The sequence below is a fragment of the Novosphingobium panipatense genome (assembly GCF_900182875.1).
Taxonomy (GTDB): domain Bacteria; phylum Pseudomonadota; class Alphaproteobacteria; order Sphingomonadales; family Sphingomonadaceae; genus Novosphingobium; species Novosphingobium panipatense.
This window is the reverse complement of sequence record NZ_FXUI01000018.1, coordinates 1-53,178: the sequence shown is the minus strand read 5'-3', so window position 1 is coordinate 53,178 and position 53,178 is coordinate 1. Positions and strand designations below refer to the sequence as shown.

Genomic DNA, 53,178 nt, shown 5'->3' with positions numbered 1-53,178 from the left:
CGTTTCCGACCCTGAGATAGGTTTCCCCGTCAGGAAACTGACGATGCTCGATCGTGCCGACCTCTGCATCGAGCGCGGCGGATAGCGGCTGTGCCAGGGCCTCGCTGCCAGACAGCGCGAACAGCACGGGACGGTTCATAGCGCTTCAATCCCGAAGATCGGCCCGTCGCTCACCGCATAGGCCGCCGCATAGTCGAGCTCGCCCGGGCTCTCGGCATGAATGCTACACAAGGGAGCCCCGGCATCCACCATCTGGTTCAGCCGACACTGCAGCGCGACGCCGGCGGCCTTGGCCATCGGCGCGCCGGCAAGCTTCGCGACCGTCGCGAGCTTGCGATTGTCGATACTCACCAGGCGGCCGCTATAGGGAGCGATCATATCCTGTTGGAACCGGGCGACCGGTGGAGCCCGCATGCCGCCCTGCGCTTCGCAGATACGTTGGAACTTGGCCCAGGCCCGGCCGCTTTCGAGGCACGCCCGCGCACGCGCATAACCTTCGCGGGCCGGGGCTGCGTCCGCGAGCTCAAGCAGTCCTCCCGCCAGCTCGCAGGCCCGGTGGGCGAGATCCTCGGCGCCCGGCTGCCCCTGGAGCACGGCAAGGATATCCTGCGCCTCGAGCGCCGGACCGATGCCCCGTCCGATCGGCTCGGCGCCGGGGCCGCGCATCACGCGCGTGCGAAGCCCGAAGGCTTGGGCGACAGAGCTCAGCGCCCGCTCGAGCGTGTCGGCGGCATCGGCGCCGCGTACCTTGGCGGTCGGCCCGACCGGGATGTCGATGACCAGATGGGTCGCACCGGCCGCGATTTTCTTGGACAGCACCGAGGCGACCATCTGCCCGACGGCATCGATATCGAGCACCCGTTCCACGCCGATGATCACATCGTCGGCAGGGCTGAGGTTGACGGCGCCGCCCCAGGCGATGCAGCCGCCTTCGCGCTCGACCACCTTGCGGATTGCGGAAACGTCGAGGTCGACAGGTGCCAGCACCTCCATCGTGTCCGCCGTGCCGGCCGGTGAGGTGATCGCCCGCGACGATGTCTTGGGCATGATCAGGCCCTCCGCGGCCATGATCGAGACGATGATCGGCGTGGTGCGATTGCCCGGCAAGCCACCGACGCTATGCTTGTCGACGATGACCGTTCCGGGCCACTGCAATCGCTCGCCGACATCGACCATCGCCCTGGTCAGGCTGATCGTTTCGTCCGTATCGAGCGGGACCGCTGAGCAGGCCGTGACGAACGCCGAGAGATGGACATCGCTATAGCGTCGCTCGGCGATGTCGGTGATGATCGCTGAAAAAGCCCCGTCACTGAGACGATTGCCATAGATGCGCCGACGCACTTCGGCGAGCGAGGCGAGAGGCTGGGCGTGCGCGATCTCGACCGGATCGCCATCGCTGACGCCGAGCCGCTGCCATGCGGATTCGGAGAGGCCGATCTCGCCGGGCGCTGGAGTCTCCGCGGAGCTGTGCAGCAGCGAGACGACGATTTCCCGCCCGCCGGCGCGCAGCGCGACCTGCGCGCGGGACGCAAGACCTTCCGAGCGGCAGACGGGACAGTCGTGGCGCATGACCGCGATCAGATCGCTTCCGGCAGCCGACAGGCCGATGCGGCGTGCCCGCAGCGTCGTCGCGACAGGCTCTGCTTCGGCGTCCTCGATGATCCCGGGCTTCACGCGAGCATGCCCCAGCTACCCAGCGCCGGTACGCTGCATGCCCAACCCAGTTCCTCCGAGACACGCTTCGCCAGGACCTGGGCGCCGGTCGGCTCGCCATGGGTGACATAGACGTGGCGCGGGGCCTCGTGCAGCGACCCGAGCCAGCGCATGAGTTCGTCGCTGTCGGCATGCGCCGAGAGCATCGTCAGGTTGGCGACCTCGGCTTCGACCGGGATATACTCGCCGTGGATCTTGATCGTCCGGGCGCCGCCGATCATGGCGGCGCCGCGGGTGCCCGCCGCCTGGAAGCCCGAGAAGAGGATGAGGTTCTTCCCATCCGGCGCGAAGCGCTTGAGATGGTGGAGCACGCGGCCGCCCGTTGCCATTCCACTGGCCGAGATGATGACCTTGGGGGTGGGGTTGGCGGTGAGTTCCTTGGATTCCTCCACTTCGCGCACATAGTGCGCGACGCTGCACGCCGCTTCGCACTCGGCGCGAGCCAGGCGATGCTCGTCCATGAAATCGCACATCAGCCCGCTCGCGTTGATCGCCATCGGGCTGTCGAGGAAGATCGGGATGTCGCGGAGGCGTCCCTGCGCGCGCAGACGCGAGAAATGATAGAGAAGCGACTGAACCCGTCCCACGGCGAAGGCCGGGATCACCACCGTCCCGCCTCTCTCGACGCATCGCTCGACATGATCTCCAAGCGTCTTTGTCGGATCGACCTGCTCGTGGCGCCGATCGCCATAGGTCGATTCCACCAGGACATAGTCGGCGCGCGCGGGCGGCTCGGGATCCTTCATCACCGCATCGCCGTAACGGCCGATATCGCCTGAGAAGAGGATTGTCCGCCCCTTCCAGTCGATCTCGATCGACGCCGCGCCGAGGATGTGGCCGGCGCGATGGTAGCGCACCCTGATGCCGTCCGTGACTGCATGCCACGCTCCGAACTCGATCGGGCGGAAGAGCTGCAATGCCAGACGCGCGTCGGCCTGGGTGTAGAGGGGCAGCGCCGGCTGGTGCCTGGAGAAGCCGTGCTGGTTGGCGAACTCCGCATCCTTTTCCTGCAGATGGCCGCTGTCGGGAAGAAGGAGCTCGCACAGGGCCGCGGTCGCCCGCGTGGCAAGGACGGTCCCGTCCCAGCCCAGGCGCGCCATGCGCGGTAGTGCGCCCGAGTGATCGAGATGGGCGTGGGTCAGCAGCACCTGGCCGACATCCGCGACTTCGGGTGGGATCGATGCCCAATTAAGGCGGCGCAGATCCCTGGGTCCCTGAAACAGGCCGGAATCGACCACGATCTGAGTTTCACCATCGTCCACCAGATAACGCGACCCTGTGACCGTTCCCGATGCGCCGAGAAAGGCAACGCCGAGACCATCGGCCGGGCGCTTGGCCAGATCGATCCTTGCTTCACGCTCGAAGATGGTCACGCGGGAATGGTGCCGTTTCTTTCTCTTTTGCATGGACGCGGGCCTGCCTCTCACGATTATGTTCGTGAGCGCAGCATTGGTTCGCGGACGCCGCACGCCTATACGCAAAATCCGCAGCACGACTGCTGCTCCCCGACAGCTGCGTCGCCCGAACGCCGATGGCCGATCCCATCGATCGCCTTACCCATGCCTGCGCGATGCCCGGGGGACTTCGGTCTCTACTTATACCTTGCTCCTTGGACTCGAGCCTATGCTGCCCGGACGTTGACCAGAAGAGGACGGCATATGGGCGAACATGACCATCGCATGCGCAAGCGCGGCAAGATCGTTCTGATCGGCTTCCTGCTCGTCGCTAGCTTCTTCCTCCTCACCGAGCATACCGCGCACTTCCTGGGTGTGCTGCCCTATCTCATCCTGCTCGCCTGCCCGCTCATGCACCTGTTCATGCACCGCGGCCATGGTGGGCATCAGCATGGCCATGAGCCCGGTCAGGCACCCGCCGGCTTACCGGCCAATCCCAACGGCCGCATCGAAGGAGAGTCGCGATGACGCACGCCGACTATGGCTATGGTCTGTGGGGGCTCGCGCTGGTTAACGCCGCCGTTTTCATCCTCTTTGCGTTCAGCTTCTTCAAGCCGGCAACTAAACGAGACTGGCGCAGTTTGGGGGCGTTCAGCGCTTTCATCATAGCGCTCTTCGCGGAAATGTATGGCTTCCCGCTCACGATCTTCGTGCTTTCGGGGTGGCTCCAGTCGTATTTCCCCGCTGTCGACTGGTGGAGCCACGATGCTGGACATCTCCTGGAGATGATGTTCGGCTGGCGAGTTAATCCCCATTACGGTCCATTCCACATCGCCAGCTTTGTGCTGATCGGCGTGGGTTACTGGCTGATCTCGGTTGCATGGACGGCCCTTCACTTGAGTCAGCGCAAACACCAATTGGCCCTTACTGGGATTTATGCCCGGATCCGGCACCCGCAATATGTCGGCTTCATTCTCGTCATGCTCGGCTTTTTGCTACAATGGCCGACCCTTTTGACCCTTGCTATGTTTCCGGTGCTCGTCGTGATGTATATTCGGCTGGCTCGGCATGAGGAAAAGGAGGCGCTAGCCAACTTCGGCGAGGTTTACCGCGATTATATGGCTCGCGTGCCCGGCTTCATTCCGAATCTGACAATCCATTCGCGTCGAAGAAGGCCATGGCGATCCTTGACGGGAATGGCTGATGTAATTGCCGGCAAGGTCAATGCTGACGTTCTGACTGGCCTTATTATTCGGACATCGTTACCCGACCTCACAGCACACTACTGCAGCAATCCCGGTTCGACTGCGCAATCATCTTGGGAGGGCAAGTTCGCCTTGCACGGGCAGATTCGGTGTGGAGCTGATGCCCGGCACTAGACGCAGAGCATCGCCGATCAAGGTATAGACGGCGTGGCGCTGGCCGCCACGGTTCCGATGGTCGACGCGATAGCCCTGATAATGTCGGCGGAGCAGGCCTGCATTCACCAGTTCGGAAACGGCGCGACTGAGATTACTCTTGCCGGCTGTGCGAATGCGTGCCCGCATTTCCTCCGCGATCACGCCGCGCCTTTTCTCCGGATCGCCGGGGAGCAGTCCGTTTCTAGCGAGGTCGCTCTCGACCCGCTCGGCCAGCGTAATGCTGCGCGGACCACGCTGGGCCATCGGGGTCAATGCGTCGCATAGCCAATCGCGCAGGGAAACGAGCCCATCGTTCCGCCTGACCCAGGGACCGGCGCTTCCATCTGGCCCCGCCACCTGGGCGATCAGGTTGAGCAGCATGAAGGCATAACGGGGCCGGCTCGATACGGTCGCCAGCGTCTCGAGCACGGCCGCGACATCACAGCCAATGGAGGGTTCAAGAGGCTTGCCTGCATGAAACATAACATGATGGAATCAAGCACAAAGCAGGATCAATGTGAATCCCAAATCGGCGGCCACAGACGGGTTGTCAGCTATGACACTTTGCCGGCGGATAAAGTGTCATAGGCGATCCATTCTAATCGTAGATTGTTGCGAATCGTTCTCAACTCATCCTGATAATCATGGCGCTCGCCGCTTAGGTGTGGACGAGCCGTCTCCTCGCGAACGAGCTTCCGTCGCCTATGGCGAACAGGATAAAAGACTGCGGCCGCCTTGATGATCTCACGCGCTTTGCGACGGACTGTCAGCGTGCTGAAACCCTTGGCGATCTGCATGGCACGATCGATGCCGCCGTGCGCGATCTTGGCTTCCGCTGGTTCACGCTGCTTCACAATATCGACCTTCGGCGCGGCGACGAGCAAAGCCTGTTCCTCACAACCTATCCGTCGGCCTGGCTCGAGGAAGTGCTCGAAGAGCGCCATTATCTCGAAGATCCCATCCATGCGGCCTGCGCACGTACGCCCTCTGGACTGGCCTGGGACCGTGTCGGCGACGTGCTGGAGCTCACGCCGCGCCAGCGAGGCATCCTTGACCGCGCCCGGGATCATGACCTTGCATCGGGCTACAGTTTGCCGATCCGGACCCCGGGCGAGCCCGAGGCGATCTTCACTGCGGCCCGATCACGCGACGAGCCGCTGAGTGCAGAAGAGGTTCTGACCGCCCGTCTGCTCGGCTCGGTCGCTTATGATCGGGCGCGCGAGCTGCTTGGCGAAAGGGCAGGGCCATTGGCCTGCGTCCCTCTCAGTCCTCGCCAGGTCGAATGCATCGCGCTCGTCGCGCAAGGCAAAAGCGACTGGGAGATCGGCCAGATCCTCGGCCTCAGCCGCGATACCGTGCACGAATATGTTGAATCGGCCCGCAGGCGTTATGGCGTGCGACGACGCACGCAGCTGGTGCTGCGCGCGGTTCGCGATGGTCATCTCAACATGGAAGCGCTGCTCTGATCTCGCCGGCCATATGATGATCGGGCTTGGGCAAGTTCAGGATTTCTGCGCTGTCGCTGGCGCGATCAAGGACGCTACGGCCTTGTCTGACCTGATGGCCGAAATCACGAAGGCCATGGGCTTTCGGCACTATGCCCTGGTCCATCATGTCGACCTGAAGCCTGCGGTTCGCTCGGTCCACATCGTCGACTATCCGCAAGACTGGGTGGAGCGCTTCCAGGCGAGACGCCTCTATGCGAGCGACCCGATCCACCGCGCCAGCCATCGCACCAATGTGGGCTTTGCCTGGTCGGCGGTTCAGTCGATCATCTCTCTGACGGCCGCCGATCGCTCGATCCTGGCAGAAGCCTACGAGGCCGGGCTGGGCGACGGCTTCACCGTTCCGGCCCATATTCCTGGCGAGCTCAATGGATCCTGTTCCTTCGCGATGGCGGCGGGCGAGATGCTCGACCATCGGCAGCTGCCGTTCGTGCAGCTCGTCGGCAGCTTCGCGTTCGAAGCGGCACGCAAGATTTCCCGGATCCACGCGCCGCAATCCGAATGCCCGAGCCTGACCGAAAGGCAGGCCGAATGCGTGGCGCTGGTCGCGCGGGGCAAGACCGATTGGGAGATCAGCCAGATCCTCGGCATCGGCCAGGAAACGGTGATCCAGCATGTGAAGGATGCGCGCGACCGCTATGGCGTCACCAAGCGCACCCTCCTCGCCATTCGCGCCTTGTTCGAAGGGCAAATCAGCTTTGCCGATGTGTTCGGCCGATGATCTCCCCAGAACTGGGGATAACGCAAAAAAGCCGCCTCTGATCGACTGACAGGCCTCACCAAAAGGAGGCTGTCATGCACATCGGGACCGGCTTTTCGCAAGCCATGGAACACCGCCTGTTTCGCTCCATGTTCGAGGAGCGCAAGCGGGTCTTCGTCGATCTTCTTCGCTGGGACGTTCCGGTCATCGCCGGTCGCTACGAGATCGATCAGTTCGACAATGATCGCGCCGTCTACATCGTTGTTACCGGGGACGACGGGGAACACCGGGCCTCCGCACGGCTTCTGCCGACCACGCACGAGCATATTCTCGGCACGATCTTCCCGGATCTTTGCGAGGAAGCGCCGCCGCGCGGCAGTGCTATCCTGGAAATCACCCGCTTTTGCCTTGCGCGAAAATTGCGCGCCCGGGAGCGTCTCGAGCTGCGCAATCAGCTGGTCACCGCGCTCGTCGAATATGCCCTCGCCAACCAGATCCACAGCTTCACCGGGGTCGCCGAGTGGCCGTGGTTCCAGCAGATCCTGGGTTTCGGCTGGACTTGCCGACCATTGGGTCTTCCCACGTCCGAGCAAGGGCGAAGTCTCGTCGCCTTGCAAATCGATGTGGACGACCGAACGCGCGAGCAGCTGCGCGCGAGCGGCATTTTCCGCCCTGTCGGCCTTGCCGATCTTCCCGCCGCAGCATGAGGAGGGCGATCATGGCCACGATCGCACGGCGCGGCGTCTCCGCCGCGACCAAAGCCGACGAAAATCTGCGGCAGCACGGCTTCTGCATCCTGCGGGATGTCGAGTCTCGGTCACGCATCGAGGAGATCAATCGATCCCTCCATCCGCGTTTTGCCGCCACGCCTTTCTGCCAGGGCGGATTCTACGGCCCTCGGACAAAACGCTTCGGTGGCCTGCTGAAGCGCGCGCCGACGGTTGAAAGTCTTGTCCAAAACCCTGTTGTCATGCGCCTCGTCCACGCTATCCTCGAGCCCTGGTGCGACACGGTCCAGCTCAACCTCACGCAAGCGCTCGAGCTGCACCCGGGGGCGCCAGCGCAATTTCCGCACCGGGATCAGGACATGTGGCGCGGTCCGACCGGCGAGCTCGAATATTTCGTCAACGTCATGTGGCCGATTTCGCCGTTCAAGGCCGAAAATGGGGCGACGCTGGTCTGGCCGGGGAGCCACAATGGCGGGCAGGGCGACGACGGCGCGGAGCCGGTCGCCATCGAAGCGGATCCGGGATCGGCGATCATATTCCTGGGATCGACCCTCCATGGCGCCGGCGCGAATCGTTCAAACGCGGTGCGCCGAGGCATCATCGTCAGCTACTGCCTCGGCTGGCTGAAGCCCTATGAGAACCAGTGGCTGACCTATCCGCCCGAGGTGGCCAGCGCATTCTATCCCGAGCTTGCCGCGCTGGTCGGCTACCAGCAGCACCGCCCCAATCTCGGCAATTATGACGGGCAGTGCCCGTCCATCCTGCTCGGCGGCGATCCGCCAGACCATCTCGCCGCAATCGATGCTCTCCGGCCCGACCAGGAAGGCGCTCTGTCCGAATTCCTGCGGCAGCAAACCGATCAACTCCCCCCCCGGCTAGGGGGATTGCCGAAATCGAGCGCGGTCGGAACAAAAGAGAGGTGAAATCCAACGGATAGCTGACGGCATTTCCCGACGCGGGAGCTGTCTCTCGCGGGGGAAGACCCGATGCAACGTGCAATATTCGGCATGGCGATGCTCGCCCTCGCCACAGCCCTTCCAAGCGCACCGGCAGCGGCGAATGACCTGGGCTGCCAGGTTCTCCTGTGTCTTTCCAATCCCGGTGGCGCGACCCAATACGCGCAATGCGTGTCGCCGATGACCAAGCTATGGCAACGCTTGGCCACCGGCGGCGCCTTTCCCGGCTGTAGCGGCGGCGTCGCCCGCACGAAGGTCTATGATCGCGATTCCACAACTCGCCGCCGGGTGGTCATCACGTTCAACGACGGCCGCAGCCAGACCTTCTCGCTGGCCGGCATCGAGCGTTTGGACGGCGGCCGCCGATGATCCTCGATGTCGCCACCCTTCTTTCGCTTGCAGGAGCTTGCGCACCGACGGTGGCGCCTGAGACGCTCATTTCGATCGTCCACACGGAGAGCCGGTTCAACAGTCTCGCAATCGGGGTCAATAGTCCCGGCGTGCGCGCGCCAAAGCCCGCGACCAAGGCGCAGGCAATCGCTGCGGCGCGCAGCCTGATTGGTCGAGGCTACAACATCGATCTCGGCCTGGGACAGATTAACAGCGCCAATCTCGGCTGGCTGGGGCTTTCGGTCGAAAATGCGTTCGAACCCTGCTCCAATCTGGCCGCCGCCGCGCGTGTCCTCGCGACCAACTACCAGGCGGTCGCGCGCCTTGCCCCGAGCCGGGATCATGCGATCGCGACCGCCCTGTCGATGTACAATACCGGCGACCGGCAGCGCGGCTTTCGCAATGGCTATGTCGCCAGGGTCTATGCCAGCGCGTCGGCCGTCATTCCGCTGATCCGTGGCACGGCGCCGGTGGCTGCCGCACCAGCGATTCCTCAATCTCTGCCCACCTTCGCTCCGCCACCCGACACCCCTGTTTCGCCACCGGCCGCAGCTGGGTGGAATACAGCGGCGAGGGCGAGCCAGGCCTCGCTCATGGTGTTCGGCGACGGGGCCGCATCTCAGAAAGGACAGCATCCATGACAGCAATCACCGCCCACCCGGGCGGACGGCCCCAATGGGCGCGACTTCTGCTGCGCGTCATCGGCGTGATGGCATTGGCGCTGCTTGTCTCGATGCTGCTGAGCGATCCTGCACACGCGCAAGGTGCCGACGGCATCACGTCCATGGCGGAGAACATCAAGACCTGGCTCACCGGGACCTTCGCCAAGACCATCGCGGTGATCGCGGTCGTGATCGTTGGGTTCATGTTTTTCACCGGGCGCGCCAGCCTCGGCCTTCTGGTGACGGTCATCGTTGGCATCTTCATCGTCTTCAGTGCGCAGTGGATCGTCGACACCATCACAGGTGGTGCGTGAAGGAGAGCGCCGCCCTGGACGAGCGGCTGCGCGAGGAGACGCTGTTCCTGGCGGTCACGCGGCCGACGATGTGGCTCGGCGTGCCGCTCGAAGCCTCGTTGCCGATCGCGCTTGCCGCCTGTCTCACTTTGATCGTCAGCGGCAACCCGCTCTATGCCGGCGCCATCGGAGGCGCCTGTCTTGCCGTGGCGCGGCTCATCGTGCGGCACGATGCCAATGCCTTCCGGCTGCTGTGGCTGTGGACCATGACCAAGGCGCGCAGCCGGAACCGCGCCTGGTGGGGCGGCAGTTCCTATTCGCCGCTCCCGGTTGCCGGGCTGAAACGCAAGGGCTTTGCGCGTGGCTAGCGCGGCTGCCCAGCTTCCGCCGCGCAAGACGCCGTGGCGCATATTGCGGCAAGAGGCCGAGCCGGGTCGCTATCTGCCCTACGTGCGCCACGTGACATCGGAGGTGATCGCGCTCGATAGCGGCGACCTCATGATGATGTTCCGCCTTGAAGGGCTTGCGTTCGAGACCGCGGATCCGATCCACCTCAATGACTGGCACGAGAAGCTCAACGGCACCTGGCGCAACATTGCCGACGATCGGCTCGCGCTCTGGACGCACATCGTTCGCCGCCCGGTCGATGACTATCCCGAAGGCCAATTCCGCTCGGACTTCGCGGCCGATCTGGACGAAAAATATCGCGCGCGGGTGACTGCCAAGCGCATGTTCGTCAACGAGCATTATCTGACGCTGATCATGCGGCCGGCGGTCGGCTCGGCCGATCGGACCGGGCTTCTCCTCAAGCGCATCGCCAAGGCCAGGGCGGCCGATGAGGAAGTCGACCCCGACGAGTTGGCCCGCTTCGAGGAGAAGGCGCGCGATATCGAAAAGCTGCTTCGGCGGTGCAGCCCCGCGCGGCTCGCTCTTTATGAGCAGAATGGCCTCCTATTCTCCAGGCCGCTCGAAGTGCTCGAGCAAGTCATGATGGGCGCAAAGGCCAAGGTCCCGCTGGTCCGAGGCCATCTTGGATCAGCCCTCTACGGCGAGCGGGTGATCTTCGGACGCGAGACGGTCGAGATCCGCGCCCATGATGCGAGCCGCTGGTTGGGCATTTTCGGCATCCGGGAATATCCCGCGCTCACCCGTCCCGGTCAGATGAACGCTCTGCTCGGCCAGGATTTCGCGTTCGTCGTCTCGCAGTCCTTCACCTTCATGGGGAAGGCGCGCGCAGCCGAAAGGCTGCGCCGGCGACAGAACCAGATGGCTTCGACCGAGGACGCGGCAGCAAGCCAGGCGCTCGACCTCGAAGACGCCGCCGACGATCTTCAAAGCAATCGGTTCGTCCTTGGCGAACATCATTTCTCGCTTGGGGTGTTTGCCGAAAGCCAGAGGCGACTCGCCGATAATCTGTCGGCCGCGCGGGCGGCGCTCGCGGACGCTGGTTTGGTATCAGCGAGGGAAGGGCCGGCGCTCGAAGCAGCCTTCTGGGCTCAGCTTCCCGGTAACTTCGCGTGGCGGGCGCGGCCGGCGGCAATCACATCGCGGAATTTCGCCGCATTGGCACCTTTTCATACCTACCCCGCAGGCCGGCCGAGCGGAAATCATTGGGGTCCGGCGATCGCGCTGATGAAAACGGCCGCGCAATCGCCCTACTATTTCAACTTCCATGTCGGGGATCTCGGCCACACGCTCATCATCGGTCCCTCGGGCGCGGGCAAAACGGTCGTTCAGAACTTCCTGATGGCGCAGCTCGAGAAGACGGGCGCGCAGCAGATCTTCATCGACAAGGATCGCGGCGCCGAGATCTACGTGCGGTCTGCTGGCGGGATCTATCTGACGCTGAAGAACGGGGAGCCAACCGGCTTCGCGCCGCTGCGGGCGCTCGAATATGGGCCGCGCAACCTCGTCTTTCTCGGTCGTCTGATCCGGCAGCTGGTGACGCCGCCCGGCGGCACGCTGGGCGTCACCCAGGAGCGCATGATCGACGAAGGCTTGGCGTCGCTCGGGCGGCTCGCACCGGAGAACCGATCCATTCTGGCCCTGCGCCAGCTGCTCGGCCAGCGCGATCCGGAAGGCATCGGCGCTCGGCTTGAGAAATGGTCGCGAGGCGGATCGCTGGGTTGGGTGTTCGACAACGAGATCGATGCTTTGTCGCTCGATGCGCCGTTCCTCGGCTTCGACATGACCGACTTCCTCGACAATCCGGAAGTTCGCACGCCGATCATGATGTACATGTTCCATCGCATCGACGGCCTTCTGGATGGCCGACGACTGGTGATCGACATCGATGAGTTCTGGAAGGCGCTGGGTGATGACGCTTTCCGCGCCTTTGCCCAGGATGGCCTGAAGACCTACCGCAAGCAGAACGCCTTCCTGGTTTTCGGCACGCAGAGCCCGGCCGATGCGCTGCGCTCGGATATCTCGCACAGTATCATGGAGCAGGTCGCGACCAAGATCCTGCTGCCCAACCCCTATGGGCGTGAAACGGATTATATCGACGGGCTGGGCCTGACCCAGGCGGAATTCAAGCTCGTCCGTCACGACCTGAACCCGGAATCTCGCCGCTTCCTCATCAAGCAGGGTCATGACTCGATCGTGGTGGAACTGGACCTGGGCGGCCTCTCCGACGAGCTCGCGGTGCTCTCGGGCACCACGGAAACCGTGACGCTCCTCGATGCCATTCGCGCTGATGTCGGCGACGACCCGGCGAAATGGTTGGCTCTTTTTCACCAGCAGCGTCGGTCTGCATCGATCAGGAAAGGATGAGCTATGGGTAAGGGCATATACGCAGCACTTGGCGCCATCGCCCTTGGAATGGCGGGGCCTGCAGTCGCGCAAGGTATCCCCGTCTACGACAGCTCCGGCTATCTGCAGGCGCTGGCCACGGTGAAGAACACCCTGTCGATGATCGATCAGGGGAAGGAGCAGATCGCAGAAGCGAAGCAGCTCTATGGCAGCTTCAACCAGGTCACCGACGTCAACGGCATCGCATCATCTCTTTCCACCGATGCCATGCGCCACCTTCTGCCGCGGGAGGCCCGTGACATCAGCCGGCTGATGTCGTCGGACAATGCCAGCCTGGGCTCGCTCGGGAGCTCCGCGACCCGTATCCGGGACGCCAACCGTATCGCTTTGCCGGAATTGCGACCAGGTGCGTCGGCGTATGAGCGCGCTTCCCGCGACAACCTCTTGCGGAACGGCGACCTCGCAGCGCGCGATGCCGCGATCGCGGAGGCGGCCTATGGCGTGTCGGCCCAGCGTACCGCCGGGCTCGAAGAACTGAGAACCTCGCTGGATACGGCTTCGGACGCCAAGCAGGTCATGGATATCCAGGCGAGGGTAGGGGTCGAGAATGCCCATATCCAGAACGACGCCTTGCAATTGCAGGCGCTGCGAATGCGGCAAGAAGCAGACGTCCAGTTGCGATCACAGCGCGAAAGCGAAGCGATACTGGCGACGAAGCTAGAAAGCTTGTCGCAATGACCGCGAGAGCTTTGCTGCTTGGGTTTGCCGCAGCGGGAATGCTCGCAGGATGCGAGCGGGCACCGCGCGGGAAGGACTATCTAACCTCTCACCCGGAAGAGCTCAGAGGACTCGTCAAGGCCTGTGCCGACGGATCACATCCCAACGAACAGGAGTGTTCCAACGCTGAAAGCCTCCGGATTCTCGACAACAAGATGCGGTCGCTTTCGAAATAATCCAGCGCCTTGGAGCTTCGCATGGCCACGGACATGTTCAATTCACTTTACGCGAACGTTGATGGGAAGCTTGATCTTTTCCTCAACGAGCGTCTCCAAAACGTCGTAGAGGTTGTCCGTGGTCCGCTCGCTGTCGGGCTGGTTATCTACATCGCCCTGTTCGGGTACATGGTGATGCGGGGCATCATCAGCGAACCATGGGGTGAGCTATTCTATCGGATGGTGAAGCTCTGTCTGCTGTATGTTGCTGCGACGACGGTCGCCTATTCCGATTGGATCACGACGCCGCTCTTCCACGGAATGCCCGATGCGATCTCCCAAGCTCTCGCCGGTAAGACGATCGACACAGTAGGAGAGGCCTTCGACGACTATTACACTCAAAGTGATGCTATAGTTGCACGGATAGAGACTGAAGCCGCAACGTACAGCGACATTAACCCATATAAACTGGTCCTCTATGCGCTGAGCCTGGGGCTGAAGGCATTAGCTGGGCTCTCGGCAGCGGTTGGATTTGCTATTACTATATTTGCCAAAGTTGCGTTGGCGATCATTATCGCACTTGGCCCCATCTTCATCGCTCTAGCTCTCTTCGAGCCAACGAGGCGTTTTTTCCACGGCTGGCTGGGGCAAGTATTCAACTATATCGTTCTCCTTGCTGTAATCATAGCCATCACGACCCTGATCACAGACCTCGGAGCGGCTGCAACAGCAGCATCTGAAGGCGTCGTGGATACGGCTTTCGGTGCTGTCCTGTTTGCAGCGTACATATTTTTGGGCACGATCTTCTTCTTCCAGGCTCCAGCCATTGCAACGGGAATAGCCGGGGGAGCCGCTGCCGGCGTGGGTGCCTTCGCCGGAACGGCCTGGGGCACGATGGCATCTCCCTTCCGACAGCGTCGCGTCATGCGCAACAGCCGCAACTTGGAGCGCGCCGCTCACCGCGGCGGCACCATCGAAGCGGCGTAGCGAGGCATCTCATGGCTTTTTCTTCACCAATATTCGCGCCTAGCTTCCGCCGTAGCGTCACCTGCCTGGGCGTTGTTCTGGCTGCGCTCGGCGTCGTCGGCTGTGCATCCGGTCCAAAGAAGCTCGCGGTTTGCAATGGCCATCACCTGCGCGACGTGAACATCTATGGAAGCGTCTTACCGGGCTCACCTGTGCCTGCGACCACGGCGCCGAGAGCTGCGCCGCCCATACCGCCGCTATCGCATCCAAGAGACGGCGATCCACCCCCACCGCCCGCCGTGCCTTCCGCGTCATCTTCCGGAGACAAAGTATCGTTCGCACCAAGGGGACCGCATTATGCGAGCTGCTGATGACCGCTCGGAGGCGGTGCCGGCATCGGGGCTGCAGCGCTATTTCCGGGACGCACGAAGCTGGGATCAGGACAGGATCCGGAACGCGCTGCGCTCGACCCGCATCGCTTGGAGCATCGCGGCCATCGCCTCACTCCTGGCCGCGGCCTCGATCTTCGCAGTTGCGGCTCTGACGCCTCTCAAGACTGTCGTGCCCTATGTTATTCGCGTCAACCAGACCACCGGCGCGGTGGATGTCCAGACCGCGCTCACGCAGCGGCCGATGCGCTACGATGAGGCGGTCACCAAATACTTCCTCGCCCAGTATGTGAGAACCCGCGAAAGCTGGATCCCGGCAGCGGCCGAAGAAAATTTTCGGTTCGTGACGATCCTCTCGCAGCCGACCGAACAGCAGCGCTGGGCGCGCTTCTACAGTAGCAACAATGGTGCCAGTCCCCAAAATGTCTGGGGCAAGAACGCAGTTGTGCAGGCGCGCGTGCGCAACATCGCCTTCATCAACGATCGCGTCGCCAATGTCCGGTTCACGCGGACAGTCCAGACCGAGACCGACATCCAGAACAGCGATTGGATCGCCACGATCACGTTCGCCTACGCCAACGCGCCCATGGCGGAAGGCGATCGCTACCGGAACCCGCTGGGATTCCAGGTCGAAAACTATCGTGCCGATCCGGAGGTGATCCGATGAGGGCGCTCTCCGCCGCCATCATTTGCGCGCTGGTGCCTGTAACGGCGGCGCACGCGGTCGAAGTTCCGCGAGGTGGTCCGTCCGACCCGCGCGTCAAGTTCGTCGAATATGAAGAGACCGAGGTCTATCGGATCGTCGGCACGTTCCGGACCGCAACACAGATTGTCCTGAGCGACGATGAGACGATCCAGCACGTCGCGCTGGGCGACACCGTATCTTGGGAGGTCGCCGTCGCCGGGCACATCCTGTTCCTCAAGCCGCGTGAGCGTGCCGGACCGACCAATCTCATCGTCACCACGTCGCGCGGAGGCGAATTGCGCAGCTATGCGTTCGAGTTGACCGCTCGCAGCGGTCCGATCACGGGCCGCAACGGCCAAGCCTATTTTCAGGTGCGGTTCCGATATCCCAGGGACGATGCAGACCGCGCCGCGCGTCTCAGGGCCGCGCAGATTGCCATGCAGGCGGCTGCCCTGGAGAGCCGGGCCGTTCGCGGCGCTCTCGATCATGGGGTCGTCGAAGGGCCTCGCAACATGAACTACAAGGTGCAGGGCTCCAGCGAGCTTCAGCCGTCGGAGGTCTCCGATAACGGGCAGTTCACGGTGTTGCGTTTCCCAGCGAACCGCGAGGTGCCGGCTATATATCTGGTGCGACCAGACGGGTCTGAGACGCTGGTTCCCTTCGACGTCCGTGACGAATTCGTCGTCGTCCATCTGGTGGCGCGTCAGCTGCGCCTTCGGCGGGGCGGCGAGGTGCTGTGCATCTATAATCAGGCGCCAGAACCCTATGGGGTCGATCATGGGACGAACACCGGGTCGCCCCATGTCGAGCGCACCATCACACATCCGCAGGAATGAGCCATGGTTGAAGATCCATCCTCCGTTTCGCGCCCTCTGCCGAGCGCCGATCTCACGCCAGAAAAAGACGAGATCCTGCACGAGCGCGGTATCGAGCCGATCGGGGGGATGACGCCTTCCAAGCGTAATACCGCCCTCATCTTTGCCGGCACGGCGATGGTACTCGGCATCCTGTGGGTTAATTCCGGAACGAGCCAACAGGCCTCCAATCGTGACCTCACTGCACCGGGCGGGGCGGCCCAAGAGCGGCGCGATATCGTGGCCCGGGAAACCGTCGATTACGCGGCGGTCGCGCCGCAGCCGAGACCGCTCGGCGCAGGCGGGAACGATCCCAACGCACCGGTGCTCAATCCCGCAGCCGGGGTTCCTGGCCCCGACGGTCAGATCGTCCCTGCCATGCAGCCCGGTGCAGCGCCCGGCCCGTCAGGCGCCCGGCCGAACCTGGCCGACCAGGCGCGACGGTCGACACTCATCGCCTATGGCGGGCGCGATCTCGGTGGAGAGACCTCGCAAGGCCCGGCGGCGGCCTCGAGCGCGCAACCGACCGAAAATTCAGGAACGCCAGGGAGTACGGAGGGCGGTGCGCCCAATGCGCTGGACTTGCTGCGACAAAGCTCAGCCGTAGGCGAAGCGCGAGCCTCGATGCTCCCCAATCGCAATTTTCTGATCACTGCGGGGACATTGATTCCCTGCACCCTTCAGACGGCCATCAATTCCGCACAGCCTGGATACACGTCCTGCCTGATTCCACGGGACGTGTATTCCGAGAATGGCCGGGTCGTGCTCATGGAAAAGGGCACGCGCGTACTCGGCGAGTATCGCGGGGGCATCCAACAGGGGCAGAACCGCCTCTTTGTGCTTTGGACCCGGGCGGTGACGCCACAAGGCGTCCGCATCGACCTTGCCTCGCCTGGGTCAGACGCGCTCGGCCGCGCCGGGCTCGCCGGAGCGGTCGACAGCTTCTTCTGGGCACGGTTCGGCGGCGCGCTCCTACTCTCGCTCGTCGATGACGCCGCCTATATTGCCGGGCAGGCCGCATCGAGCGGCAACGGCAATTTCAACAATGTCACGCGTGCGCCGAGCGAAGGGGCCGCGATCGCGCTCCAGAACAACATCAACATCCGGCCGGTGCTGAAAAAGAACCAGGGCGAGGAGGTCGGTATCTTCGTCGCCAAGGACTTCAACTTCGCCGATGTCTACAATCTGGAGCTGCGGCGGTAAGCCATGCGCGATACCGCCGTCCTCCGCCATTATCTCGAACCGCTTCTTCCGTTGCTGGAGCCGGATGATGTAACCGAGCTCGTCATCAACCGCCCGGGCGAGGCGGGGATCGAGGACCGGCAGGGGTGGCGATGGCATGAGTTGCCTGAACTGGACAGCGAGTGGCTTGGAACGCTCGCCGTCGCCGCGGCAAGCTTCACGCACCAGGACATCGATGGGCAGACGCCGATCTGTTCGACCGTCCTCCCAGGCGGCGAGCGCTGCCAGATCGTGATCCCGTCGGTGACGCCGAGCGGCTGCCCGTCCTTTACGATACGCAAGCCCTCGACCGTAACCCTGCCGATCGACCAGCTCGCACGCGCTGGCCTCTTTGACACGACGCGCGCGAGCGCCCGGGACCTTACCGAAACCGACGCCGAGTTGGTGGCACTTCGCGACGCGGGCGACTGGCCAGCCTTTTTCAAGGTCGCGGTCGCCGCGCGCAAGAATATCCTGGTCAGCGGGGCGACCGGGTCCGGCAAGACGACCTTGGCGAAAGCGCTTATCCAGCTCATCCCGCCCGACGAGCGGCTGCTTACGATCGAGGACACGCGCGAACTCATCGTGCCCCATCGCAATGTCGTTCACATGGTCTATTCGGGCGAAGGGCAGGGCCGTGCGAAGGTCGGTCCCAAGCAGCTGCTCGAGAGCGCGCTGCGCATGCGCCCGGACCGGATCCTGCTGCAGGAGCTGCGCGACGGCACCGCCTTCTTCTACCTGCGCAACGTCAACTCGGGGCACCCTGGGTCGATCACCACCGTCCATGCTGGCTCTGCGGCGGGCGCCTTCGAGCAGCTGACATTGCTCGTCAAGGAATCCGAGGGCGGCCGCGATCTCGCGCGCGATGATATCCGCGGACTTTTGCGAATGCTCATCGATGTGGTCGTCCAGACCCGGCGCCATGGCGGTCGCTTTGAGGTCGAAGAGGTCTACTTCCACCCGAAGGTGGGCGATGCCGGTGCAGCGTAACTTCTGGATCATCGGCCTGTCCGTTGCCGGCGGCACCTTATTGTGCTGCGCCATCGCCGTGCCAGTTGCCCTCTTTGGGATGGGCCAGATCGGCCCGAACACCGACATCACGGCCTTGCCCGCATGGTTGTGGTACTATCGGGCGGACCCGCTGCTTATTCTTTGGCTAAAGCGCGGGGCTCTGGCGGGCGCTGTTGTGGTCGGGCTCCTCGCAATCGGGATTCTGCGCCGCGGGCCGGCATTGCACGGCACCGCCCGGTTTGCGCGCGAAGGCGAGATCCGGCGGGAGGGCCTTCGCGACGCTGCCGGCATCGTTGTCGGCCGCAAGGCTGGACGTTTCCTGATATTCGGCGGGAGCGAGCATGTTCTGCTCGAGGCGCCCACGCGAGCGGGCAAGGGCGTGGGCGTCGTCATTCCCAATCTGCTGACCTGGCCAGATTCGGTGATCGTGCTCGACGTGAAGCGGGAGAACTGGGGCGCAAGCGCCGGCTATCGGGCACGGGCCGGCCAAGCAGTGCATCTGTTCGATCCGCTCGACGCGGAGGGGCGGACGGCGCGGTACAACCCCCTGGCGCACATCAGGCGGACTGATGACACCGAAGTCATCAACGAGCTGCAGAAGATCGCGGGCATGCTGTTCCCCGCGCCCGAGCGATCCGATCCCTTCTGGGCGGAGGCCGCGCGAGCGGCCTTTGTCGGCGTCGGCGCCCTGGTCGCATCCAACCCGGGCCTGCCCTTCACCATCGGCGAGATATACCGCCGCCTCACGAGCGGGGATCCCAAGAGCGACCTTCCCGCAGCGCTTCAGGAAGCTCGCAGGGTGGGCCAGCGCCTCAGCCAAGCTTGCGTGTCCGCGATCCAAGATTTCACCTCGGCCTCGGACAACACCTTTTCCGGGATCAAGCAGACCATCACCGCACGGCTCAATCTCTGGCTCAACCCCATGGTGGATACCGCCACCTCGGAGAGCGACTTCGACCTGCGCGAGGTGCGGCGTCGGCGCATGTCGATTTACCTTGGCGTGTCGCCTGACAATATCGACCGCATCGCGCCGATCTACAGTCTGTTCCTGCAGCAACTCGTGGATCTCAACACCCGCGACCTTCCTGAGGGCGCTAGCAATGTCCCGGTCCTGGTCCTGCTCGACGAGTTCGCCAGGCTCGGCAAAGCCTCGGTGATTGCGAGCGGCTTCTCCTACGTCGCCGGCTATGGCCTGCGCCTGGTTCCGGTCATTCAGAGCCGATCCCAGCTTCGCGCAATCTACGGTCCCGATGTCACCGACGAGATCATCGCCAATTGCGGCCTCGAGGTTGTCTTCACGCCTAAGGAGCTGAAGGTCGCGAACGAACTTTCCGAACGGCTCGGCTTTTTCACGATGAACGTGAAATCCCGCAGCCGTACCATCCACGGGCTACTGGCGAACCGGAGCATCTCGGAATCTGATCAGCGCCGCGCGCTCCTGCTGCCGCAAGAGCTCATGCAGCTGCCGAAGAACGAGCTCCTGCTCCTTCGCGCCGGCATCCCCCCAATTCGAGGGCGCAAGATCGCCTATTACCGGATGCCGCGCTTCACTCGGCGGGTGGTTGCTCCGCCTGTGCCGTCCGCCCGTCCAATCGCGGCAATGCTTTCCCCACCTACGCCGGCTTCAGCGCGGCAGGGCGCTGGTACACCCGGTCTGAGCGGCGCCCCACAGCAGCCGGCGACAAGCTCGGGCGAGACCATACAGGAGGAAATTGTGATGCGGGAAATGACCGACGCCGAGCTGGCAGGTGCGGCCAAGATCACGGATGACATGCTGGTTCTGGGCGACCTGGCCGAACTGCCGCCCCCGGGCGACGAGGCCGCCGCGATCGCGTTCGTGTCGGCGATGGTCGAGCGGGCACTTTTGCCATCGGTCGGGCAGCCATCCACATCCATTATCCAGGAAAGGACAGCCCATGTCCGCTGAGAAGTCCGAGAATTCGCGGGGCGCCAGGAAGCGCGCCAATGCCATTTCAATCGGTGAAGGTCAGTCCGCACCGCGTTCTGGGAAAGACACGCGGGACGACATTCCCAAGGATCCCGGCACCCCTAACAAAGGCAAGGAGGGGGCAGGGGTCGAGCCCCGATCAATTTCTGCCGGCGACATACCGGAGCCCCTGCGAAAGCGCTACTTTTCGTCGACCGGCAAATGGTCGGGCGAACCGGCCTACTTCACGACGGCGCAGGCAAAAGAGCCTGCATTTCGGGACCAAGGGCGGCGTCTTGTCACCTCGAGCGAGAGTGAGGAGGTCGTGCGTGATCTCGTCGCCATCGCCCGGCATCGCGGATGGTCGAATGTTCATCTTACTGGCAGCGAAGCCTTCCGCCGGGCAGCATGGCTCGAGGCCAGTCGCCAAGGATTGGAAGTACGAGGATATCGGCCGAACGAACGCGACCTACAAGAATTGGATCGGCTACGGCGAGACAAGAGCCGCAACAGTATTGCGCCGGCTGCCGTTCCATCAATCAGCCTGGAGTCCGGCCGAGGTCAGTCACAGGCTCGCGAGCGACCGACGCGATCCCGACCTGAGGCGCCCGGAGACAGAAACGAGCGAGCCGCGCAAAGTCAGTTGCGAGTGATCGAGGCGGTCGTGCGAACCGCATTGTTCGACAATCCCGAAGCGATCTCGCGTGTTATGAAGGTCGCGACCACGAAACTGCGAAACCACGTCGAACAGGGTCATCAAATTCGTCCTGCCACGGTCAGGGATACACGGGAACGGGGGCCTGTCAAAGTCGCGTCCGGCCGACAGGAATCGTCTAAGGTTCACCCACCTATCCAGCGATCTCGCAGTCGATAGGCGCGACTGAAACCGCTCGCACGGAATAGCTTGATCCTCATCGTCCTGAGCCCCAAAAGACTCAGAGCAAGGGGGGCCTGTGGACGTCGAAGATTTTATTGCGAAGTGGGCACCCGCAGGTGGCAACGAGCGAGCCAACACACAATTGTTTCTAACCGATCTGTGTCAACTGCTCGGCGTAGAGGCCCCGCGGCCAACGCTAAGTGACACAGCGCAGAATGATTACGTCTTCGAACGTCATGTCATCAAAACCGAGATTGATGGCGCTACATCCAACGGCTGGATTGATTGCTATAAGCGTGGCAGTTTCATCTTAGAGGCTAAGCAAGGTAGCAGTGCCGACCTGGCGGCAGTCGACGCTGGTCAAGGTTACTCGCTTCGCGACTTCTTTGGCCAGACTGCGGAGGACCGCTTCAAGCGCGGCATGGCTCGTCGAGACACCGCTGCATGGACCGGCGCTATGCAGCGAGCTGCAAGTCAAGCGGAGGGCTACGCTAAGAATTTGCCCCGCTCACATGGCTGGCCACCTTTCCTGCTGGTCAGCGACGTTGGATATTGCATCGACGTCTATGCGGACTTTCAACGCAACGGGAAAGGCTATGCGCCATTTCCCGACCGTCGTCGGTATCGAATTACCCTCGATGAACTGCGCGACAAGACAGTCCGGGAGCGCCTGGCGGCAATTTGGACCATGCCAATGTCGCTCGACCCCTCGGCCGAGGCGGCACGGGTTACGCGAAAAATTGCGGATCATCTGGCTGTTCTAGCCCAGGGTATCGAAGCTCGAGAGCAGGACCCGGATCGCGTGGCGGCCTTCCTTATGCGTCTCCTCTTTACCATGTTCGCGGAGGACACTGGTCTTATTCCGAAGGCGAGTTTCAGCGCGCTCTTGAAAAAAGTCCGCGATCGCCCCGAACTCCTGGCCCCCCAACTCAGTCAGCTATGGGAGGCGATGGATACCGGTGGCCTTGCGTTTGGCCTTGGTGAGGCAGGGGAGGTTGTGCGTCAGTTCAATGGATACCTCTTTAAGGATGCCAGTGCGCTGGCGCTTGATCAGCGTGAGATCAACGTCCTCATCGACGCAGCGGCATCGGACTGGCGCCAGGTCGAGCCAGCAATTTTCGGAACCTTGCTTGAGCGTGCGCTGAATGCCAAAGAACGCGCCAAGCTTGGCGCGCATTTCACTCCGCGCGCCTATGTAGAGCGACTGGTCGGCCCCACCGTAATGGAACCCCTGCGCGCTGATTGGGAAGGTGCGCGAACCGCAGCAACCTTGGCTGCGGAAGCAGGCGACAAGGAGACCGCGCGTCTTGAGGTCGAACGCTTTCACACCAAGCTCGCAAACATCGTCATTCTAGACCCGGCCTGCGGAACGGGCAATTTCCTTTATGTCGCGCTTGCGCGACTTAAGGAGTTGGAAGGAGAGGTGCTCGAATTGCTCGAAGCACTCGGCGATGAGCGCTATCTTCTTGAGCTCGGCAGCCACACGATTACTCCTGCCAACTTCCATGGCCTCGAAATCAATCCTCGGGCTGCACAGATCGCTCAACTCGTGCTCTGGATTGGCTATCTTCAATGGCATTTTCGTGTGAACGGAGAAGATCGGATGCCCGAGCCCCCCGTTTTGCGTGATGTCAGAACGATCATCCCAGCCGATGCCCTGCTTGATTGGGACGAGAAGCTTCCTGAGATGGAGAACGGCGAGCCAAAGACGATCTGGGATGGTACGTCGATGAAGCCGCATCCAGTGACCGGGCGACCCGTTCCCGATCACTCCGGTCGGCTAACGGTATATCGGTACGTCAATCCGCGGCGGCAAGTCTGGCCGGAGGCAGACTTCATCATCGGGAACCCGCCCTTCATCGGATGCCGCCGAATGCGCAAGCGCCTCGGGTCGCCCTACGTCGATACGCTCCGGAGCGTGTACGGCGACCTTTCTGGCGAGATCGATTTCGTGACCTATTGGTGGGCACGAAGTGCCGAGCAGGTAGCGAATGGCTCTGTTCGAGGATTTGGTCTCATCACGACGAAGACTATTGCCCAATCGAGTAATCGCTCGGTGCTTAGCCGCTATCTCGATCCTGAGCGCGGTGGCAAACTCTACCTGACCTTCGCGATTCCGAACCATCCGTGGCACGATCAGGAAACAACCGCTGCGGTGCGGATCGCGATGACTGCGGCTGCTGCCGGACAAGGCGCAGGACGGCTGTCGAGCGTTTCACTGGAGAAGCGCAAAAAAGGTGAAACACTGCTCGAGTTTGAGGAGCAAGTTGCGCCGATTAACATCGATCTGACTACCGGCGCCAACGTCGCCGGCGCCACCTCACTCAGAGCCAACGGCAACATCTGTCGTATGGGTGTGAAAATGTCCGGTGACGGATTCAAAATCAATACCGAGCAGCGAGCCCGCTTCATCGCCGATGGCGTGCCGCCGGAACGAATGCCGCTGGTTGTGGCCGGCACGGATGTGACTGAGTCTCAAAGTAACACTTACGCTCTCGACTTCTTCGACATCGAGACTGAGGACGAGTTGCATGATCGCTTCCCTGGCGTGCACCGCTACCTGTTCGATCATGTGAAGCCAGAGCGCGATGAAAACGACAGGGAGCAGTACCGCCTCAATTGGTGGCGCTTCGCAGAACCTCGACCGAGGCTTCGTGCAGCCATCAGCGGTCTCCGGCGCTACATCGTCACCAGCGAAACAGCTACGGAGAGGTTCTTCAAGTTTATTCCCAGTGCGGGCCGTCTCGTGGATGGCTCAGTTATAGCGATTGCGTCCGACGACCCCTATGTTCTCGGCGTGGTCTCGAGCACAGCGCACACCGTGTGGGCGCTTCGTGCGGGCGGGCGGATGGGGTCGGGCGACGATCCGCGTTATCAAAATGAAACCTGTTTTGATCCGTTTCCCTTTCCGCCGAGCGTGCCGGAACTGGAGCAGAGGATTCGGATTGCAGCGCGCAAATTGGACAGGTTGCGCCGGAAGGTTCTAGCGCGCCATTCGGATCTGACCCTGACAGCACTTTATACCACGCTCGCCCGTATGCGAGATGCCAAGGGTGGAGTTCTTGATCCCAAATACCGGTCCATCGCCGAACGCGGCGAAGTCTCGCTCATCCGCCATTATCACCAACAGATAGATGAGGCTGTCGCTGAAGCATACGGTTGGCCGCGCGACTTGGAACATGAGGAAATGCTGGTCAGGCTTGTTGCTTTGAATGACGAGCGAGCCGAGGAGGAGCGTGCGGGGCAGATCCGGTGGGTTCGGCCCTCTTTCCAGGCGAAATCCCTCCGAAAGAAGCCGGCCCAAGTCGTCCTGCAACTTCGCAGAGGCACCAAGGCAAAGAAGGTGGAGCGGGATTGGCCAAGCGCCCTTCCAGAACAAGTGGTTGCCGTCGCAAGCGTCGTGGCGCGGTCCGCCAAACCATTGGCGCCCAAAGATGTTGCCCGTGCATTCAAAGGGAAACGCGCCTCTACAGTCGCGCCAGTGCTTGATGCGCTTGCAGGAATGGGGATGGTACGAAAGCTTGAGGACGGCCGCTATGCGGCCTGAGAAGCTGCGCTTCGGCAAATGGCCAACGTCTCCATTTGCCGCTCTTATCTTCATAAACGGTAGGCACTGACTGCCAGGGGGGAACATCACCGTGTCGAGTTTCCGCTTCCTGCATGCTGCGGACATCCATTTGGACAGTCCATTGCATGGCCTATCGCGGTACGATGGACTTCCCGTCGAGGAGATCCGGTCGGCCACGCGATCCGCGTTTGACAACCTCATCCAATGCGCGATCGACGAGGCGGTGGACTTTGTCGTCATCGCCGGCGATCTATTCGATGGCGACTGGCGCGATATGGGGACGGGACTCTACTTTGCCCGGGCCATGGGCCGTCTCGATCAGGCCGGCATTCCAGCGTTCATTATTGCCGGCAACCACGACGCCGCCTCGGCGATCTCGCGGACGTTGACTTGGCCGCCAAACGTTCGCCAATTCGGACCGAGGCGTCCCGAAACCCACAGGCTGCCGAACCTCGCTGTGGCGCTGCACGGCCAGAGCTTTTCCACGCCGGCCGTCACCGACAACCTCGTCCTCTCCTATCCGGCCGCAGAAGCGAACTCGTTCAACATCGGCGTACTCCACACCGCCTTGGCGGGGCGGCCGGGGCACGCCAAATACGCGCCCTGTGGCGTCGAAGATTTACGCGGGAAGGGCTACGACTACTGGGCACTCGGCCATGTGCACGAGTTCGAAATCGTCAACGACAACCCCTATGTCGTCTTTCCAGGCAACGTGCAGGGCCGCACTATACGCGAGGCGGGCGCAAAGGGTGCAGTCATCGTGACGGTGGTGGATGGCGAGGTTTCGTCCATTGATCGCATCGATCTGGACGTTGTGCGCTGGATCCGCCTCGACATCGATTGCGCCGGCTCATCGCCGGGCGGCCTCCCGGACCTGATCCGCGCCGAACTGACGCGCATCCACGGCGCCGATGGCTCCGGTCGGCCAATGATCGTCCGCGTGAGCCTGAGGGGCGAGCTCGCAGGCGCAGGCGCGCTCATCGACAAGGCTGGGGCCATTCGGGACGACGTGCGCGCCATCGCCACGTCGATCTCGCCAGACCTTCATGTCGAGAAGGTGAAGGTACTGGTGTCGGAGCCGACCACGGAACAACACGCCGTGCTCGGCGAGGATCTCGATGAATTGATCGGCGAGGGCTCCTCGGACCTCGGACTAGCGGCGGCGATTGAGGCGGATCTGGAGCGCTTCATGGTTCTGGCGAAGAGCGCGCTCGGTGAGTCGGAGGACGGTGAATTGCGTCTGTTAGCGGCACAGGGCGACTGGGCAGGAATCCTCGGCACCGCATCAACGGCGTTGCGGTCGCGCCTGACGCCGGAAGCCTGACAATGCGTTTCTCCCGCCTTTCCCTCGAACGTTACGGCCGCTTCGCGGACTGCGAGCTAAACTTTCGGTCCGGCGACCCCGACCTCCACATCATCTATGGGGCGAACGAAGCCGGCAAGACGACCTCGCTGGCGGCGGTGTCAGACCTCCTTTTCGGATTCCCCCAGCGGTCGCCGTACAACTTCATGTTCGATTACATCCTCCTCAGGGTCGGTGCGGTACTGGAGGACGGTAGTCGGACGTTCGCGTGCCGCCGGAAAAAGGGTACGGCCGGCACGCTGCTTGACACGAATGACGCAGCGATCGACGAGGCTCCCCTTGCCTCGATGCTGAAAGGGCAGACCCGCGAAACCTTCAGCCTCTCCTTCAGTCTCGACCAGGATGCCCTGCGCTCGGGAGGCAAGGCAATGGTAGAAGCCAAGAACGACCTCGGCCGCACGTTGTTCGCCGCGGGTTCTGGCCTCACCGGCGTCGCCGACGAGCTCAAGAAGCTCGAAGGCGAGGCCGATGCCATCTGGGCGCCTACGACGTCCCAGCGACGCAGCTTTACCTTCGCGCACCGCCAGCTCGCCGAAGCCACCAAGACGATCCGAGACGCAGCTCTCAAGCCCAAGTCCTGGTCTGACGCACGGAACGCGATGCTGGAGGCACAGGCCGCACTCAATCTGGCTCGAGACGCCCGCGACGTGGTCCAAACGGAGCTGAGGGCTGCAGACCGCGTAAGGCGGCTCGCCCCGCTCGTACGGCTGCGCGACGAGCAGACCGAGACCCTGCTCGGCTACGAAACCATCGTTGATCTCAGTGTGCAACGCGAGGACGAGGCGGAACGCGTGATCCGCGAGGCCGAGGAGGCCCAGCGCCAGAGGTCGACCGCAGAGCAGCTAAAGGCTGACGCGGAAAACCGTCGGGACAAAATCGAGGCCGATCCGACCCTTTTGGAAAAGGCGGACGAGATCGACCAGCTCATCGCGGACGGGGGCGCCGTCGCGAAGGCCGCGCAGGATCTAGTCCGGCGCGAGGCGGAGCTCGTCGTCGCGGAGGCGCTGACTCGCCGTTTGAGGGCCGAAGCGGGACCCAACGCGGACGCCACACCTTCACGCGCTTTGGCGGCAAAGTTGCGCGACCTCTCCCGGACTCACGGCGAGAACGCCGCCGCGAGAAGGCAGATCGCCGAGAGCCGGAACGATCTCGACGACCGAAGGAAGCGCGCGCAGGACCGGCTCGATGGTGCATCGGCCGCCGCGGCTTCCGAGGCGCTCATTGATGCGGTCGACGCCGCACGCGCGCTCGGATCGGATGCCGACGCTCGTTGCGAAGGAGCCGGCCTTAGGGTCGAAGCGTTGGCATCGTCGCTGCCCGCCCTGCTCACCCGCCTTTCGCCGTGGACGGGCGGAATCGACGAGCTGCTGGTGCTACCCGAGGTGGGCGACGAGGAGATCGAGTCCGCACGTAGCGAACTGGCCGAAATTCTCGGCCAAGTTCGCCGTGAAGAGGAGCAGCTCCGGCACTGGACCGAAGAGGCCGAGAAGGTTGCGCTGGAGATTGGCCAACTCGCGACCGGCACCGTCGTGTCCGAGGACGAGATCGCATCGGTCCGTTTGAGCCGCCAGGACTGCTGGCAACCCATCCGTGAGAATGTCCTTGCGGGGACCCCACTCGGGTCTCCAGAAGCGGCCGTAGCCGACTACGAGACAAGCGTGTCCCGTGTGGACGAGAAGATGGTCCTCCGTTTTTCGCTGGCCGAGGAGTCGAGCCGCCTCTCCGTGCTCGAGCGGTCCAAGGCGTCGCACGATCTTCAGGCCAAACAAGCGCAGGGCCGGATTGAAGATGCCCGCAAGCGTTATGGAGAAGCAGCGGAGGCATGGGCGGCGCGATTGACCGCGGCCGGCCTGCCAGCCCTCGAGCCCACCCGTTTCCTAACCTGGCGGTCGGCGCGGGACGCGGCGGTCGAGGCCCATCGCGATGGCTTGACGTTGCGGGCCGATCTCGCTTCCATTGTCGGACGGCGTGACCGGTGCCGGGCCGCGCTGGCGCAGGCGTTGGAGGTTGCGGACGCCGGCGGACCGTTAACGCCGGTACTCGCGGCAGCCGAGCGGAAGCGGGCTGAATACGAGGATTTTACGCAACAGCGCCGTCTTGCCGCAGAACAGTTGGACCAGATCGCCGCGGAGGCCTCCGCCCTCGACCGGCGGCACCAGCGCCTCGACGATGAGGACGCGTCGAACGTCACCTCCTGGCGAGAAGTAATGGACGAAGCCGGTCTGCAGCTGGACATCGTCACTTGCGGTGCGGTTCTGGAACTACTCGATGATCTTCGTGGCGCCATCGCGGCAGAGGCAGACCTGCGCAGGAGGGTCGAGACGATCCGCAGGGACGCCAGCAATCACATGGAGCGGGTAGAGAAGTTGTCCGATGGCTCCAACGTTCCCGCGGGCGACACGGCGACGCGGCTTGGCGCTCTAAGGAATTGCCTCACGGCGGCCAGGTCGGCCGCCACGCTGATCGATTCGCTGGATGAGGAAGCGCGCCGCCGCGCGGATCAGTTCGAGGAGGCTTCGGCGAAGCTCGCCACGGCCGACGCGGCGCTGGCCCCCGCGCTCGCTGAAACCAAATCGACGGATCGCGCGGAATTATCGGAAGCGATCGAACGGTCGCGCGCGAAGCGCCGGCTGACGGTGGAGCGGGCCGCCATAGAACGCAGGATCGTCGAGGAAGGGGACGGCTTCACGCTGGACGAACTCGTCGCCGCAGTCGCCGCTTCTAATCCTGACCAAATCGCGAGCCACGTCTCGTCGCTGGATGCACGGTTGGGGGAATTGAACGACGAGGTGGCCGCAGCGGCTACGGCGCATGGCCACGCCAGATCTGCTTTCACCGCCCTCGACGCGGGCGGGACAGCCGCGGTGGACGCGGCATCGGACGCGGAACAGGCGAAGGCCGAGCTTGAAGTCCTTGCCGAACAGTACATCCTGAAGCGTGCTCAGGCGCTGACGTTGAAGTGGGCGATCGAGAAATACCGCGAAAGACATCAAGATCCGTTGCTGTTGCGCGCCGGCGATTTGTTCTCGATTCTGACCGCCGGCCGCTATGCCGCGCTACGAGTGGACGCCGACGGAAGCGTCCCGCGGCTGCTGGGCCTGAGGGACGATCGACGCACAATGGTGGAGGTGGGCGCCATGAGCGAGGGCACCACCGACCAGCTCTTCCTCGCCCTTAGGCTGGCGGCGCTGGAGCAATCGGTGAAGGCTGGGGTCAACCTGCCGTTTCTCGCCGATGACTTGTTCGTGAACTTCGACGACGAGCGCGCCGAAGCGGGGTTCAGGGTGCTCGCCGAGGTGGCCTGTTCCACGCAGGTCCTGTTCTTCACGCACCATCCCCACCTTGTCGAGATTGCCAAGTCCGTTGTCGGTGACGACCTCCACTCGAAGTGCGAGCTCGCTTGACGCGATGCGGCTAGAGGACAGCGCCATGATCATCTTCGGGACCGATCCTTGGTTCCGCCGTGCGGACGTCCAGGTGATCGGCGCCCAAGCCGATGGCGTCGGGCGCGCTGACGCTAGGGTTCATCGCCCGGGTTATATAGCGCCAAAATAGGGGGGAAAATGCGCATCAACCGAGCTAAGATTGAAAACTTCAGGCTCCTCCGCGACGTGGAGATCGGTTTCGAAGAACAGACGACGCTCATCGTTGGCCGCAACAACAGCGGCAAGACGTCGATCGCCGAGCTGTTCCGGCGCTTGCTGTCCGATCGCGCCCTGAGTTTCCGCCTCGAAGATTTTTCGCTCGGGTGTCACGAATGCTTTTGGACATCGCTTGTGTCTTTCCGCGCGCAGCAAGATTCGTCCGAGACGCTCGGACAGTTGCCAGCAATCAAGCTCGTGCTCGATATCGGCTATGACGTCGATGCGGCCGATCTTGGGCCGCTTAGCGAGTGCATCATCGACTTGAATCCCGATTGCCACGAGGCCCGGCTGGAGTTCCGGTTCGCGCCGAAGGCCAATGCGCTACAGGCGTTGTTCGTTGATTTAACGGAGCCGCTCGAAGATCCGGAGGCGGACCGCGCCCGGCTCTACCGCGAACTCGGAAATCGCATTGCCTCGGCCTATGCCGGATCGCTGGAAGCGGTCGATCCGAACGACCCGACCAACCGGAAGACACTGGAACCAAAGATCCTGTCCGCGCTCGTCGGCGGCGGCTTCATCAATGCCCAGCGCGGGCTGGATGACGATACATTCCGCGAGCGCGACGTGCTCGGCAAGGTGGTCGAGGTGCTCTTCCAATCGGCATTGACGGACGAACTGGATCCAACGCGACGCAGCACCGCCGAGCAGCTCAAGGAGGCGGTCGATCAGATCCAGGGCGATCTGCATATCGGTTTTAACGCCAAGCTGACCTCACTGCTGCCCACGTTCGACCTGTTTGGATATCCTGGCCTTGTAGACCCGGGATTGGTGACAGAGACCAGCTTCGACGTCGACAAGCTGCTCAGCAACCACACGCGCCTGCGCTACCGGGGCGTGAACGGCGTAACCCTGCCCGAAACCTACAATGGCCTCGGCGCGCGCAACCTCGTTTACATGCTACTACAGCTCCTGCGCTTCTTCCGCGAGTTCCAGGGAACGCCAACAGCGGCCGGCGTGCATCTAATCTTTATCGAGGAGCCCGAGGCGCATCTGCATCCCCAGATGCAGGAGGTGTTCATACGCCAGCTGGAGTACATCGCCAACGCGTTCGTCGCCCAATTGAACGCCGACCGTCCGTGGCCGGTCCAGTTCGTCGTCACCACCCACTCGCCCCACATGGCGAACGAAGCCCGCTTCGAGAGCCTCCGCTATTTTCTGTCGGTTACCGACGGCCCGGGCCTCCGGCGCTCAGTTGTGAAGGATCTCCGGCAGGGTATGGGCGGCGCGCCGGAAGAGGATCGCAATTTTCTTCATCAATATCTCACGCTATCCCGCTGCGACCTTTTCTTTGCGGACAAGGCGGTGCTGATCGAAGGAACCGCTGAACGCCTTCTCCTTCCGGCGATGATCCGCAAGACCGACGCTGCCGCGCAAGGCGAGCCGCAACTAAGCAGTCAGTACCTCACTGTCATGGAGGTCGGCGGCGCCTACGCCCATCGCTTCTTCGGCCTGCTGGCGTTCCTCGAGTTGCGCACGCTGATCATCACCGATATCGATTCCGTTGCGCCCGGGGCCAAGAACAAGCGCGTGGCGGTTCGTGTGGCCGAGGGCACATTCACCAGCAATGCCTGTATCAAAAGCTGGTACGAGCCCGACGTGAGCCCAGCCCAGCTGCTCGACAAGTCGACCGAGGAGAAGACCGACGGCGGACGACGGCTCGCCTATCAGATCCCCGAGCAGGATGGCGGTCCATGTGCTCGCAGCTTTGAGGATGCCTTCATCCTCGCCAATCCAGAACTCTTCGATCTCGGCGAGGGCGACCAGGCGACGCTCGCCTATGAGCATGCGGCCGAACAGAAAAAGTCCAGCTTTGCGCTTGAACATGCGATCGTAAACACCGAGTGGCGGACGCCGCGCTACATCGGCGAAGGGTTGCGGTGGCTTGCCCAAGGCAATCCAGCGCCGACCCTCGGGCCAGACGCGATCGCCGCCGAGTTGGTCGCCGAAGTGATTGACGCGGCTGATGGGGCCCAGGTCGATGGCTGACGAAGAGACCGCCGCCGACGCGGCCGGCCGCCTTGCACTTGAGCGTGTCTATGCGTGCTTCGATGCCGGACAAAGCTTCCGGCTCGAGGCAGGCGCGGGCGCAGGCAAGACATATTCCCTAGAAAAGGCGCTGCGCCGCCTGATCGAACTTCGCGGTACGGAACTTGTGCGTAAGCGCCAACAGATTGGTTGCATCACGTTCACGAACGTGGCGAAGGATGAGATTATCGCGCGCGTTCAGGCCCACCCGGCGGTTCGGCCGGAGACCATTCACGGATTTTGTTGGTCAGTATTGCAGGACTTTCAGCCCCAGCTCCGCGCGATCGTGCCTGACTTGCCGGGATGGGGAGAACGTCTCGCCGATGCCGGGGTGGGGGGGCTAGGCGCGAGGAAGGTCAATTACGACCTCGGCTATCCCCGGGTGACGCCAGACGAGGTGTCATTGAAGCACGAAGACGTGCTGACGCTGATGACGGAGCTGCTGGCACGGCCCAAGTTTCGCTTAGTGCTAGCGAAGCGCTATCCCGTGCTGCTGATTGACGAATATCAGGACACCGATGCGGGCTTCGTAGAGGCTCTAAAGCAGCATTTCCTAGGTACGGGTACGGGGCCTATCATTGGCCTGTTCGGCGACCATTGGCAGAAGATCTACGGTGAGGGATGCGGTGCGGTCGAGCACGCAGCACTCGAGGTGATCGACAAAAACGCCAATTTCCGATCCGCCGAACCCATCGTCGCGGTGCTCAATCGCATGCGACCCGATCTCGAACAGATCCCCAGCGACCCGGATGCGCCGGGTGAGGCTCGAATCTTTCACACGAATGCATGGCCGGGCCAGCGCCGAACGGGCCAGGGCGGTGGTCACTGGACTGGCGACACGAGCCCCGAGGCGGCACGCGCCTATCTCGATCACCTGAAGCAGCGATTGTCGGATGAGGGCTGGGACTTTGCCGTCGAACGCACCAAGATCCTGATGCTCAGCCACAGCGTGCTGGCGAAGGAACAGGGCTATCCGACCATCCAGAGCATTTATGGCCAGTTCAACGATGCCTGGCTCAAGAAAGAAGACCCCCACATCAAATTTCTGGCCGACCAGCTCGAGCCAGCATGCGCGGCCTTTCAGGCGAAGCGCTATGGCGAGATGTTTGAGAGCCTAGGCGCCGGCAGGCCGTGCATCCGTCGGCATCACGACAAGGTCGCATGGACGCAGTCTCTCGAACAGCTTATCCAATTGCGAGCGACCGGCACGATCGGCGCCGTCATCGACCTCATCAAAGGCCAGGCTCACATGCATCTGCCCGAGGCGGTGCTGGACCGCGAGCAACGCTTGGCCGACGCCGGACCCGAACCGGTCGAAGGCGAGTCTCGGAGGATCGCCCAGCTGCGAAGGCTACGGGACGTCGCCTACACCGAGCTGATGGCGGTGGCTGCGTTCATCGATGGTCACACGCCCTTCGCCACCAAGCACGGCGTGAAGGGTGCGGAGTTCGAGAACGTGCTCGTCATCGTCGGCCGTGGCTGGAACAAGTATAATTTCGCGCAGATGCTGGAACGGCTCGACCCAGGCCCCCCGGCAGACAAGGTCGAATCCTTCGAGAGCAATCGCAACCTGTTCTACGTCGCGTGCTCCAGACCGAAGCGCCGATTGGCGCTGTTGTTCACCCAGATTCTAAGCGAGCTCGCGATGGCGAAGGTGACAGCTTTGTTCGGCGAGGCCAATGTGATCCCGCTTCCAGCAGATCCCGCGGGCGGGGCCGCGCCATGACCAAGGGAGAGGCACCACCGATGGTGACGATCGCTGCCTAAACGGACCACGATCTTAGCCAGATTTTCTCTTGGCTCGAAGCGGAGCCGCCGCGGGAGACAGCACCTCTCATCCCAACAACAGCATGATCGCGAAGAGACACAATGCCGGCGAGCTCATCGTCCTGAAGGCCGGCAACGACATCGCGGCTTTCGCGCTCGGCGCTTTCGATCTCATCGATATCTTTAAGACCAAGCCGCCGTTCAGACGGATCGGCATCGGCCGGACGCTGGCGCACTATTGAATCAGTCGAACTGCGGATACCGATAAGTAACCCCTTCCTATCCACTCATCACACGGGTGGGGTGATGTCGGCCCAGTAGATGACTTCTTCCAGGATATGCATGCTTTCGGGATTTTCCCAGCCCTCACGGTCGCTATCCCATCGCCCGATCACAGGGAGGTCAACCTCCCAGAGCAGCAAGCGACGGCCGTCTTTCCGGTCTTCCGGCAAAGTGCCGATCGGCTCCCAAGGGATGTGCTTGGCGGTGATCATGCAAGTTCCCTCGCTCGATTCCATTGGTCCCGCATTTAGCCCATCTTTGTGCAGGCACGAAACCCAGCTGGTTGCCAACCTGTCGGGTTTCGGCAGCCCGAGCAGCTTTTCGGTGCGCCTTCGGCTTATGACGCCAGACTTCGGTGCGTGAGCCGCCACTCGCTTGTGCGATGCTGGCACTGATTTAACATAAGATATATTATCAGTCTTTTATCGTTCTATTTCAAATACTTAGATTACTTGCTCATTCGCGGTCTCCGGCATCAACGCCCGTTGATCGTCCCCTCGATCGCCGCCAGACCCTTCATCAACGCCTCGAATTTCGGCGGCGCGGCCATGAACATCTCCGACATCGCGCCATAGTCCCGCTCAAGCTTCTCCCAAGTCGCGCCATCGGGCGACAGGCGCAGCGTTCCAACCACGGCGGTGTCATAGGAGGCCGACCTGTCCGCGAACATCAGGCTCTTGTTGTGCACGACCTGCTCGAGCAGATCGATCCGCCCCATCGCCTCGTTCGTGATGCCCGCCTGGTCGAGCATCAGCACGTCATAATAATGGCGCGACATGCCCTCGCGCAGCTTGCCGTTATGATGGAGCGCATGAAGGATCGTGACCTTTTCCCAGAAGGTCCGCGCAACGGCCAGCGTCGGCACCTCGGTCACCGGATCCGGCAGTTCCTCGGGAAAGTCTTCGGCCAGATAGGGCAAGATCGGTCGAAGCGCGAACGGTTCCGTGTCGCCGCGGGCGCCAAATTCCAGCTTGATGCGCGGCTTGATGTAACCGCTTTCATCCGCGCCGCCGTAATTCTCGCCATAGGCGAGCCCGTAACCCGAGGTGCGCGGATAGACGAAGAGCAGCGTCTGCTGGTCCTTGTCGTCGGGATCGAGCGCCAGGCTCCAGCCCTCGGCCGTGCCGAGAGCGACTTCGATTTCGCGCGCCAGGATCGGCATGGCGACCGTGGCGACATAAGCCTGTGCCGCCGCCTTGAGCGCCTTGGTCCGGCGCTCGCGCTCCTTGCCGGTAATGTCGCTGTCCATCGGCGAGGCGACTTCGCTGAGCAGCGGCGCCGCGCGGCTGATGGTGAGGTCGATATCTTCGGAGAAGCGCGCGATGATCCCATAGGCTTTCGACAGCGAGGTCCCGCCCTTGAAGGTCATGTGACCGGCGAGGTCGGGACACATGACGAGGCGGCGTAGCGTCCAGCAGACCCAGAAATCCTTCTCGATGATGATCGGCGTCAGATCCCGCCGCGCCGCCGCTTCATCGATAAAGGCGCGCCGATCCTCGGCTGGTCTGCGTGCGAACTCATCCATTGCGGGCGGCGCCGATCTTTAAGACGACGTCGCCCATCCATCCGGGCATCTCGGCCCTGGCCTGGGCGAGCATCCGCATGTCGCGATCATCGAGGCGGGCGGCGAAGTGCCGGATCTTGTCGCTATCGATATTGTCCTTCCCCAGATGCGCGAGCGCCTGCACGACCGCGTTGACCGAGTCCGGCGCATTGTCGAGCACCGGTGCGCGGCTGTGCTTGAGCGTCAGGCTGCGCCCGCCCGCTTGCCTGACCCGGGTGCGGCCGGTCGTGGCATAGCTGGCCCGGGCGGGAACCTGGGTCGATAGCCCGAGCCTGTTCGCCGCCGCCGCGCCCGACGGTGCGAGCTTGTCCCCGCTCTGCGTCGAGAGGGCCTTGGCGACATTGGCGGGATCGGGACTGAGCGCACCGAGCTTGTCATGCTGGCGCGGATAGTCATAAAGACCCCGGCCGATGCGCCGGATGTCGCCGGCGGTCACGAGGCGCGACAGCGCCATGTCGACCGACCCACGCGTCCCGAAGTCGACGAAGCTCTTGGGCGTGAACACCCAGCCGCGGCCCTTGCCGCGCACGCGCTTCATGATCCGATCGGCTACCGCAGACACTGGCTGTGCTCCTATCTGTTAGATAATAGCACGCTTTTTTCTAACAAGCTAGAAGCGCGTATCAGCGCCTAAATTCGCTATTTTCCAAGATATTTTGGCATCGCATCCAGATAGGATGCCAAGGCCACACAGGCAAGGTAGGCAAGCCGCCCGCGGGAGCGCCGGCCATCATCGTTCCCGATCCCGGTGAGGCGGTGGCCGCCCCTCGTCCGCACCTGTGGGCGGCGAAACGCCCTCCGGCTCGTTTCGGCGCTCCTGCGGCGGCCGTTCGGATTGCAGTATCTCCCGTGCGCGCGCGAGCCGCCGCGACACCGCCGGCGGCATCGCCGCCAGAAAGCCGGCGATTTCCTGCCCCAAGGCCCGATCTTCCGGTTTTCCGGTGGCGGCGAGCGCGACGGCGGCCTCGGCATAGGCGCCGCGGATCTGCTTCTGGCGCGCCAGCGCCATGACATCTTCCGGCCGGCGCTCCTGGTCGGCCGCACGCACGAAGCTTTGCGCCCGCAGTTCGTTGAGCTGCGCGAGATTGAGCCTGCGCCCCTCGGCCCCAAGCCGGGCATCGAGATGGAGCGCGGCTGACCGCACGCGCTTCTGGACATGACCGCGCGCCCGCCGGGGTGTCGCTTCCGCCGCGACACCGCGCGCGCGCAGCTCATGCGCGAAGGTCTCACGCATATGATGGAGATCCGCCTTGCGCGGATTGAAGCGGGTTCCGTCCGCCCCTTCGGTCGCCACCGTCAGATGGACGTGGGGATGATCGGTGTCGGTATGGAGCGCCAGCATATAGGCATGGTTCCCCTCGAACAGGATTCGCGCGAATGCCTGCGCCGCATCATGGAGCGTCTCGGCGTCGGTCGATCCCCCGGGCATCGACAGCACCAGCGACATCGACGTCGGCCGTTCCCGGCCATGTTCGTTCATGGCCTCGTCGAGCATCGCCCAGTCCTGAGCGATCGCCTTGAGCCGATCCGGCTCGGTGATAATCTCGCCCTCGCTCGATCGGACGGCGAGCTTCCCGTGGCGCGCCACATAGCCGAAATGCTCGGCGACATGATGAGCGCCATATTGCTTGCCGGAGACCTTCACCATCACCTCGGGCGCCTTGCGCACGATCCGCTCGAGCTTGGCGCGCGCCTCGCCCTGGCCCATCGACATCGGCCGGGCGGCCCCGCCCCCGCTTCCGCCCGGTTTGATCCGAACATAGGCGCCGCGCAGGGTCCGCTTGCCGCCTGCCGGCGGCCGCCAGGCCTCCATCAGGCTGGGAAGCGGGAGAACCCCCTCCTCCTCACGCATCGGCCATGTCCCAGTAGCGAAGATCGCCCTTGAGCGCGGCCCCGAGACCGGCGAGCGCATCGACGATCTCGGACCTAAAGCTTGCGACCCTGGCCGCTTCCCGCGCGACGTCGAGGCCGGATTCGACCATCACCGAGGCGTTGAGCGCGCGGGTCGCCTGGTTGAGGTTGATCCCGATCCGATTGAGCTCGCGCCACGCCTGCGCGACGGCCGCCCGCTCCTCGCGCGGCAAGGGCGCGTTTGCGCGCAAGCGCCGCGCCAGCAACGTGGTGATCCAGTCGGTACGCTTCATCCCCAGCACATCCGCCGCGCGGTCGAGCGCGGCGATCTCTTCCGGGATCAGCCGAACCTCGACCCGGCAGGTTGCGCGCTGGCGGGCGCGCGGCGCCTGATGCCCCTCCCCCGCCTCCATGGCCAAGGCGTCACCGATCAAGCGGCGCAGCAGCGCCGAGCGGCCGCCCGATACCGCCGCGAGCGCGGCGAAACGCTGGGCGACATCATCGTCGAGCCGAAAGGTGAGGACGGGCATGTCCCCAACGCTATTGTCATACATCCCCGGCGCCAAGCCTATCCGGCCCTTACCTTTACTCAACTCATCTTATAGTCTGCTTGGGCAGACTATTGTTCTTCGGCCAGCGAACCCCTCTCGAACACCGATCGTCCGCAGCAAGGGGCGGCGCCTTCGGCGCTGCCCCCGCCCATCGACACGAAAAGGGCCGCACCCCGAAGGGTACGGCCCAAACCATCGTGCAAGATAAACTACGAACGCGGAGGAGGCGGGTCAGTTGTTGGCAAGGCCTCGCTTCTCTCGCCGGTCGGACCGATCGACGAGGCAGCGACTTCACGCTCGCGGCCATCCTCGAAAATCACCGTGACCAAAGGCGCCAGCGGGAGCCACGCAGGGAAGCCGTCGACCAAGACCGGTAGTCTAGGAGATCGGATCGGCGCGGAGGGTTTGTCCGTGAGGCCCGATCGAACCGGATCGCGGTCGGTGGGGGCCAATGGCTGTGCCACAGGCGCCCGCGGAGGGACCGGCGCCGGGTGCGTCTGCTTGAGTTCGGCGATGAAGCGCGATCCTGCGGCGAGCGTTGCGCCGGCGTCGCCCCAGCTGGCGACATAGGCCTCGACCTCGGCAGGGTAGTCCCTCGCCGTCCGGTGCAGATCATAGAGAAGGCGAATAGGCGCAAACGGCAGGGCCGCCTTGAGATAGGCCGGCATGTCGCCATAGGCGGCATAGAGCGAGACGAACTGCTTGGATCGGCCGAGTGCCGCCGCGATCTCGACCTGGTTCATCCCGCCCTTCAGCATCCGGGCGATCGCATGGGCGAGCTCGACCGACGACAGATTGGCGCGCTGGTCGTTCTCGACGATCTGGTCGGCCAGCAGTTGCACTCCCTCGCCGACCGGCACGACGATCGCGGGGATCGTGGCAAGGCCCGCCAGCTGCGATGCGCGGAAGCGGCGCTCGCCCAGACGTATCCGGTGCATGCCGTTCGCGTCGGGCGGCGTAACCGTGATCGGCTGCAGCACGCCGCGCGACGCGATCGAGGCGGCCAGCTCGGCGAGCGCGTCATCGTCGAAGCTGCGCCGGGGATTGCCGGGGTCGGGCAGGATGCGCGCAAGTTCGATATCCTCGACCCGGCGCGCCCGTTCATGGTCGCCGACAAGAAGTCCGAACTCCTCGATGCGCTCGTCGAACTTGCCCATCAGGCGGCCGCGACCTCCTGGCTTGTCATGCGCCCCTCGATCTCGGCGAGCACCGCGCGGATCTCCTCGGCCGCCGCCTTGGCGCCGCTGCCGGTCTCCTGCCATACCGGACGATGATTTTCCGCGGCATGCTTGTAGGTCGGCCGCGCCTTGATGAAGGCCGGGAACATGAGCTTCTCGCCGACCGCATGCGCCAGCTTCACCGCATTCTCCATCTCGCGCCGGTCGAACGGATTGACCATCGAGGGGAGGAGCCCGAGGAAAGCGATCTTGCGGCCGGCGCGCGCGGCCTCGGCCTTGCGCAGCGCGGTCAGCAGCATCTTGGCGCATTCGACCGAATCCTCGGCAACCTGCACCGGCGCGATCACGGCATCGGCGACCGCCATCGCGCTCAAGGTGAGCTCGTCCCACTTGGGACCGGTATCGATAACGCAATAGTCGAAATGCGGGCGGAGCGCCGGGAAGCGGCCGATGAAGTCGCGCACATCCTGCGCCGCCTTGACCATCTGGAGACGGGGATCGGCACCGAGCACGGTTAGCCCGGCCTGCCCGTCGGCGCACAGGGCAGCGGCAGGATCGAACAGGTCGGCGGAAAATCCGCCTTGCCGCTCGGCGCCCAGGCGCCGCGTCGAGCTGCCCTGCGGGTCGAGATCGACGAAGGCGACGCGGCGCTCAGGCGGTTCAGCAAGATACCAGGCGAGATGACTGGCGAGGAAGGTCTTGCCGACCCCGCCCTTGAGCAGGCTGACGACGATCGTCTTCATGACCGCGGCACCTCAGCAATAGTCGTCAGGACCATCGCGCAGGTTGCGCTCATAATGATCGCGCGAGGACCAGTCGCCGCCACCCCCAATGCCGGGACCGGCATAGCGGAACAGATAGACGGTGAGGGCGAAGCAGCCGAACGCGAAGAGAAACGCGTGATCGGGATGCGCGGCGAAATATGCGGCCATGATAAGTCTCCTTGGAGCCAGTGAACGGGCAAGCGAACGGCGCCACTGGCGCCGGCCACGCGCAATCGCGCGACATCTCGGACCCGCGCCCTCCCCTCCCGCATTTGCGGATGCGGCGTCCGTTGCCCGCATAGTCTGCTCAAGCAGACTATGCGGGCCATCCCCCCGGTCGGGGGGATGGCTGCGCCGGATCAATATTCGTCGGCCAGCAGGATAGTGAGCACGCGCGTCGTGACCTCGGGGTTCGCGGCATCCGGCGAGCCATAGGCGAGCTCGAGATCGTAATAGTCGATCTTCCAGTAGAGGATCGCATCCTCGAACTCGAAGCGGCCGAAATCATGCTCGTCGATCGGATCGTTGTCGGGCGTGAAGCTGTCATAGTCGCGCACGATCCGGAGGATCTCCGCGCGGCGGCGAAAGCCGCGGAACAGGGCGACGTCGCCGATCAGCGCCGCAACGCCCGCAGTCATCACGATCTGGTTGCGGCCCGGGCTATGGATGGACCGGCGAAGCGCGTCATTGAGTTCGGCGACGCGGGCGATCCGCTCGGCCTGGCTCATCGCATTCGGGGAGGATTGGGACATGAGAACGCTCCTGATCTGTCCGGCCCCGCCCGCCGGGGCCTTCCGACAGGCGTGCCAAGGGCCGGCGGCAGAGCGCGGCCGCGCACCGGCAGGGTCGCAACGGCAGTGGAGAAGCCCGCAAAGCGGGCTTGCGCGGGCGCGCGCGCCGGCCAGGCAAGCCGACAGGAGGAAGGTCTTGGCGGGCGGGATCGCGAAGAGATGATCGCGGTGTCCTGATTCTCTGGCTCCGCGGAGAGCCCGGCGCTATCCTCCGCCCATCATGACGAGCAGCGCCACTCTCTTCCGCCTTGCCCCGGCCTGGACCGCGTCACTCCAGGCGATGCGGCTGCGCCAGATCCTCGTCCGATCGCAATGCCGCCGCTGCGGTGCGTTGATGCGCGAGGATGTCGATGCCCTGATCGGGCTCCATGGAGCAGGCGCCAGCCTCATCGACCGGCAGGCCCGATGCCGCATGGTCGGCTGCGACGGCGCGGCCTATTATCTCGCGGCGCGGGGCCATGACCGTCCCTGGCACATATTGCTGCACGATGAGCACCTGCGTGCGGGCCTGGCCAACTGCCCTCCAGCGCGCGGCGCGACCGGCCGGGCCATAGTTTGCGCGCAGGGTTGAGAAGTGCGAGCAGTCACGGCAGGGATCGTCACCCGAATGGGCTGAGACTTGGCACAAGGCTCAGGGCGAAGCCTAGAGCCCGGTCCGGCCGCGCCGGAGCCGCCATTCTCAGCGCATAGATGCAGAGAAATCCGACTTTCAGACGGCAACCGCCCGTCGCAGATTGCCAAGTGCAGAACACAATTTCTGCGATACCTTACGGAGCTGCTGAAGCCTCTCCGCCGCCTCGTTCTCTTCGATCACGAGCGTCGAACGATCAGCCTGCCGTGCCCGGATCGCGATCACACGAAAGATGGCGGCCCATCGACTGGTCCGTTCGACTGTCAGCTTCGCCTGGCCATGGGCGAGCATCGTGCGCAGCCCTTCCTGGTGCCGAAATTCCGCCAGCAGGCTCGCGACACCCTTTCCCTCCACGGAAAAGGGGCCGCCCTCATTGACGAGTGCAGCAAGGTCATCGAGCCGTTGCCCGACCAAATGCCGTAGCTTCACCGACTGTCCTCGTCCCGGCTGAGCGCTCAGATGCAGCAAAGTCTCGGTAACGGCCACCTCCACCGCGGCGAAGCATTGCAGACAGGCACCGCGCCAGGCGTTCACCTCCTGGGTGACGCGCGCCCACAGGGCATCATCGCCGGCATTCGCTATCGCAGCCTCAATCGTCATTATCGCAGCATAGTCGCGGCATCTGAACAATCGGTTCTCGTCTTCGGCGCAAGCCGCGAGCGAAGCGCGGGGAATAACCGGGAGCCGAGCGGCTCCCGGTCGAGCCGTCAGGCAAAGGGATCGAATTCGGTGACGATGGCGACGCTGCCGTCGGCGTCTTCGGCGGTGATAACCCCGTAATGCTGCCCGATCGCGATGACGAAGGTGACCATCATGAGGCTGCGCGAGAGGCTGAAGGCGTGGCGGCGAGCGATTGCGATGTCGGTGAACATGTCGAGGCTCCTTTGCGCGCCGGCGGGTTCGTCCCGCTCGACAGGCGCCCGATGTGTCCGGCCGGTGGCCGCGATCACTTTTTTGGCTGGAGGCCCAAAAAGCCGTAGCGAAGCGACCGGACCCCTTGCGGGTTGATCGCAAAAGGTCACCGGGTGGACCAAGGATCGCGCCGATTGAGAGCGGGCGAACCCGCCGGCCAGGAGGCCAGGTCCCCGCCGATGTCGCGCCCCACCCCTTGCCCTGCCTGCCGCTCCATCCAACGGGTCCGGATGACAGGCCGCCGCTTGTCGGTTAGCCCCGCCGGATGCTGTTCCCGCTCCTGCTTGCCGCCGCCGTGGTCCCCAATGATCAGACCTTCGCCTGCACACCGACGCGCGTCTGGGATGGCGATGGCCCGATCTGGTGCCGCGAGGGCGCCCATGTGCGGCTCGCCGGCATTGCCGCGCGCGAGATCGACAACAGCTGCCGCCCCGGCCAGCCCTGTCCGAGAGCAAGTGGCCCGGCCGCCCGCGATGCGTTGGTGCGCCTGCTTGGCGGACCGCGCGGCCAGACATCCACCGGGCATATTCGCGTGGCTGGCCCCACCATGCGCTGCGTCTCGACCGGCGAAGCCAAGGGCAACCGGACCGGCGCCTGGTGCAACGCGCCCGGCATCGGCGATCTCAGCTGCGCGATGATTGCGACCGGCACCGTGCTGCGCTGGGAGCGCTATGCCAAGGGGCGATGCCGATCCCGCTGATCCGCTTGGGACCATGCCGCGCCTGAACAGGATAAGAGGCCCGGCGGCGATGCCGCCGGGCCGCCCTGTCCGAGCTCAGAAGGGGATTTCATCGTCTTCGGGCTCGTTGCCGCCGCCGCTATTCTCGTTGGACTTGGCGCGGGTGAGGAAGGTCACCTCGTCGGCGATGATCTCGACGCCGTAGCGTTCGATATTCTCGCTGTCGGTCCAGCGGGTGTAGTGGATACGGCCCCGGACCATGACCTTCATACCCTTGTCGACATATTGCTCGACCGTCTTGCCGACGCCGTTGAAGCAGGTGATCCGGTGCCATTCGGTGTCCTCGAGGCGGCGATTGTTGTCGTCGCGCAGGATCTTGCCGTTGCTGTCGCGCTTCGGGCGCGAGGTGGCGAGGCTGAAATGGGTAATGCGGGTGCCGCCCTGGGTGGTGCGGGTTTCCGGCGTGCCACCGACATTGCCGGCGAGGATGACGAGGTTCTGCATGGCCTGAGTTCCTTCGATGTGGGTCCAAGGGACCGTCCCTTCGACTGATCCCCGGCCAAGGCGGACAGGACGGCCCATCCACCGGCAGCGCAGCGCCGGGGAACCCCGAGACAAGGGGTGGTGCGGGCAGCCGTGGCACACGGCAACTCGGCCCGATGGCTTGCGGGTTGGATGGGCCGGACGGCCGGCTTAGGGGTCAGATGAGGAGAAGGACGGTGCGTCGCTTGGGCCATGACCGGAGCCCACCCAGCGAAACCGCCGATATTGCCGGCTTTGCCGAGCACGCCGGTCCGGCATCTCGCGGACCTTACGCCCGTGCCTTATCTGCCCGTCCCTTGAGCCGCAGGACGGGATTGTAGATCCTTCGCATGGCCACTCGCGGGCTCGACACGACGTCCGTTGCACGATCACGCGGAGGGGGAAGAGGAGGTACGCAAGGTGGCGGCGCCTGGCGTGGCTGGCCTCAGGCAGGCCGCCACGGCATCGAGGAGCTGCCCGGTCTCGCAAAGCACGGCGCCGATGTCGCAGGCATAGCCACCTGCCACCAGCGCGTCGATCCGATGCACGGCATAGGCCGGGCCGAGGCTCTTGATGAAATCGGCCAGCGGACGACCGGGCGCCGGCAGGCCTAGCTGCCGCGCCTCGTCGAGGGCGCGGACAAGGTCATGACGGATATCGCGGGCCAGCGCATCGTCCGTCCAGCCATGACCCAAAAGATGCGCCTTCAAACCCAGTTCGCAGGAGATCGCGAGCAAGTGCAGTGCCGGCGCAAGCGCAATAGGCGCGCCAATCTGCGCGCCGCGATGAAATTCGCGCGCTCGATCGAGAAACACGGCTGCAAGCACCGGATCGCCGGGCGCCGCCAATCTTTCGATCGCGCGCCAGCGGCGCGGCGTCAGCTGGCGGAGCCAGGAGGGACCGGCCTGGTTGCGAAGATGCCGTAAGTAAGCGCCATCGGCTTCGTCCACATCGCGGCCTGTCGACCATAAGGACAGCAGCTTCGCCTTCCAGTGGCGGCCATGCGCGGCGCGGAAGGCAAGGAGCGCGCACGCACTGGCGCGATCGGGCATGAACATGATGCGGAACCTCCGAAGGGAACAAGGGACGCATCCGCCCCGCCCCCTCCCCTCCGGCACCGGAATCCGCGAGATTGAGAAAAGCCGGCCGCCGAAGCGGCCGGCACGGCGGTCAGCCGCGAGATAAAGCCGCCGGCGGCGTTCCGAGCGGTCCGCGGCGATCGACGACATGGATGCCGCGCGCCTTGGCCTCGACCACCAGCCTTTCGGTGACGCCGTTGCCCTGGAAGGCAATGACGTAGCGCGGCTTGACCGAGAGCATCTGCTCGTTGCGCCGGAAGCCGGCACGATCGCCAAGCTTGCGATCAAGGCCGAACCGCAGCTGCTGGATGCCGTTCTGCTCGGCCCAGGATGCTGCAAGACGCTCGATGCCCTTCATGTCGCCGCCATGGACGAGATACATGTCGCCCACACGTTCGCGCACGGCCTTGAGGGTCCGCAGCAGATTGTCGGCAAACTGCTTGGCCTCGTCGTCGCTGGCGAAGCGAAGGCGCCCGCCGGCGAAGACCACGGGCGTGCCATGGACCATATTGGCATCGCGCACCCGCTCGCGCCGCGCCTGCAAATAGGCCCGGCCATCGACGATCGCAGCGGTCGTGCCGAGCGAGATGCGGTTGCCGGTCGCGGGCACCCAGGAGCGGCCGGTCTCATGCAGATAGTGGCGCGCCGCGGTGTCGCGCATCCCCTCATAGGCCTGGGCGGACTGCTCGACCTTGCGGGCGAGATCGATCTTGTCCTCGAGATCAGCGGTCGCGATCTCCGATCCGTCCTGCTCGGCGAGCAGGAGCCGGATCTCGTCGGTCAGGCGGTCGATCAGCTGATGCTTCTTGGCGGCCGCGCGGTGGAAGAGATTGACGAAGCCCCAGCCCAGATCCTCGATGTCGCGTTCGAGCGCGGTGAAGGGGAAGAGCGCGAAGAGATCGCTCCAGATGGCGCTGACGGTCTGTTCGAGCGCTTCGGCCGGCGGCGGCGCTTCCATCGAGCGTTGGTCGCCCATCAGGTCGAGATGGCCGAGTTCGAGTGCTTGGAGCACTGCTGAAAGGGAGCTGGTCATGAGGGATTGCCTTTCCGTGTCGCAGGGCCGGCGGCCTTCCCGCCGGATGCGCACCCTCCGGGCCATCGAAAAAGCGGCGGCGGCACCGCCGGGCAACGCCCAAGGGGAACCCGATAAGGTCCGGGTGGTGCGGGCAGGCGCGCCTCGGCGCGCCAACACGGCCGGAGCGTTCGGGTTGCCGCCGCCAGCGCGATGGCCCATGTGCCGCATCCTCTGGCGAAAGGCGCGAAGGCGCTGTCGCGTCAGGCATTCATGACGCAGAGGACCTTAAGAAGGGCACCCGCAACCCGATCTCCCGATACGCACAGGACGGCATGAAAGCGCGTCGCATCGGAAGAGCCCGGCCGTCAGGCCTTCGACCGTGAGGCCAGATCTTGGGCCGCGTCGCGCTTGGCGGCTGCCGCCTTGCGTTCCGAATAGCGGTCCACGAGTTGATCGGCATGGCGACGTGTCAGCACCGTGAAGCGCACCAGCTCCTCCATGACGTCGACGATCCGGTCATAATAGCTTGAGGCACTGAGACGGCCGTCCTCGTCGAACTCCTTGAACGCCATAGCAATGCTCGACTGGTTGGGGATGGTGAACATGCGCATCCACCGCCCGAGCAGCCGCAACGTGTTGACCGCGTTGAACGACTGCGATCCGCCCGAAACCTGCATGACGGCCAGGGTCCGGCCCTGGGTCGGACGCATGCCGCCGAATTCGAGCGGCAAATGGTCGATCTGCGCTTTCATGATGCCGGTGATCTGGCCGTGCCGTTCGGGACTGCACCAGACCATGCCCTCGGACCAAAGCGCATGCTCGCGAAGCTCATGCACCGCCGGGTGATCATCGTCCTTGATCTGGTCGGGGAGCGGGAGATCGGCCGGATCGAAGATCCGCACTTCGGCGCCGAAGAGGATGAGCAGCCGGGCCGCTTCCTCGACCGCGAAGCGACTGAACGACCGCTCGCGCAGCGAGCCGTAGAGGAGGAGGATGCGAGGTTTCGGCTCAAGCGCGCCGAGCCCGGCGGCGAGATCGGGCCGGATCATTGCACGGTCCAGCGCGGGCATGTGATCGGGTTCGGGAAGGATACGAAGACGCGACATCAGGCAATCCATTTGTACAAAAGGGCGGCGCTCGCCGGGCATAGCGATCGGAACTCGGCCGATTGCGCGATGACGGCAGGAACGTCGGTCCGTTCGGCTGTTTCATAGCCGTGACGGCGAAAGAAAGGCTCGGCGGTCGTGGTGAGCAGGTACAGGCTAGTCGCGCCCTCATCAGCTGCAGCGCGTTCGACTGCCGTGAGAATGGCACCGCCCAATCCGCATCCGCGCCGATCGGCCTTCACGACCAGCGAGCGCAGCAGGCGGTCGGAGCCGTCGCCTTCGATCCCGCCATAGCCGACAAGGCCAACATCATCCTCGAACCGAAAGAAGCGGCGTCCCGCCTCGGCGAGATCACTGGCAGGCAGACCCGCCGCGCTCAGCTCCGCCATCAGGTCGGAAAGCGACCTGGAATCCAGCAGTGTAGCGATCATGCAGGAACGCGTTGCTCGTACCAGGGCCGCGTCTTCTTGACGATGCTGACGACAGACAGCATTACCGGCACCTCGACCAGCACGCCCACCACGGTCGCGAGCGCGGCCCCGGAATTGAGGCCGAACAGGCTGATCGCGGCTGCAACCGCGAGCTCGAAGAAATTGGACGCGCCGATCAGCGCGGCCGGAGCGGCGACGCACCAGGCCACGCCGAAGCGCCGGCTGAGCCAATAGGCCAGGCCCGCATTGAAGTAGACCTGGATGAGGATGGGAATGGCAATCAGTGCGATGACCAGCGGATGAGCCAGGATCGCCGGGCCCTGGAAGCCGAACAGGAGGACGAGCGTCGTCAGCAGCGCAACCAGCGACACCGGCCCAAGCGTTGCCAGCAGCCGATCGAGCGCCGGCTGCCCGCCTGACGATAGCAACGCCCGACGAATGATCTGCGCGACGATGACGGGCACGACGATATAGAGCAGGACCGAGATGAGCAGCGTGTCCCAGGGCACTGTGATCGAGGCGACCCCGAGCAGCAGTCCGACCAGCGGTGCGAAGGCGAAGACCATGATCACGTCGTTGAGCGCCACCTGGCTCAGCGTATAGGTCGGCTCGCCGTCGCACAGGTTCGACCAGACGAACACCATCGCCGTGCAGGGGGCGGCGGCGAGCAGGATGAGCCCGGCGATATAGGCGTTGATCTCGCCCTGCGGCAGCAGCGGCCGGAAGAGCCATCCCAGGAACAGCGTGCCGAGCAGCGCCATTGAAAAGGGCTTCACCGCCCAGTTGATGAAGAGGGTGACGCCGACGCCCTTCCAGTGTTGGCGAACCGACCCCAACGCGCCGAGGTCGATCTTGAGCAGCATGGGGACGATCATCAGCCAGATCAGCACAGCCACGACCAGGTTCACGCGCGCGATCTCAGCCGATGCGATGGCTGCGAACAGATTCGGCAGCGAATAGCCGAGCGCGATGCCGACAGCGATGCAGAGCGCCACCCAGACGCTCAAATAGCGTTCGAAGCTGTTGATCGCCGGCTTGGGTCGTGCCGCAACGGTCGCGTTCACGCCCCGATCCTCTTGCCGGCGGCGTCGATGACCTGCTCGCCATCTTCCTTGGTGAAAGCCCCGCGCTGGGCGGACGGGAGAAGATCGAGCACCTCTTCCGATGGACGGCAGAGTTTCACGCCGAGCGGCGACACAACGATTGGCCGGTTGATGAGGATCGGATGTTCGATCATCGCATCAATGAGCTGGTCATCGCTGAGCGTCGGATCGGCAAGACCCAGCTCGGCGAAGGGCGTGCCCTTCTCGCGGAGCAACTGGCGTGCGCTGATGCCCATGCGGGCGATGAGCGAAACCAGGCGCGGGCGGTTGGGCGGCGTCTTGAGATATTCGATCACATGCGGCTCGATCCCGGCGTTGCGGATCATCGCCAGCGTGTTGCGCGACGTCCCACACTCGGGATTGTGATAGATGACGATATCGATTGCGGCATTGCTCATGCGCTGGGTGCCTTTTCGCTTGGGAGGTCGGCGCGGCCCTGTTCCTTGCCGATCCGGTTCAGCCGGTTCTGTAGACTCATCTTGTCGAGGCCTTCGAACGGCAGGTTGGTGAACAGCGAGATGCGATTGAACAGCATCCTGTAAGTATCGAAGAAGGCCGCGTGCTGCACCGTTTCGCTGTCCTCGATAGCGGCCGGATCGGGCACCCCCCAATTGGCGGTCAGCGGCTGCCCCGGCCAAACCGGGCAAAGCTCATTGGCGGCATTGTCGCAAACGGTGAACACGAAATCCAAGGACGGCGCATCGGGGCCGGAAAACTCTTCCCAGCTCTTCGAGCGGAACCGGCTTGCGTCGTAGTTCAGCTTCTCCAAGAGATGAATGGTGAACGGATGGACCTCGCCCTTGGGCTGGCTGCCGGCGCTGAACGATTTGAAACGGCCTAGCCCCTCACGGCTGAGGATCGCCTCGGCCATGATGGAACGGGCGGAATTGCCCGTGCAAAGAAACAGTACGTTCAACAGGCGATCCGTCATGTTGATGTCCTTTCAGGCAGCACGACAGGCAAGCAGTTCATCCGCAAGTGGATGGCAGAGCTCGGCCCGGCCACCACAGCAGTCCTTGACGAGGAACAGCATCACGGAGCGTAGCGCATCGAGATCGGCGCGGTAGTTGATGATCCGGCTGCGCCGCTCGGATGTGACCAGGCCGGCACGCGCCAGGGTCGCCAAATGCACCGACATCGTGTTCTGCGGGACATCCAGCGCCTTGGCGACCTCGCCGGCGGGAAGGCCTTCGGGTTCGTGACGCACCAGAAGGCGGAAGGCGTCGAGGCGCGTGGCTTGGGCAAGCGCGCCCAACGCGACGATGACAGATTCGTTATCCATATATCCACGATAGCGGATATATGGATATAGTGCAATCGGCGACATGGCGAGATCAAGCAGCCGCCTGCTCGTCCAGATCATCCTCGCAAGCGAGATCGGTTGCCCGCAGCAGAAACCCGGCGGCTTCCTCGGCTCGCGCAGCCGCCGTCAGCAATGCGCGATTATCCTTGCGCAAAATGGCGAGCCAGGATCCGATATAAGCCGCGTGGTCGTCGAGATGGGTGGTTGGGAGACCCACATCGGCGCCAACCAGCGCTGCTGTCAGTTCGGCGACCAACTCCTCGAACGCATATGCCTGATCGCCGAAGCGCTTCCCGAACGATCGGGCAAGCCGGGCTGGATGGCCTGTCCAGTGGCCGGCCTCATGCGCAATGGTGGCTGCCCAGGCGGCGCGCGTGTCGAATTGCTCGACCGGCGGCATGGTGATGACGTCCGCGCGCAGATCATAATAAGCACGATCGCCGCCGCATCGCAGCCGCGCGGGCAGCCGATCGACGAAGCGCTCCGCCCGCGGACCGAGCCGGTCGCCCGGCGGGACGAGGGAGAGGGCTTCGGGATAGAAATCGCCCGGCAGTGTATCGATCTGATCGGCATTGAAGACCGCATAGGACCGCATGACCCGGCGCTGCTCATCGACGAGCTCACCCGGACGTTCGTAGGAATCGACCTTCTTCGAATAGGCTTTGTAGAAGATCGCAAATTGCGACTGCTCACCGGCACGGACCTGCCCGCCGAGGCTTTGTGCTTGCCGATAGGTCATCCAGTAGCGGGACCGATAGCCGCACTGCTCGGCGGCCAGCCATAGCCAAAAGGTGTTCATGCCGCGATAGGGCTCGCCATTGGCGCGCAGCGGGCGCCCTTGCGCGGCGCATGATCGCCAGGGCCGTACCCAGGGACGCACACCGGCCTCGAGCCGGTCGATGATGGCGCGCGTGATGGTCTCGGCCGGCGAGGGCCGGCCCGATGATTGGGTCATGGTGGATACTCCGCGAAAGAGCGGCTGTCTCAGCGCCGCCGATGAAGGGCGGCGGGCGACACGAAAGCGCCGCCCGCCGTTAGGCGTTCGCCTCAGGCGGCCTGTTCGAAGTCGCCAGCATCGCCATCGGGGGCGATCTCCCCTGCCCCGCCGTCGCTGTCGTCTTCATCGCTGAGGAAAGCGGAATAGCTCCGGAAGCTTTCGGGCTTTTCGATCGCGCCGAACCGCATCTCGTCGGGCAGCCAGGAGAGCGCCTTTTCCCGGACTTCGGCCTCGACGATGCCCTGCCCCGAACAGAGCGCAGCGCAGGCATTGGCAAGGTCACCCTTCTTGGCGTCCTTGTATCGGCCGCGCAGCACCGGCCCGCCGATCTCGTCGAGCGCTTCGAGCATGACGTCCTTCTTCACCCGCCCGAAAAAGTTCTGGGCATCGGGCCGCCACCATTGCGCGACATCAATGTCGAGCAGCCGTCCGAGATGATCGTGGAAGCCGTTGCGGCGCCCGCCATCGTCGACGTTGAGTGTCGGCTCCAGCGTCTGCGCCATGACATGGGCGAGCCAATCGGCGCGCGCCTGTTCATCCAGTTGCCGGAAGGCATCGAAGCGGGACGACAGCGTGTTCCCGCCTGCCCAGCTCACATCGAGCGCCTGGCGCTGTTCGGTCAGGACATTGCTCGCCGCGCTACCTTCATCGCGGAAGCTGACGATCGGGAAGCTCGCGGCGGCGGCCTGCAACGTCGCGTGGTCCCGGACATAGCTGCTGGCGAACACCGTCCGGTGCGCCATCAGGAATATCGTGAGATCGAGCGCGAACCCGGCATCCGAGGCGACATGGGCTGCCAGGATCTGCCGGCGCTGGGTCGCGAGTTCGTCAACCAGCGTCGCGCTGAGCCGGGAGGCCGCGACCTTGCCGGACGGTGCTTCGGGTTCTGCATCCTCGCCCGCCTGCCGGATGGCGCGCTCGCTGAACATGCGGCTGTGCACCCGCGGACTGCCATCGGGCGCCAGATAGATGAAGGTGCCCAGCTGGTCCTTGATCGCATCATCGACCATCGTGCGCGACGCCTCGATCGTATCGAGTTCCCGCTCGATGTCGGCGAGACGCGCCGAAGCCGCCTCGGCCTCGGGCGTGCCGTCCTCGAGTTCGGTCTCAAGTTCGCGGATGAGCGCGTCGCCCTCATCCGAGAGACTATCGACGCGCTCCTGCTCGTCCCCGCTCAATTCGCGCAGCGGCGGATGATATTCGTGGAGCTGGCACTCCGTATCATAGGGCACATGCGTCGCGAGAACCGGCGTCACGAACGCCAGCTTCTGTTCGGCAGCGAGCGCTTCCGCGGCCGCTTCAAGCTTCTGGGCGGCCAGCTGCTCGATGAGCTCCACGTCGATCCAGCTCTCGTCCACATCTTCACCGAACAGGTCGCGCTCGATCCGGCCGCCCGCGCCGACATAGGCCTCGCGGCCGACGAACCGTGCCTTGGCGTCGGTCGCCTTGACCGTTCCGTTGAGGAGCGCACGGCGGATATTGTCGGGATTGTCGCCATAATAGGACCGGCTCATGCTCTCGAACACGCGCGCCTGGCGATCGACGTCGGGCGTGACGGCATAAGCCTGGGCGACCCCCAGCGTGATCTCGCCCGCCGCCAGCGCCGCGAATACGAGAGGAGCCAGTTCGGCAAGCCGTACCCGCTGCTCAACGAAGCGGGTCGTGACGCCGAAACGTTTCGCCACATCCTCGGCACTCGCGCCCTTGTCGAGGAAGTGCTTGAAAGCCGAGCACTCATCCGCCGGGTTCATCGCGACGCGGTGGAAATTCTCGGCAAGGCTCGCTTCGGCCGATCCAGCATCATCCTCGAGCACCAGCACCTGAACCTCATGGTCCCCGGCAAGCCGACCTGAATCGATCAGCCGCTGGAGCGCCCGCAAGCGGCGGCCACCCGCCTTGACGGTGAAATGTCCTGCCTTCTTGAGCGGCGTGACCACGAGATTCTGCAACAGGCCATGCGCGGCGATATTGTCGGCGAGGCTGTCGAGGTCGGCATCGCGATTGGATTTGCGGACATTGTCCTTCGAGAGCGAGAGGTTCTTGACCTTCACGGACTGGATCATCGGTTGTCTCCTTCGAGGGTTGCGCCGACCTCGTCGGCCGGCTTGAGCCACTCAGGCCCACCCGGCCGAAGGCCCCCTCCCCTCTCTTCGGTCGCTTGGCGCGGCCGCGGGTCAGTCCGTGATCCTGGCGAGGATCTCGAGGGCGCGGCTCGGGGGAACGAACAGCCGCGTGCGGTGCTGGATGATCTCGGTGAAGCAGCCCGCCGCCTTGAGATGCGGCAGCGCCTCGGGCTTCCAGTCCAGCAATTCGAGGCGTTGATCGCCGGCGACCAAGGCGCGCTTCAGCCGCAGCGCTCCGATCGGCATGATCTCGCCCGAGGTGCGGACGTGCTCGACCCGCGCGCCGAGGTCGATCTCGACATGGGCCGCGATGCCGAATGCGCTGGCAATCCGCTCAACCAGCGGCGCCGGAATAAGACGCCCGAGAAGCGACTGGCCGTCATCGCTCGTCAGCCGCCAGACCTGGACATGATCGTCGGGCAGCTTGCCCCACACCGGAAGCAGCAGGCCAGTGACCAGATAGATGATCTGCGTGCGCGTCTGCGCCGCCATTGCGTCGCATTCGGCCTGCCAGGCTTCGTCGAAGCTCGCCCGGTCCACGTCGGTCCAATGGGTTTCGGCGAAGAGGTCCTGCC

Annotated in this window: 53 protein-coding genes and 1 pseudogene; 28 read left to right on the top strand and 26 right to left on the bottom strand. The window is 63.9% G+C overall.

Features of this window, described 5'->3' with window-relative positions; genetic code table 11:
* Positions 1-135: 135 nt before the first annotated feature.
* Both QOL62_RS17615 and QOL62_RS17610 read right to left on the bottom strand, forming a co-directional pair.
* Positions 136-1,674, bottom strand: coding sequence for a thymidine phosphorylase family protein (locus QOL62_RS17615; RefSeq protein WP_007683378.1), 1,539 nt, complete (start codon positions 1,672-1,674; stop codon positions 136-138).
* Positions 1,671-3,119, bottom strand: coding sequence for an MBL fold/beta-CASP domain-containing RNA metallo-hydrolase (locus tag QOL62_RS17610; protein ID WP_013849921.1), 1,449 nt, complete (start codon positions 3,117-3,119; stop codon positions 1,671-1,673). Before QOL62_RS17610 ends, QOL62_RS17615 begins: the two co-directional genes overlap by 4 nt.
* Positions 3,120-3,371: 252 nt before the next feature.
* Here QOL62_RS17610 and QOL62_RS17605 point away from each other — a divergent pair, with 252 nt between their 5' ends.
* Both QOL62_RS17605 and QOL62_RS17600 read left to right on the top strand, forming a co-directional pair.
* Positions 3,372-3,635 carry a DUF2933 domain-containing protein gene (locus QOL62_RS17605; protein ID WP_007683380.1) on the top strand — a complete coding sequence of 88 codons (264 nt, stop codon included), beginning with the start codon at positions 3,372-3,374 and terminating at the stop codon, positions 3,633-3,635.
* Positions 3,632-4,486: a methyltransferase family protein gene (locus QOL62_RS17600; protein WP_007683381.1), complete on the top strand. Its 855-nt coding sequence runs from the start codon at positions 3,632-3,634 to the stop codon at positions 4,484-4,486. The genes QOL62_RS17605 and QOL62_RS17600 overlap by 4 nt, the downstream gene beginning before the upstream one ends.
* On the opposite strand, the gene QOL62_RS17595 is transcribed toward QOL62_RS17600, so the two are convergent.
* A complete protein-coding gene (locus QOL62_RS17595) occupies positions 4,421-4,990 on the bottom strand; it encodes a hypothetical protein (protein ID WP_013039076.1) in 570 nt (189 codons plus the stop codon). The genes QOL62_RS17600 and QOL62_RS17595 overlap by 66 nt on opposite strands.
* A gap of 221 nt (positions 4,991-5,211) precedes the next feature.
* Between QOL62_RS17595 and QOL62_RS17590 the strand changes: the two genes are divergently transcribed.
* From QOL62_RS17590 to QOL62_RS17480, 24 genes are all read left to right on the top strand, one after another.
* Positions 5,212-5,973, top strand: a complete 762-nt coding sequence (locus QOL62_RS17590) for a helix-turn-helix transcriptional regulator (RefSeq protein WP_007683383.1) — start codon at positions 5,212-5,214, stop codon at positions 5,971-5,973.
* A gap of 13 nt (positions 5,974-5,986) precedes the next feature.
* Complete coding sequence (locus QOL62_RS17585) at positions 5,987-6,733, top strand: LuxR family transcriptional regulator (protein ID WP_007683385.1); 747 nt, start codon at positions 5,987-5,989, stop codon at positions 6,731-6,733.
* Between the two features lie 74 nt (positions 6,734-6,807).
* Entirely contained in the window at positions 6,808-7,419 is a 612-nt protein-coding gene (locus tag QOL62_RS17580; protein WP_007683387.1) for an acyl-homoserine-lactone synthase, read from the top strand.
* Positions 7,420-7,430: 11 nt separating this feature from the next.
* Positions 7,431-8,363: a phytanoyl-CoA dioxygenase family protein gene (locus tag QOL62_RS17575; RefSeq protein WP_283407093.1), complete on the top strand. Its 933-nt coding sequence runs from the start codon at positions 7,431-7,433 to the stop codon at positions 8,361-8,363.
* Positions 8,364-8,426: 63 nt separating this feature from the next.
* A complete protein-coding gene (locus tag QOL62_RS17570; protein WP_009823965.1) occupies positions 8,427-8,765 on the top strand; it encodes a hypothetical protein in 339 nt (112 codons plus the stop codon).
* Positions 8,762-9,427 carry a lytic transglycosylase domain-containing protein gene (locus QOL62_RS17565; protein ID WP_007683393.1) on the top strand — a complete coding sequence of 222 codons (666 nt, stop codon included), beginning with the start codon at positions 8,762-8,764 and terminating at the stop codon, positions 9,425-9,427. Before QOL62_RS17570 ends, QOL62_RS17565 begins: the two co-directional genes overlap by 4 nt.
* Positions 9,424-9,762 (top strand): TrbC/VirB2 family protein, encoded by a 339-nt coding sequence (locus tag QOL62_RS17560; RefSeq protein WP_007683396.1) that lies wholly within the window; start codon positions 9,424-9,426, stop codon positions 9,760-9,762. The genes QOL62_RS17565 and QOL62_RS17560 overlap by 4 nt, the downstream gene beginning before the upstream one ends.
* Positions 9,759-10,109, top strand: a complete 351-nt coding sequence (locus tag QOL62_RS17555; protein ID WP_007683398.1) for a VirB3 family type IV secretion system protein — start codon at positions 9,759-9,761, stop codon at positions 10,107-10,109. The genes QOL62_RS17560 and QOL62_RS17555 overlap by 4 nt, the downstream gene beginning before the upstream one ends.
* On the top strand, positions 10,102-12,513 hold the full coding sequence (locus QOL62_RS17550) for a VirB4 family type IV secretion/conjugal transfer ATPase (protein ID WP_014072616.1): 2,412 nt from the start codon (positions 10,102-10,104) through the stop codon (positions 12,511-12,513). Before QOL62_RS17555 ends, QOL62_RS17550 begins: the two co-directional genes overlap by 8 nt.
* A gap of 3 nt (positions 12,514-12,516) precedes the next feature.
* Complete coding sequence (locus QOL62_RS17545) at positions 12,517-13,230, top strand: TrbJ/VirB5 family protein (protein ID WP_007683402.1); 714 nt, start codon at positions 12,517-12,519, stop codon at positions 13,228-13,230.
* Positions 13,227-13,445, top strand: a complete 219-nt coding sequence (locus tag QOL62_RS19970; RefSeq protein WP_150132838.1) for an EexN family lipoprotein — start codon at positions 13,227-13,229, stop codon at positions 13,443-13,445. The genes QOL62_RS17545 and QOL62_RS19970 overlap by 4 nt, the downstream gene beginning before the upstream one ends.
* A gap of 21 nt (positions 13,446-13,466) precedes the next feature.
* Positions 13,467-14,411 carry a TrbL/VirB6 family protein gene (locus QOL62_RS17540; protein ID WP_007683405.1) on the top strand — a complete coding sequence of 315 codons (945 nt, stop codon included), beginning with the start codon at positions 13,467-13,469 and terminating at the stop codon, positions 14,409-14,411.
* A 336-nt stretch (positions 14,412-14,747) separates the two neighbouring features.
* Entirely contained in the window at positions 14,748-15,446 is a 699-nt protein-coding gene (locus QOL62_RS17535; protein WP_007683408.1) for a VirB8 family type IV secretion system protein, read from the top strand.
* Positions 15,443-16,300 (top strand): P-type conjugative transfer protein VirB9, encoded by an 858-nt coding sequence (gene virB9 / locus QOL62_RS17530; protein ID WP_007683410.1) that lies wholly within the window; start codon positions 15,443-15,445, stop codon positions 16,298-16,300. Before QOL62_RS17535 ends, virB9 begins: the two co-directional genes overlap by 4 nt.
* 3 nt (positions 16,301-16,303) lie before the next feature.
* Entirely contained in the window at positions 16,304-17,521 is a 1,218-nt protein-coding gene (virB10, locus tag QOL62_RS17525; protein WP_014072617.1) for a type IV secretion system protein VirB10, read from the top strand.
* 3 nt (positions 17,522-17,524) lie between these two features.
* The gene (virB11, locus tag QOL62_RS17520; RefSeq protein ID WP_007683413.1) at positions 17,525-18,529 is read left to right on the top strand and encodes a P-type DNA transfer ATPase VirB11; all 1,005 of its coding nucleotides are present in this window, start codon (positions 17,525-17,527) and stop codon (positions 18,527-18,529) included.
* Positions 18,513-20,477 (top strand): type IV secretory system conjugative DNA transfer family protein, encoded by a 1,965-nt coding sequence (locus tag QOL62_RS17515; RefSeq protein WP_007683415.1) that lies wholly within the window; start codon positions 18,513-18,515, stop codon positions 20,475-20,477. Before virB11 ends, QOL62_RS17515 begins: the two co-directional genes overlap by 17 nt.
* Positions 20,467-21,351, top strand: coding sequence for an LPD7 domain-containing protein (locus QOL62_RS17510; RefSeq protein WP_073507149.1), 885 nt, complete (start codon positions 20,467-20,469; stop codon positions 21,349-21,351). The genes QOL62_RS17515 and QOL62_RS17510 overlap by 11 nt, the downstream gene beginning before the upstream one ends.
* A gap of 79 nt (positions 21,352-21,430) precedes the next feature.
* Positions 21,431-24,901 (top strand): class I SAM-dependent DNA methyltransferase, encoded by a 3,471-nt coding sequence (locus tag QOL62_RS17505; protein ID WP_007683417.1) that lies wholly within the window; start codon positions 21,431-21,433, stop codon positions 24,899-24,901.
* Positions 24,902-24,992: 91 nt separating this feature from the next.
* Entirely contained in the window at positions 24,993-26,246 is a 1,254-nt protein-coding gene (locus tag QOL62_RS17500; RefSeq protein WP_007683419.1) for a metallophosphoesterase family protein, read from the top strand.
* 2 nt (positions 26,247-26,248) lie between these two features.
* A complete protein-coding gene (locus QOL62_RS17495; protein WP_056383892.1) occupies positions 26,249-29,689 on the top strand; it encodes an ATP-binding protein in 3,441 nt (1,146 codons plus the stop codon).
* A 159-nt stretch (positions 29,690-29,848) separates the two neighbouring features.
* Positions 29,849-31,915 (top strand): ATP-dependent nuclease, encoded by a 2,067-nt coding sequence (locus tag QOL62_RS17490; RefSeq protein ID WP_007683423.1) that lies wholly within the window; start codon positions 29,849-29,851, stop codon positions 31,913-31,915.
* Positions 31,908-33,680: a UvrD-helicase domain-containing protein gene (locus tag QOL62_RS17485; protein WP_283407092.1), complete on the top strand. Its 1,773-nt coding sequence runs from the start codon at positions 31,908-31,910 to the stop codon at positions 33,678-33,680. Before QOL62_RS17490 ends, QOL62_RS17485 begins: the two co-directional genes overlap by 8 nt.
* Positions 33,681-33,804: 124 nt before the next feature.
* On the top strand, positions 33,805-33,963 hold the full coding sequence (locus QOL62_RS17480) for a hypothetical protein (RefSeq protein WP_007683426.1): 159 nt from the start codon (positions 33,805-33,807) through the stop codon (positions 33,961-33,963).
* 48 nt (positions 33,964-34,011) lie between these two features.
* On the opposite strand, the gene QOL62_RS17475 is transcribed toward QOL62_RS17480, so the two are convergent.
* From QOL62_RS17475 to QOL62_RS17435, 9 genes are all read right to left on the bottom strand, one after another.
* Entirely contained in the window at positions 34,012-34,215 is a 204-nt protein-coding gene (locus tag QOL62_RS17475; protein WP_007683427.1) for a hypothetical protein, read from the bottom strand.
* A 263-nt stretch (positions 34,216-34,478) separates the two neighbouring features.
* The gene (locus tag QOL62_RS17470) at positions 34,479-35,528 is read right to left on the bottom strand and encodes a nucleotidyl transferase AbiEii/AbiGii toxin family protein (protein ID WP_007688041.1); all 1,050 of its coding nucleotides are present in this window, start codon (positions 35,526-35,528) and stop codon (positions 34,479-34,481) included.
* Positions 35,521-36,129 carry a DUF6088 family protein gene (locus QOL62_RS17465; RefSeq protein ID WP_007688042.1) on the bottom strand — a complete coding sequence of 203 codons (609 nt, stop codon included), beginning with the start codon at positions 36,127-36,129 and terminating at the stop codon, positions 35,521-35,523. Before QOL62_RS17465 ends, QOL62_RS17470 begins: the two co-directional genes overlap by 8 nt.
* Before the next feature lie 168 nt (positions 36,130-36,297).
* A complete protein-coding gene (locus QOL62_RS17460; protein ID WP_283407091.1) occupies positions 36,298-37,419 on the bottom strand; it encodes a relaxase/mobilization nuclease domain-containing protein in 1,122 nt (373 codons plus the stop codon).
* Positions 37,412-37,948 carry a plasmid mobilization protein gene (locus QOL62_RS17455; RefSeq protein WP_031295761.1) on the bottom strand — a complete coding sequence of 179 codons (537 nt, stop codon included), beginning with the start codon at positions 37,946-37,948 and terminating at the stop codon, positions 37,412-37,414. Before QOL62_RS17455 ends, QOL62_RS17460 begins: the two co-directional genes overlap by 8 nt.
* A gap of 230 nt (positions 37,949-38,178) precedes the next feature.
* Positions 38,179-39,126, bottom strand: a complete 948-nt coding sequence (locus tag QOL62_RS17450) for a ParB/RepB/Spo0J family partition protein (protein WP_007688045.1) — start codon at positions 39,124-39,126, stop codon at positions 38,179-38,181.
* Entirely contained in the window at positions 39,126-39,890 is a 765-nt protein-coding gene (locus QOL62_RS17445) for a ParA family protein (RefSeq protein ID WP_007688046.1), read from the bottom strand. Before QOL62_RS17445 ends, QOL62_RS17450 begins: the two co-directional genes overlap by 1 nt.
* A gap of 12 nt (positions 39,891-39,902) precedes the next feature.
* A complete protein-coding gene (locus tag QOL62_RS17440; protein WP_007688055.1) occupies positions 39,903-40,079 on the bottom strand; it encodes a hypothetical protein in 177 nt (58 codons plus the stop codon).
* 191 nt (positions 40,080-40,270) lie between these two features.
* Complete coding sequence (locus QOL62_RS17435) at positions 40,271-40,663, bottom strand: DUF3768 domain-containing protein (protein ID WP_007688057.1); 393 nt, start codon at positions 40,661-40,663, stop codon at positions 40,271-40,273.
* A gap of 259 nt (positions 40,664-40,922) precedes the next feature.
* Between QOL62_RS17435 and QOL62_RS17430 the strand changes: the two genes are divergently transcribed.
* A complete protein-coding gene (locus QOL62_RS17430) occupies positions 40,923-41,273 on the top strand; it encodes a hypothetical protein (protein WP_066564291.1) in 351 nt (116 codons plus the stop codon).
* Between the two features lie 138 nt (positions 41,274-41,411).
* Here the strand turns inward: QOL62_RS17430 and QOL62_RS17425 are convergent, their stop codons facing one another.
* Positions 41,412-41,933 (bottom strand): hypothetical protein, encoded by a 522-nt coding sequence (locus tag QOL62_RS17425; RefSeq protein ID WP_031295760.1) that lies wholly within the window; start codon positions 41,931-41,933, stop codon positions 41,412-41,414.
* 107 nt (positions 41,934-42,040) lie between these two features.
* Positions 42,041-42,205 (bottom strand): hypothetical protein, encoded by a 165-nt coding sequence (locus tag QOL62_RS17420; RefSeq protein ID WP_007688065.1) that lies wholly within the window; start codon positions 42,203-42,205, stop codon positions 42,041-42,043.
* A gap of 305 nt (positions 42,206-42,510) precedes the next feature.
* On the opposite strand from QOL62_RS17420, the gene QOL62_RS17415 reads away from it, so the two are divergent.
* Positions 42,511-42,945: a thermonuclease family protein gene (locus QOL62_RS17415; RefSeq protein WP_007688066.1), complete on the top strand. Its 435-nt coding sequence runs from the start codon at positions 42,511-42,513 to the stop codon at positions 42,943-42,945.
* A 75-nt stretch (positions 42,946-43,020) separates the two neighbouring features.
* Here the strand turns inward: QOL62_RS17415 and QOL62_RS17410 are convergent, their stop codons facing one another.
* The 12 genes and pseudogenes from QOL62_RS17410 to QOL62_RS17355 form a co-directional block, all read right to left on the bottom strand.
* Entirely contained in the window at positions 43,021-43,428 is a 408-nt protein-coding gene (locus QOL62_RS17410) for a single-stranded DNA-binding protein (RefSeq protein WP_007688067.1), read from the bottom strand.
* 407 nt (positions 43,429-43,835) lie between these two features.
* Complete coding sequence (locus tag QOL62_RS17405; protein ID WP_007688068.1) at positions 43,836-44,504, bottom strand: hypothetical protein; 669 nt, start codon at positions 44,502-44,504, stop codon at positions 43,836-43,838.
* 112 nt (positions 44,505-44,616) lie between these two features.
* Positions 44,617-45,558 (bottom strand): DUF2493 domain-containing protein, encoded by a 942-nt coding sequence (locus QOL62_RS17400; protein ID WP_007688069.1) that lies wholly within the window; start codon positions 45,556-45,558, stop codon positions 44,617-44,619.
* Positions 45,559-45,905: 347 nt separating this feature from the next.
* Positions 45,906-46,646: an arsenical resistance protein ArsH gene (gene arsH / locus QOL62_RS17395; protein ID WP_007688070.1), complete on the bottom strand. Its 741-nt coding sequence runs from the start codon at positions 46,644-46,646 to the stop codon at positions 45,906-45,908.
* Positions 46,646-47,077 (bottom strand): arsenic resistance N-acetyltransferase ArsN2, encoded by a 432-nt coding sequence (gene arsN2, locus QOL62_RS17390; RefSeq protein WP_007688071.1) that lies wholly within the window; start codon positions 47,075-47,077, stop codon positions 46,646-46,648. Before arsN2 ends, arsH begins: the two co-directional genes overlap by 1 nt.
* Positions 47,074-48,141 (bottom strand): ACR3 family arsenite efflux transporter, encoded by a 1,068-nt coding sequence (gene arsB / locus QOL62_RS17385; protein ID WP_007688072.1) that lies wholly within the window; start codon positions 48,139-48,141, stop codon positions 47,074-47,076. The genes arsN2 and arsB overlap by 4 nt, the downstream gene beginning before the upstream one ends.
* On the bottom strand, positions 48,138-48,578 hold the full coding sequence (gene arsC / locus QOL62_RS17380; protein WP_007688073.1) for an arsenate reductase (glutaredoxin): 441 nt from the start codon (positions 48,576-48,578) through the stop codon (positions 48,138-48,140). The genes arsB and arsC overlap by 4 nt, the downstream gene beginning before the upstream one ends.
* Entirely contained in the window at positions 48,575-49,111 is a 537-nt protein-coding gene (locus tag QOL62_RS17375) for an arsenate reductase ArsC (protein WP_007688074.1), read from the bottom strand. The genes arsC and QOL62_RS17375 overlap by 4 nt, the downstream gene beginning before the upstream one ends.
* A 12-nt stretch (positions 49,112-49,123) precedes the next feature.
* Entirely contained in the window at positions 49,124-49,462 is a 339-nt protein-coding gene (locus QOL62_RS17370) for an ArsR/SmtB family transcription factor (protein ID WP_013849891.1), read from the bottom strand.
* Between the two features lie 52 nt (positions 49,463-49,514).
* Positions 49,515-50,438 carry an ArdC family protein gene (locus QOL62_RS17365; RefSeq protein WP_007688077.1) on the bottom strand — a complete coding sequence of 308 codons (924 nt, stop codon included), beginning with the start codon at positions 50,436-50,438 and terminating at the stop codon, positions 49,515-49,517.
* 92 nt (positions 50,439-50,530) lie between these two features.
* A complete protein-coding gene (locus QOL62_RS17360) occupies positions 50,531-52,543 on the bottom strand; it encodes a ParB/RepB/Spo0J family partition protein (RefSeq protein WP_007688079.1) in 2,013 nt (670 codons plus the stop codon).
* 111 nt (positions 52,544-52,654) lie between these two features.
* Positions 52,655-53,178: pseudogene (locus tag QOL62_RS17355) on the bottom strand (hypothetical protein); the annotation flags it as partial.

Bases quoted from the DNA above. Each gene is read 5' to 3' on its own strand.
- QOL62_RS17445 (WP_007688046.1), bottom strand. From the start codon at position 39,890: ATGAAGACGATCGTCGTCAGCCTGCTCAAGGGCGGGGTCGGCAAGACC.
- arsC (WP_007688073.1), bottom strand. From the start codon at position 48,578: ATGAGCAATGCCGCAATCGATATCGTCATCTATCACAATCCCGAGTGT.
- QOL62_RS17370 (WP_013849891.1), bottom strand. From the start codon at position 49,462: ATGGATAACGAATCTGTCATCGTCGCGTTGGGCGCGCTTGCCCAAGCC.
- QOL62_RS17590 (WP_007683383.1), top strand. From the start codon at position 5,212: ATGGCGAACAGGATAAAAGACTGCGGCCGCCTTGATGATCTCACGCGC.
- QOL62_RS17570 (WP_009823965.1), top strand. From the start codon at position 8,427: ATGCAACGTGCAATATTCGGCATGGCGATGCTCGCCCTCGCCACAGCC.
- QOL62_RS17430 (WP_066564291.1), top strand. From the start codon at position 40,923: ATGACGAGCAGCGCCACTCTCTTCCGCCTTGCCCCGGCCTGGACCGCG.
- QOL62_RS17535 (WP_007683408.1), top strand. From the start codon at position 14,748: ATGCGAGCTGCTGATGACCGCTCGGAGGCGGTGCCGGCATCGGGGCTG.
- QOL62_RS17415 (WP_007688066.1), top strand. From the start codon at position 42,511: ATGCTGTTCCCGCTCCTGCTTGCCGCCGCCGTGGTCCCCAATGATCAG.
- QOL62_RS17490 (WP_007683423.1), top strand. From the start codon at position 29,849: ATGCGCATCAACCGAGCTAAGATTGAAAACTTCAGGCTCCTCCGCGAC.
- QOL62_RS17600 (WP_007683381.1), top strand. From the start codon at position 3,632: ATGACGCACGCCGACTATGGCTATGGTCTGTGGGGGCTCGCGCTGGTT.
- QOL62_RS19970 (WP_150132838.1), top strand. From the start codon at position 13,227: ATGACCGCGAGAGCTTTGCTGCTTGGGTTTGCCGCAGCGGGAATGCTC.
- QOL62_RS17435 (WP_007688057.1), bottom strand. From the start codon at position 40,663: ATGTCCCAATCCTCCCCGAATGCGATGAGCCAGGCCGAGCGGATCGCC.
- QOL62_RS17595 (WP_013039076.1), bottom strand. From the start codon at position 4,990: ATGTTTCATGCAGGCAAGCCTCTTGAACCCTCCATTGGCTGTGATGTC.
- QOL62_RS17405 (WP_007688068.1), bottom strand. From the start codon at position 44,504: ATGTTCATGCCCGATCGCGCCAGTGCGTGCGCGCTCCTTGCCTTCCGC.
- arsH (WP_007688070.1), bottom strand. From the start codon at position 46,646: ATGTCGCGTCTTCGTATCCTTCCCGAACCCGATCACATGCCCGCGCTG.
- arsN2 (WP_007688071.1), bottom strand. From the start codon at position 47,077: ATGATCGCTACACTGCTGGATTCCAGGTCGCTTTCCGACCTGATGGCG.
- QOL62_RS17475 (WP_007683427.1), bottom strand. From the start codon at position 34,215: ATGATCACCGCCAAGCACATCCCTTGGGAGCCGATCGGCACTTTGCCG.
- QOL62_RS17560 (WP_007683396.1), top strand. From the start codon at position 9,424: ATGACAGCAATCACCGCCCACCCGGGCGGACGGCCCCAATGGGCGCGA.
- QOL62_RS17410 (WP_007688067.1), bottom strand. From the start codon at position 43,428: ATGCAGAACCTCGTCATCCTCGCCGGCAATGTCGGTGGCACGCCGGAA.
- QOL62_RS17440 (WP_007688055.1), bottom strand. From the start codon at position 40,079: ATGGCCGCATATTTCGCCGCGCATCCCGATCACGCGTTTCTCTTCGCG.
- virB10 (WP_014072617.1), top strand. From the start codon at position 16,304: ATGGTTGAAGATCCATCCTCCGTTTCGCGCCCTCTGCCGAGCGCCGAT.
- QOL62_RS17605 (WP_007683380.1), top strand. From the start codon at position 3,372: ATGGGCGAACATGACCATCGCATGCGCAAGCGCGGCAAGATCGTTCTG.
- QOL62_RS17545 (WP_007683402.1), top strand. From the start codon at position 12,517: ATGGGTAAGGGCATATACGCAGCACTTGGCGCCATCGCCCTTGGAATG.
- QOL62_RS17450 (WP_007688045.1), bottom strand. From the start codon at position 39,126: ATGGGCAAGTTCGACGAGCGCATCGAGGAGTTCGGACTTCTTGTCGGC.
- virB11 (WP_007683413.1), top strand. From the start codon at position 17,525: ATGCGCGATACCGCCGTCCTCCGCCATTATCTCGAACCGCTTCTTCCG.
- QOL62_RS17375 (WP_007688074.1), bottom strand. From the start codon at position 49,111: ATGACGGATCGCCTGTTGAACGTACTGTTTCTTTGCACGGGCAATTCC.
- QOL62_RS17565 (WP_007683393.1), top strand. From the start codon at position 8,762: ATGATCCTCGATGTCGCCACCCTTCTTTCGCTTGCAGGAGCTTGCGCA.
- QOL62_RS17540 (WP_007683405.1), top strand. From the start codon at position 13,467: ATGGCCACGGACATGTTCAATTCACTTTACGCGAACGTTGATGGGAAG.
- QOL62_RS17510 (WP_073507149.1), top strand. From the start codon at position 20,467: ATGTCCGCTGAGAAGTCCGAGAATTCGCGGGGCGCCAGGAAGCGCGCC.
- QOL62_RS17495 (WP_056383892.1), top strand. From the start codon at position 26,249: ATGCGTTTCTCCCGCCTTTCCCTCGAACGTTACGGCCGCTTCGCGGAC.
- QOL62_RS17470 (WP_007688041.1), bottom strand. From the start codon at position 35,528: ATGGATGAGTTCGCACGCAGACCAGCCGAGGATCGGCGCGCCTTTATC.
- QOL62_RS17360 (WP_007688079.1), bottom strand. From the start codon at position 52,543: ATGATCCAGTCCGTGAAGGTCAAGAACCTCTCGCTCTCGAAGGACAAT.
- QOL62_RS17365 (WP_007688077.1), bottom strand. From the start codon at position 50,438: ATGACCCAATCATCGGGCCGGCCCTCGCCGGCCGAGACCATCACGCGC.
- QOL62_RS17585 (WP_007683385.1), top strand. From the start codon at position 5,987: ATGATGATCGGGCTTGGGCAAGTTCAGGATTTCTGCGCTGTCGCTGGC.
- QOL62_RS17580 (WP_007683387.1), top strand. From the start codon at position 6,808: ATGCACATCGGGACCGGCTTTTCGCAAGCCATGGAACACCGCCTGTTT.
- QOL62_RS17575 (WP_283407093.1), top strand. From the start codon at position 7,431: ATGGCCACGATCGCACGGCGCGGCGTCTCCGCCGCGACCAAAGCCGAC.
- QOL62_RS17420 (WP_007688065.1), bottom strand. From the start codon at position 42,205: ATGTTCACCGACATCGCAATCGCTCGCCGCCACGCCTTCAGCCTCTCG.
- QOL62_RS17455 (WP_031295761.1), bottom strand. From the start codon at position 37,948: ATGCCCGTCCTCACCTTTCGGCTCGACGATGATGTCGCCCAGCGTTTC.
- QOL62_RS17485 (WP_283407092.1), top strand. From the start codon at position 31,908: ATGGCTGACGAAGAGACCGCCGCCGACGCGGCCGGCCGCCTTGCACTT.
- QOL62_RS17480 (WP_007683426.1), top strand. From the start codon at position 33,805: ATGATCGCGAAGAGACACAATGCCGGCGAGCTCATCGTCCTGAAGGCC.
- QOL62_RS17610 (WP_013849921.1), bottom strand. From the start codon at position 3,119: ATGCAAAAGAGAAAGAAACGGCACCATTCCCGCGTGACCATCTTCGAG.
- QOL62_RS17460 (WP_283407091.1), bottom strand. From the start codon at position 37,419: ATGCGTGAGGAGGAGGGGGTTCTCCCGCTTCCCAGCCTGATGGAGGCC.
- QOL62_RS17400 (WP_007688069.1), bottom strand. From the start codon at position 45,558: ATGACCAGCTCCCTTTCAGCAGTGCTCCAAGCACTCGAACTCGGCCAT.
- QOL62_RS17425 (WP_031295760.1), bottom strand. From the start codon at position 41,933: ATGACGATTGAGGCTGCGATAGCGAATGCCGGCGATGATGCCCTGTGG.
- virB9 (WP_007683410.1), top strand. From the start codon at position 15,443: ATGAGGGCGCTCTCCGCCGCCATCATTTGCGCGCTGGTGCCTGTAACG.
- QOL62_RS17515 (WP_007683415.1), top strand. From the start codon at position 18,513: ATGCCGGTGCAGCGTAACTTCTGGATCATCGGCCTGTCCGTTGCCGGC.